Source organism: Micromonospora sicca (assembly GCF_003172935.1).
Lineage (GTDB): Bacteria > Actinomycetota > Actinomycetes > Mycobacteriales > Micromonosporaceae > Micromonospora > Micromonospora sicca.
In genome coordinates, this window is the sequence record NZ_QGKS01000075.1 from 1 (window position 1) to 43,890 (window position 43,890).

Annotated in this window: 42 protein-coding genes, 2 tRNA genes and 1 pseudogene; 17 read left to right on the forward strand and 28 right to left on the reverse strand. The window is 73.1% G+C overall.

The window, feature by feature from the left end:
* Together DKT69_RS02150 and DKT69_RS02155 are read right to left on the reverse strand one after the other, a co-directional pair.
* Window positions 1-681, reverse strand: a 681-nt coding sequence (locus tag DKT69_RS02150; RefSeq protein WP_109799921.1) for a CBS domain-containing protein, incomplete at its 3' end; no start/stop codon positions are given.
* Between the two features lie 27 nt (window positions 682-708).
* A complete protein-coding gene (locus tag DKT69_RS02155; protein WP_109799922.1) occupies window positions 709-1,167 on the reverse strand; it encodes a zinc ribbon domain-containing protein in 459 nt (152 codons plus the stop codon).
* A 234-nt stretch (window positions 1,168-1,401) separates the two neighbouring features.
* On the opposite strand from DKT69_RS02155, the gene galE reads away from it, so the two are divergent.
* Together galE and galK are read left to right on the forward strand one after the other, a co-directional pair.
* Window positions 1,402-2,385: a UDP-glucose 4-epimerase GalE gene (gene galE, locus DKT69_RS02160; RefSeq protein ID WP_109799923.1), complete on the forward strand. Its 984-nt coding sequence runs from the start codon at window positions 1,402-1,404 to the stop codon at window positions 2,383-2,385.
* Entirely contained in the window at window positions 2,382-3,560 is a 1,179-nt protein-coding gene (gene galK / locus DKT69_RS02165) for a galactokinase (protein WP_109799924.1), read from the forward strand. The genes galE and galK overlap by 4 nt, the downstream gene beginning before the upstream one ends.
* Window positions 3,561-3,647: 87 nt before the next feature.
* Here galK and cysN read toward each other — a convergent pair whose 3' ends face one another.
* The 9 genes from cysN to DKT69_RS02210 all read right to left on the reverse strand — a co-directional run bounded on the left by cysN (window position 3,648) and on the right by DKT69_RS02210 (window position 12,195).
* Window positions 3,648-4,958: a sulfate adenylyltransferase subunit CysN gene (cysN, locus tag DKT69_RS02170; RefSeq protein WP_109799925.1), complete on the reverse strand. Its 1,311-nt coding sequence runs from the start codon at window positions 4,956-4,958 to the stop codon at window positions 3,648-3,650.
* Window positions 4,958-5,869 carry a sulfate adenylyltransferase subunit CysD gene (gene cysD / locus DKT69_RS02175; protein WP_109799926.1) on the reverse strand — a complete coding sequence of 304 codons (912 nt, stop codon included), beginning with the start codon at window positions 5,867-5,869 and terminating at the stop codon, window positions 4,958-4,960. The genes cysN and cysD overlap by 1 nt, the downstream gene beginning before the upstream one ends.
* A gap of 79 nt (window positions 5,870-5,948) precedes the next feature.
* Window positions 5,949-6,782, reverse strand: a complete 834-nt coding sequence (locus DKT69_RS02180; protein WP_109799927.1) for an inositol monophosphatase family protein — start codon at window positions 6,780-6,782, stop codon at window positions 5,949-5,951.
* Window positions 6,783-6,889: 107 nt separating this feature from the next.
* Window positions 6,890-7,480, reverse strand: coding sequence for an aminoacyl-tRNA hydrolase (gene pth / locus DKT69_RS02185; RefSeq protein WP_109799928.1), 591 nt, complete (start codon window positions 7,478-7,480; stop codon window positions 6,890-6,892).
* A 100-nt stretch (window positions 7,481-7,580) separates the two neighbouring features.
* Window positions 7,581-8,279, reverse strand: coding sequence for a 50S ribosomal protein L25/general stress protein Ctc (locus DKT69_RS02190; protein WP_109799929.1), 699 nt, complete (start codon window positions 8,277-8,279; stop codon window positions 7,581-7,583).
* Window positions 8,280-8,565: 286 nt separating this feature from the next.
* Window positions 8,566-9,546 (reverse strand): ribose-phosphate diphosphokinase, encoded by a 981-nt coding sequence (locus DKT69_RS02195; protein ID WP_109799930.1) that lies wholly within the window; start codon window positions 9,544-9,546, stop codon window positions 8,566-8,568.
* A gap of 53 nt (window positions 9,547-9,599) precedes the next feature.
* Window positions 9,600-11,126 carry a bifunctional UDP-N-acetylglucosamine diphosphorylase/glucosamine-1-phosphate N-acetyltransferase GlmU gene (gene glmU, locus DKT69_RS02200; protein ID WP_109799931.1) on the reverse strand — a complete coding sequence of 509 codons (1,527 nt, stop codon included), beginning with the start codon at window positions 11,124-11,126 and terminating at the stop codon, window positions 9,600-9,602.
* Between the two features lie 108 nt (window positions 11,127-11,234).
* Window positions 11,235-11,306: transfer RNA gene (locus DKT69_RS02205), tRNA-Gln, on the reverse strand.
* 46 nt (window positions 11,307-11,352) lie between these two features.
* Window positions 11,353-12,195 carry a helix-turn-helix domain-containing protein gene (locus DKT69_RS02210; RefSeq protein WP_109799932.1) on the reverse strand — a complete coding sequence of 281 codons (843 nt, stop codon included), beginning with the start codon at window positions 12,193-12,195 and terminating at the stop codon, window positions 11,353-11,355.
* Window positions 12,196-12,316: 121 nt separating this feature from the next.
* Here DKT69_RS02210 and DKT69_RS02215 point away from each other — a divergent pair.
* Window positions 12,317-13,331, forward strand: a pseudogene (locus DKT69_RS02215) (acyl-CoA desaturase).
* 169 nt (window positions 13,332-13,500) lie between these two features.
* Window positions 13,501-14,187: a TetR/AcrR family transcriptional regulator gene (locus DKT69_RS02220; protein ID WP_109799933.1), complete on the forward strand. Its 687-nt coding sequence runs from the start codon at window positions 13,501-13,503 to the stop codon at window positions 14,185-14,187.
* A gap of 13 nt (window positions 14,188-14,200) precedes the next feature.
* On the opposite strand, the gene DKT69_RS02225 is transcribed toward DKT69_RS02220, so the two are convergent.
* The 6 genes from DKT69_RS02225 to DKT69_RS02250 form a co-directional block, all read right to left on the reverse strand.
* Window positions 14,201-14,677 carry a DUF4383 domain-containing protein gene (locus DKT69_RS02225; RefSeq protein ID WP_109799934.1) on the reverse strand — a complete coding sequence of 159 codons (477 nt, stop codon included), beginning with the start codon at window positions 14,675-14,677 and terminating at the stop codon, window positions 14,201-14,203.
* A 113-nt stretch (window positions 14,678-14,790) separates the two neighbouring features.
* On the reverse strand, window positions 14,791-15,246 hold the full coding sequence (locus DKT69_RS02230; RefSeq protein ID WP_109799935.1) for a DUF4383 domain-containing protein: 456 nt from the start codon (window positions 15,244-15,246) through the stop codon (window positions 14,791-14,793).
* Between the two features lie 93 nt (window positions 15,247-15,339).
* The gene (locus tag DKT69_RS02235) at window positions 15,340-17,139 is read right to left on the reverse strand and encodes an ABC-F family ATP-binding cassette domain-containing protein (RefSeq protein WP_109799936.1); all 1,800 of its coding nucleotides are present in this window, start codon (window positions 17,137-17,139) and stop codon (window positions 15,340-15,342) included.
* Between the two features lie 217 nt (window positions 17,140-17,356).
* Complete coding sequence (locus DKT69_RS02240; RefSeq protein WP_109799937.1) at window positions 17,357-18,313, reverse strand: 4-(cytidine 5'-diphospho)-2-C-methyl-D-erythritol kinase; 957 nt, start codon at window positions 18,311-18,313, stop codon at window positions 17,357-17,359.
* Between the two features lie 84 nt (window positions 18,314-18,397).
* Window positions 18,398-19,267 carry a 16S rRNA (adenine(1518)-N(6)/adenine(1519)-N(6))-dimethyltransferase RsmA gene (gene rsmA / locus DKT69_RS02245; RefSeq protein ID WP_109799938.1) on the reverse strand — a complete coding sequence of 290 codons (870 nt, stop codon included), beginning with the start codon at window positions 19,265-19,267 and terminating at the stop codon, window positions 18,398-18,400.
* A 32-nt stretch (window positions 19,268-19,299) separates the two neighbouring features.
* On the reverse strand, window positions 19,300-20,196 hold the full coding sequence (locus DKT69_RS02250) for a TatD family hydrolase (RefSeq protein WP_109799939.1): 897 nt from the start codon (window positions 20,194-20,196) through the stop codon (window positions 19,300-19,302).
* 82 nt (window positions 20,197-20,278) lie between these two features.
* Between DKT69_RS02250 and DKT69_RS02255 the strand changes: the two genes are divergently transcribed.
* Window positions 20,279-21,529, forward strand: coding sequence for a hypothetical protein (locus tag DKT69_RS02255; RefSeq protein WP_109799954.1), 1,251 nt, complete (start codon window positions 20,279-20,281; stop codon window positions 21,527-21,529).
* Window positions 21,530-21,587: 58 nt separating this feature from the next.
* A complete protein-coding gene (locus DKT69_RS02260) occupies window positions 21,588-22,439 on the forward strand; it encodes an alpha/beta fold hydrolase (RefSeq protein WP_109799940.1) in 852 nt (283 codons plus the stop codon).
* Between the two features lie 64 nt (window positions 22,440-22,503).
* On the opposite strand, the gene metG is transcribed toward DKT69_RS02260, so the two are convergent.
* On the reverse strand, window positions 22,504-24,306 hold the full coding sequence (gene metG / locus DKT69_RS02265) for a methionine--tRNA ligase (protein WP_109799955.1): 1,803 nt from the start codon (window positions 24,304-24,306) through the stop codon (window positions 22,504-22,506).
* 150 nt (window positions 24,307-24,456) lie between these two features.
* On the opposite strand from metG, the gene DKT69_RS02270 reads away from it, so the two are divergent.
* The gene (locus DKT69_RS02270) at window positions 24,457-25,347 is read left to right on the forward strand and encodes a hypothetical protein (protein ID WP_236647288.1); all 891 of its coding nucleotides are present in this window, start codon (window positions 24,457-24,459) and stop codon (window positions 25,345-25,347) included.
* 10 nt (window positions 25,348-25,357) lie between these two features.
* On the opposite strand, the gene rsmI is transcribed toward DKT69_RS02270, so the two are convergent.
* On the reverse strand, window positions 25,358-26,206 hold the full coding sequence (gene rsmI / locus DKT69_RS02275; RefSeq protein WP_109799941.1) for a 16S rRNA (cytidine(1402)-2'-O)-methyltransferase: 849 nt from the start codon (window positions 26,204-26,206) through the stop codon (window positions 25,358-25,360).
* A gap of 83 nt (window positions 26,207-26,289) precedes the next feature.
* Here rsmI and DKT69_RS02280 point away from each other — a divergent pair, with 83 nt between their 5' ends.
* The 3 genes from DKT69_RS02280 to DKT69_RS02290 all read left to right on the forward strand — a co-directional run bounded on the left by DKT69_RS02280 (window position 26,290) and on the right by DKT69_RS02290 (window position 30,392).
* Window positions 26,290-27,990, forward strand: coding sequence for a dolichyl-phosphate-mannose--protein mannosyltransferase (locus tag DKT69_RS02280; protein ID WP_438361794.1), 1,701 nt, complete (start codon window positions 26,290-26,292; stop codon window positions 27,988-27,990).
* Window positions 27,991-28,326: 336 nt separating this feature from the next.
* Window positions 28,327-29,610 carry a VWA domain-containing protein gene (locus DKT69_RS02285; RefSeq protein ID WP_109799942.1) on the forward strand — a complete coding sequence of 428 codons (1,284 nt, stop codon included), beginning with the start codon at window positions 28,327-28,329 and terminating at the stop codon, window positions 29,608-29,610.
* A 2-nt stretch (window positions 29,611-29,612) separates the two neighbouring features.
* Window positions 29,613-30,392, forward strand: a complete 780-nt coding sequence (locus DKT69_RS02290; RefSeq protein WP_109799943.1) for a peptidase — start codon at window positions 29,613-29,615, stop codon at window positions 30,390-30,392.
* A 53-nt stretch (window positions 30,393-30,445) separates the two neighbouring features.
* Here DKT69_RS02290 and DKT69_RS02295 read toward each other — a convergent pair whose 3' ends face one another.
* Window positions 30,446-30,712, reverse strand: coding sequence for a hypothetical protein (locus DKT69_RS02295; RefSeq protein WP_109799944.1), 267 nt, complete (start codon window positions 30,710-30,712; stop codon window positions 30,446-30,448).
* A gap of 236 nt (window positions 30,713-30,948) precedes the next feature.
* On the opposite strand from DKT69_RS02295, the gene DKT69_RS02300 reads away from it, so the two are divergent.
* The gene (locus DKT69_RS02300) at window positions 30,949-31,605 is read left to right on the forward strand and encodes a 4'-phosphopantetheinyl transferase family protein (RefSeq protein WP_109799958.1); all 657 of its coding nucleotides are present in this window, start codon (window positions 30,949-30,951) and stop codon (window positions 31,603-31,605) included.
* Between the two features lie 76 nt (window positions 31,606-31,681).
* Window positions 31,682-32,692: a DUF4352 domain-containing protein gene (locus tag DKT69_RS02305; RefSeq protein ID WP_109799945.1), complete on the forward strand. Its 1,011-nt coding sequence runs from the start codon at window positions 31,682-31,684 to the stop codon at window positions 32,690-32,692.
* 231 nt (window positions 32,693-32,923) lie between these two features.
* Here DKT69_RS02305 and DKT69_RS02310 read toward each other — a convergent pair whose 3' ends face one another.
* A complete protein-coding gene (locus DKT69_RS02310) occupies window positions 32,924-33,448 on the reverse strand; it encodes a DinB family protein (RefSeq protein WP_109799946.1) in 525 nt (174 codons plus the stop codon).
* Window positions 33,449-33,569: 121 nt separating this feature from the next.
* Between DKT69_RS02310 and DKT69_RS02315 the strand changes: the two genes are divergently transcribed.
* Entirely contained in the window at window positions 33,570-33,818 is a 249-nt protein-coding gene (locus DKT69_RS02315; protein ID WP_236647289.1) for a hypothetical protein, read from the forward strand.
* A 374-nt stretch (window positions 33,819-34,192) separates the two neighbouring features.
* Window positions 34,193-34,702 carry an FBP domain-containing protein gene (locus DKT69_RS02320; protein WP_109799947.1) on the forward strand — a complete coding sequence of 170 codons (510 nt, stop codon included), beginning with the start codon at window positions 34,193-34,195 and terminating at the stop codon, window positions 34,700-34,702.
* A 122-nt stretch (window positions 34,703-34,824) separates the two neighbouring features.
* On the opposite strand, the gene DKT69_RS02325 is transcribed toward DKT69_RS02320, so the two are convergent.
* Window positions 34,825-35,010 carry a ribonuclease gene (locus DKT69_RS02325; protein WP_109799959.1) on the reverse strand — a complete coding sequence of 62 codons (186 nt, stop codon included), beginning with the start codon at window positions 35,008-35,010 and terminating at the stop codon, window positions 34,825-34,827.
* A 302-nt stretch (window positions 35,011-35,312) separates the two neighbouring features.
* On the opposite strand from DKT69_RS02325, the gene DKT69_RS02330 reads away from it, so the two are divergent.
* The gene (locus DKT69_RS02330) at window positions 35,313-35,504 is read left to right on the forward strand and encodes a general stress protein CsbD (protein ID WP_109799948.1); all 192 of its coding nucleotides are present in this window, start codon (window positions 35,313-35,315) and stop codon (window positions 35,502-35,504) included.
* Between the two features lie 114 nt (window positions 35,505-35,618).
* On the opposite strand, the gene DKT69_RS02335 is transcribed toward DKT69_RS02330, so the two are convergent.
* The 6 genes from DKT69_RS02335 to DKT69_RS02360 all read right to left on the reverse strand — a co-directional run bounded on the left by DKT69_RS02335 (window position 35,619) and on the right by DKT69_RS02360 (window position 42,102).
* Window positions 35,619-35,692 (reverse strand) — tRNA-Ala (locus tag DKT69_RS02335).
* Window positions 35,693-35,897: 205 nt separating this feature from the next.
* Window positions 35,898-36,692, reverse strand: a complete 795-nt coding sequence (gene sepX / locus DKT69_RS02340; RefSeq protein WP_201749449.1) for a divisome protein SepX/GlpR — start codon at window positions 36,690-36,692, stop codon at window positions 35,898-35,900.
* Window positions 36,693-36,870: 178 nt separating this feature from the next.
* On the reverse strand, window positions 36,871-37,479 hold the full coding sequence (locus DKT69_RS02345; protein ID WP_201749451.1) for a GNAT family N-acetyltransferase: 609 nt from the start codon (window positions 37,477-37,479) through the stop codon (window positions 36,871-36,873).
* An 88-nt stretch (window positions 37,480-37,567) separates the two neighbouring features.
* A complete protein-coding gene (locus DKT69_RS02350; RefSeq protein WP_109799951.1) occupies window positions 37,568-38,881 on the reverse strand; it encodes a molybdopterin molybdotransferase MoeA in 1,314 nt (437 codons plus the stop codon).
* A complete protein-coding gene (locus DKT69_RS02355; protein ID WP_109799952.1) occupies window positions 38,878-39,879 on the reverse strand; it encodes a UTP--glucose-1-phosphate uridylyltransferase in 1,002 nt (333 codons plus the stop codon). Before DKT69_RS02355 ends, DKT69_RS02350 begins: the two co-directional genes overlap by 4 nt.
* A gap of 9 nt (window positions 39,880-39,888) precedes the next feature.
* Window positions 39,889-42,102, reverse strand: a complete 2,214-nt coding sequence (locus DKT69_RS02360; protein ID WP_201749450.1) for a GGDEF domain-containing protein — start codon at window positions 42,100-42,102, stop codon at window positions 39,889-39,891.
* A gap of 83 nt (window positions 42,103-42,185) precedes the next feature.
* Here DKT69_RS02360 and DKT69_RS02365 point away from each other — a divergent pair, with 83 nt between their 5' ends.
* Together DKT69_RS02365 and DKT69_RS02370 are read left to right on the forward strand one after the other, a co-directional pair.
* Window positions 42,186-42,851, forward strand: a complete 666-nt coding sequence (locus tag DKT69_RS02365; protein ID WP_109799953.1) for a 5-formyltetrahydrofolate cyclo-ligase — start codon at window positions 42,186-42,188, stop codon at window positions 42,849-42,851.
* A 40-nt stretch (window positions 42,852-42,891) separates the two neighbouring features.
* Window positions 42,892-43,269, forward strand: coding sequence for an FmdB family zinc ribbon protein (locus DKT69_RS02370; RefSeq protein ID WP_236647290.1), 378 nt, complete (start codon window positions 42,892-42,894; stop codon window positions 43,267-43,269).
* The last annotated feature ends 621 nt before the right edge of the window (window positions 43,270-43,890 follow it).

Here is a 43,890-nt window from a genome sequence, read left to right on the forward strand (position 1 = left end):
GGCGTGGGCCGGGTCGGGCGGGTTGTCGTACTCGTCGTGGATCTCCCCGACCAGCTCCTCGATCAGGTCCTCGCAGGTGACGATGCCGGCGGTGCCGCCGTACTCGTCGACGACGACGGCGAGGTGGTGGCCCTCGCGGCGCATCTCGGTGAGCGCGGCGAGCACCCGCTTGCTGCCGGGCAGCTGCTTCACCTCACGGGTCAGCTCGCCGACGGTGGTGCATGGGTCGCGGTCCGGGCGGAGCAGCACGTCCCGCAGGTGGACGAAGCCGACCACGTCGTCGTGGGTGCCGTCGACCACCGGGTACCGGGTGTGCGTCTCGGCCCGGACCAGCCGCTCCGCCTCGGCGATGGTGAGCCGGGCGGAGAGGAACACGACCTCGGTGCGGGGCATCATCACTTCGCGGACCAGGCTCGCCCCGGCCACCAGCACCTCGTCGATGATCCGGCGTTCGTCGGGGTCGAGCAGCGTGTTGGCGGCGACCAGGTCGCGCAGCTCCGCCTCGCTGATCCGCTCCCGGCCGGCGGTGGGGCTGGCGCCGAGCAGGTCGGTGACCAGCCGGGTGGCGCCGTCGGCGGCGCGGACCACCAGCCGGGCGACGGTCCGGGCGACCGGCCCCGGTTCGCGCCGGGGCCGCCCCGGCGGTCGACGCCGGAGTCCGGGACCGCCTGACTCCCGCATGACAAGGATGTTGACATCCTCTCCCGCCTAGAGGTGGGAGATTCCCGCTTCCAGCGTCGTACGTCGCCGACGCTGGGTGGGTGGTCGACAGGACGCCTTTCGGCCCCTGTCCCGGACTGCCCGCCCGGTGAGTGGGGACGCCGCCTCGGCGACGTCCCTGACGTTGATCGCGGCGTTCAGGTCAGCGTTCGCCTGGTGTCCGCAGGGCCCGCATCGGAATGTCGCTTGGCTTTCGCGGTTGATCCGGTCGGTGTTCCCGCAGCGGCTGCAACGCTGGGAGGTGAACGCGGCTGGCACCTTCACGATTCGGGTGCCGGTGGTACGTGCGTGATTGGCGAGGACCACCGCGAACAGCCCCCAGCCCTTGCCGAGGATCGAGCGGTTCAGTCCGGCCTTCTGGCGGACGTTCGTGCCAGGCTCCTCGACGGTGCCCTTCGCGGTGACGGTCATGGCCTTGGTGTTGAGGTCTTCGAGCGCGACGAGCAACAGAACCGGCCTGACCCTCGAGAACCCTCGCGGCCTTCGGCCCTAAGGGCGGCGCACTGCGGCTTGTCTTGGTAGACGGCGGGCGCCGACCGGTTCGCGCCAGTGTTCGGATCTGTTCAATCATGGCGGATCGTGGTGGAATGGGGACGGTCACGCGCAGCCGCGGCACAGCCCCCGGCCGTAGGGTGATCACGAACGGCCGCGGCGGGAGCGGCCAGGCAGGAGGAACCCGACGTGAAACTGCTCGTCACCGGCGGCGCCGGCTACATCGGCAGCGTGGTGACCCGGATGCTGCTCGACGACGGTCACGGCGTGACGGTCCTGGACGACCTGCGGACCGGCCACCGGGAGGCGCTCGCTCCCGACGCGACCCACGTCGACCTGCCGATCCACGAGGCCGCCCGGGTGCTCACCCCGGACGCCGGCTTCGACGGGGTGCTGCACTTCGCCGCGCTGATCGCCGCCGGCGAGTCGATGGTCAAGCCCGAGCTGTACTGGCACAACAACACGGTCGGCTCGCTCGCCCTGATCGACGCGGTCCGCGCCGCCCGGGTGCCCCGCCTGGTCTTCTCCTCCACCGCCGCCGTCTACGGCAACCCCACCGAACTGCCCATCCCGGAGACCGCCGTCAAGGCCCCCACCAACACGTACGGGGCGACCAAGCTGGCCGTCGACATGGCGCTCACCTCCGAGGCGATCGCCCACGACCTGGCCGCCGTCTCGCTGCGCTACTTCAACGTCGCCGGGGCGTACCTGCACGACGGCCGGGCGATCGGCGAGCGGCACGACCCGGAGACCCACCTGATCCCGATCGCGCTGGACGTCGCCGCCGGCCGGCGGGAGAAGCTCCAGCTCTTCGGCGACGACTACCCCACCGTCGACGGCACCTGCGTGCGCGACTACATCCACGTCGAGGACCTGGCCCGCGCCCACCTGCTGGCGCTGACCGCCGCGACGCCCGGCCGGCACCGGATCTACAACCTGGGCAACGGCAACGGCTTCACCAACCGGCAGGTGGTGGAGGTGGTCCGCGAGGTGACCGGGCACCCGCTGCCGGTCGAGGTGGCGCCGCGCCGCGAGGGCGACCCCGCCGAACTGGTCGCCTCGTCCGCGCTGGCCCGCGCGGAACTCGGCTGGGTGCCGGCGAAGCCCACCCTGCACGACATGGTCGGCGACGCCTGGGCCTTCTACCGCACCCACGTCCTGGAGCAGCGGTGACCGAGCCGGGCACGGCGGTCGGCGCCGTCGCGGAGCGCGCCACCGCCGGCTTCCGTCAGTGGTACGGCGCCGAGCCGGCGGGCCGCTGGGCGGCTCCCGGGCGGGCGAACCTGATCGGCGAGCACACCGACTACAACGACGGTTACGTGCTGCCGTTCGCGCTGCCGCTGCGTACCGTGGTCGCCGCCGCAGCGCAGGACGGCGAGCGCTGGACCGTCTGGTCGGAGCTCGCCGACTCCCCGGTCGAGTTCGGCGCCGCCGAGGCCGACCAGGCCGGCCGGGTCAGCGGCTGGGCCGCGTACGTCGCCGGGGTGGTCTGGGCGCTGCGGGCCGCCGGCCACCGGGTGCCCGGCGCCCGGCTGGCCATCGCCTCCGACGTGCCGGTCGGCTCCGGGCTCTCCTCCTCGGCGGCGGTCGAGGCGGCGACGCTCGCCGCCCTGGTCGACCTGGGCGGGCTGGACCTGGCCGCCGACCGGCGGCCCCGGCTCGCCCAGCGCGCCGAGAACGACTACGTCGGCGCGCCCACCGGGATCATGGACCAGTCCGCGGTGATCCGCTGCCGCGCGGGGCACGCGCTCTTCCTGGACTGCCGCACCGAGTCCGTCGAACACATCCCGTTCGACCTGGACGCCGCCGGGCTGGCCGTGCTGGTGATCGACAGCCGCGCCCCGCACCGGCACGCCGACGGCGAGTACGCCGCCCGCCGGAAGTCCTGCGAGCGGGCCGCCGAACTGCTCGGGGTGCGCGCGCTGCGGGACGTCTCCCCCGCCGACCTGGACGCCGCGCTGACCCGGCTCGACGACGAGGAGATGCGCCGCCGGGTGCGCCACGTGGTGACCGAGGACCAGCGGGTGCTCGACACCGTGGCGCTGCTGCGCGCTGGCCGGATCCGCGACATCGGACCGCTGCTGACCGCCTCGCACGCCTCGATGCGGGACGATTTCGAGATCACTGTGCCGGAGATCGACACCGCCGTCGAGGCGGCCCTGGCCACCGGGGCGTACGGGGCGCGGATGACCGGCGGCGGCTTCGGCGGCTGTGTCCTCGCCCTGGTCGAGGCGTCCTCCGCCGACGCCGTGGCGCGGGCCGTCGTCGAGGCGTACGCCGAGCGGGGCTTCGCCGCCCCCGGCACGGTGACCGTCGCCCCCACCGCGGGCGCCGCCCGCCTCGACTGACCAGCCCGATAAACGATCAAGAGGTTTGCGTCGGGAATCCCGCGGGACCCGACGCAAACCTCTTGATCGACAGGGCTGGGTGGGGCCTCAGCCGGCCTCGACGATCATGCCGGCGCCGACCGTGCGGTTGGTGGACTCGTCGATGATGACGAAGCCGCCCGTCGTGCGGTTGCGGCGGTACTCGTCCGCCAGCAGCGGCACCGTCGTCCGCAGCCGGACCCGGCCGATCTCGTTCAGCTTCAGCTCGGCCGCCGACTCGTCCCGGTGCAGCGAGTTGATGTCCAGCCGGTAGTGCAGCCCCCGCACGATCGCCCGCGCCGAACGGGTGGTGTGCTTGATCGCGTACCTGCCGCCGACCTGGAGCGGGCGGCTCTCGTCCATCCAGCAGATCATCGCCTCGATGTCCTGCGCGACCGTCGGGGCGTTGTGCGGCCGGCAGATCATGTCGCCACGGGAGATGTCGATCTCGTCGGTCAGCCGGACGGTCACCGACATCGGCGGGAACGCCTCGTCCACCGGGCCGTCGGCCGTCTCCACGGAGGCGATCCGGCTGGTGAAGCCGGACGGCAGCACCATCACCTCGTCACCCGGCTTCAGCACGCCGGAGGCCACCTGACCGGCGTAACCCCGGTAGTCGGTGACGGTGGTGGACTGCGGCCGGATCACGTACTGCACCGGGAACCGCACGTCGACCAGGTTGCGATCGCTGGCGATGTGCACCCGCTCCAGGTGGTGCAGCAGCGACGGCCCGTCGTACCAGGGCATGTTCTCCGAGCGGCTGACGATGTTGTCGCCGCGCAACGCGGAGATCGGCACCACGGTCAGGTCCGGCGCGTCGAGCTTCGCGGCGAACGCGGTGAACTCGTCGGCGATCCGCTCGAACACCTCCTGCGACCAGTCGACCAGGTCCATCTTGTTGACGCAGAGGACCAGGTGCGGCACCCGCAGCAGCGAGCAGAGGAACGCGTGCCGGCGGGACTGCTCCACCAGGCCCTTGCGGGCGTCCACCAGGATCAGCGCCAGGTCGGCGGTCGAGGCGCCGGTGACCATGTTCCGGGTGTACTGGATGTGCCCCGGGGTGTCGGCGATGATGAACTTCCGCCGCGGGGTGGCGAAGTAGCGGTACGCCACGTCGATGGTGATGCCCTGCTCCCGCTCGGCCCGCAGGCCGTCGGTGAGCAGCGCCAGGTTGGTGTACTCGTCGCCCCGGGCCGCGCTGACCGCCTCCACCGCGGCGAGCTGGTCGGTGAAGAGCGACTTGGTGTCGTACAGCAGCCGCCCGATCAGGGTCGACTTGCCGTCGTCGACGCTGCCCGCGGTGGCGAACCGCAACAGGTCCATCGGCCGCCCCTCGGGCAGCCCGGTGTCGGCGGCCGGAGCCGCGGTGTCGACGCTCATCAGAAGTAGCCCTCCCGCTTGCGGTCCTCCATGGCGGCCTCGCTGACCCGGTCGTCGCCGCGGGTCGCGCCGCGCTCGGTGATCCGGGTGGCGGCCACCTCCTCGATGACCCGCTCCACCGTGTCGGCGTCCGAGCGGACGGCCGCGGTGCAGGAGGCGTCACCCACCGTGCGGTAGCGCACCTGCGCCTTGAACCGCTCCTCGCCCGCCCGGGGGCGGAAGAACTCGTTGACCGCGTACAGCATGCCGTCCCGGTCGATCACCTCGCGCTCGTGCGCGTAGTAGATCGACGGCAGCGGGATCCGCTCCCGGGCGATGTAGTGCCAGACGTCCAGCTCGGTCCAGTTGGAGAGCGGGAAGACCCGGATCGACTCGCCCGGGTGGTGCCGGCCGTTGTAGAGCGACCACAGCTCGGGCCGCTGGTTCTTCGGGTCCCACTGGCCGAACTCGTCGCGGAAGCTGAACACCCGCTCCTTCGCCCGGGCCTTCTCCTCGTCCCGGCGGGCGCCGCCGAAGAGCGCGTCGAAGCGGTGCTTCTCCACCGCCTCCAGCAGCACCGGGGTCTGGATGCGGTTGCGGGTGCCGTCCGCCGCCTCGCGGACCATCCCATTGGCCAGGGCCTCGGGCACGCTGGCCACGATCAGTTGCAGGCCCAGCTCGGCGACCCGCTGGTCGCGGTACTCCAGGACCTCGGGGAAGTTGTGCCCGGTGTCGACGTGCATCACCGGGAAGGGAATGTTGGCCGGGGCGAAGGCCTTCTGGGCCAACCGGAGCATCACGATCGAGTCCTTGCCACCGGAGAAGAGCAGCACCGGGCGCTCCATCTCCGCGACCACCTCGCGCATCACGAAGATGCTCTCGGCCTCGAGCGCGTCCAGGTGCGAGACCTGGTACGCGGCGGGGGCGGTCATGACACGGCCTCGATTCGCTCGGATCCGCTCATGGGGATTCCAGACCTTTCCGGTCGGACACGTGAGGAAGAACGACAGGTTACCCGGAATGCCGCTGCAGCGCTGCAAGCAACCGGCTGGCGAGATCCTTGCGACAGACCAGCAGGTCGGGCAGACGCGGGTCGGCCTCGTTGTATTTCAGCGCAGAACCGTCGATCCGGGAAGCATGCAGTCCGGTGGCCGTCGCCACAGCGACCGGAGCAGCCGAATCCCACTCGTACTGACCGCCGGCGTGGATGTACGCGTCGACCTCACCGGTGACCACAGCGGCGATCTTCGCGCCCGCCGAGCCCATCGGCACCAGATGCGCGCCGACGTCTTCTGCCAGATCGGTCAGGAAAACCGGCGGACGGCTACGACTGGCCGCCAACCGGATGGTCCGCGTGCCGGCCGAGGTCGCCGCCTCCAACGTCATCGGCGGGTACGCCGGCGGGTAGTCGGTGCCCAGCACCCGGTGCTGTGCCGGCAGCCCCACCGCGCCCGCGATCAGGCCGTGCGGGGTCGGCGCCCGGCGCGCCCAGAGCGCCACGTGCACCGCCCAGTCCGAGCGCCCCTCCTCGGCGAACTCCCGGGTGCCGTCCAGCGGGTCGATGATCCAGACCCGGTCGGCGTTCAGCCGGGACACCGCATCGGTGCTCACCTCGGCCGCCCAGGCCAGCCGGGAGCCCTCGTCCTCCTCGGAGAGCACCGCGTCCGCCGGACGCCACTTCGCCAGCTCGGTACGGATCAGGTCGTGCGAGACCTTGTCCCCCGCCGACTTCAACGCCCCCGCGTCCGCGAAACCCAGCTCCGCGCGCAGGTTGACCAGCGCCTGCCCGGCCCGCGCCGCCAACCAGCGGGCGAACGCGCCGTCGATCATCGGAGGACTGCCCATGTACCGCTCCCGTCGCCCCGCCGCGACCCGCGGTCGTCGGCCTCCGCCACGCCAGAAGGCGCAGACTACCGGCCCGGACCGCCCGGACCGCGTACGCCCCGCCCAGGTCAGCCGCCGTGGTAGAGGTTCTGCGTCGGCTCCACCCCGCGGGTGACCACCGACTCCACCACGTCCGCCGCCCGGTCGACCAGGAACTCCAACTCCTTGCGCTCGACCGCGGAGAAGTCCGACAGCACGTAGTCGGCCGGGTCCTGCCGCCCCGGCGGCCGGCCGATGCCGAACCGCACCCGGACGTACTCCTTCGTGCCCAGCGACTTCGACATCGACCGCAGCCCGTTGTGCCCGCCCTCGCCACCGTCGCACTTCACCCGCACCTGCCCGTACGGGATGTCCAGCTCGTCGTGCACGGCGATCACCCGGTCCGGCGGGATCTTGTGGAACTGGGCCAGCGCGGTGACCGGGCCACCGGAGAGGTTCATGTACGTCAGCGGCTTCACCAGCACCAGCTTCGGCCCACCGAAGCCGAGCCGCCCCTCGGCGACCTCCGCCACCGCGCGCTTGTGCCGGCCGAACCTGCCACCCACCCGGCCGGCGAGCAGCTCGGCCACCATGAAGCCGACGTTGTGCCGGTTACCCGCGTACTCCCGACCGGGGTTGCCAAGGCCGACCACCAGCCACGGCCCCGTCTCGTCCGTCACGCCACGCCCCTCCCGCGCCGCCGCCACCCGGCGGCCGTCCCGATACGCCGACAGGCGCCCCCGAAACCCGGGAGCGCCTGTCGCACAGCTTGCGGACCGATCAGGCCTCGGTCTTCGCCTCGGCCGGGGCCGCCTCGCCCTCGGCGGCCGGCGTCTCGGCACCCTCGGCGGCGGTGGTCTCCTCGCCGACCTCGGCCTCGGCCTCCTCGGCGGCCTCCTCGACCTCGGGGAGGGTCGCCTCGAGCTGCTCGGCGGTCGGCGCGGCGGTCACCGTGGCGACCGGCATCTCCGGGTCGGTGGCCAGCTCGACGCCGGCCGGCAGCTCGACGTCCGCGGCGGTGACCTGGACGCCCGGCACGGCGCCCTCGATCGAGGCCTCCAGGTGGTCCGGCACCCTGGTGGCGTCGGCGGTCACCGAGAGGGTGTCGTGGTCGTGCACGATCAGGGTGTCCCTCGCGGCCTCACCGGTCAGCTGGACCGGGACCTCGACGGTGACCTTCTCGCCGCGGCGGACCAGCAGCAGGTCGACGTGCTCGAAGGTGTCCTTGATCGGGTCACGCTGGATCGCCTTCGGCAGCGCCAGCACCTGGGTGCCGTCGCTCACCTCGATCGCGAAGAGCTGGTTGGCGCCACCCTTGCGGATGGCGGCGGCGAACTCACGCGCCGGCAGCGCGATGTGCTTGGGCTTCTCGCCGTGGCCGTACAGCACGGCGGGCACCTTGCCGGCCCGGCGGGTACGACGGGCACCACCCTTGCCGAACTCGGTGCGGGGCTCGGCGCTGATCTTTACCTCGGACACGGGGAAACTCCTGATGCTTCGCTGCGGCGGCTTGTCGTCTGGCGGTGCTGGGCGAGGGGCTCGCTGGGGCTCATGCGTCATGAACGACTGCCCGGAGCACCGCGTCGATGACGGCGCCTCCGTGCGGTGCTTTTCAGCGACCCGCCGGGCACCCTCGCCGTGGCAACCGCACCAGTCTACCCGAGGGAATTCCGAGCCTTCCGGCAGTCCCCATGTCCCCGTTGCCGTCGACCCGAGGGCCGACGGGAACGGCACCGCGACACGCCGCTCGCCGCGGCGCGGAAGATCAGCTCAGGCCACCGAAGAGGGTGGTCACCGAACCGTCGTCGAAGACCTCCCGGATCGCCCGGGCCAGCAGCGGCGCGATCGACAGCACGGTGAGCTTGTCGAGCTGCTTCTCCGGCGTGATCGGCAGGGTGTTCGTCACCACGACCTCGCTGATCGGGCTGTTCTTCAGCCGCTCGGTCGCCGGGTCGGAGAGCAGCGCGTGGGTGGCCGCGACGACGATCTCGGCCGCGCCGGAGTCCTTGAGGATGTCGGCGGCCCTGCTGATCGTGCCACCCGTGTCGATCATGTCGTCGACGATCAGGCAGACCCGGCCCTCGACCTCACCGACCACCCGGTTCGCCACCACCTGGTTGGGCTTCAGCGGGTCGCGGGTCTTGTGGATGAACGCGAGCGGGCAACCGCCCAGCCGGTCGGTCCAACGCTCCGCCACCCGCACCCGGCCCGAATCCGGCGCCACCACGGTCATCGGCCGGCCCGCGTACTTGCGCTCGACGTACTCGGCGAGCACGTCCATCGCGAACAGGTGGTCCACCGGGCCGTCGAAGAAGCCCTGGATCTGCGCGGTGTGCAGGTCGACCGTGAGGATCCGGTTCGCCCCGGCGGTCTTGAGCAGGTCGGCCACCAGGCGGGCCGAGATCGGCTCCCGGCCGCGGTGCTTCTTGTCCTGCCGCGAGTACGGGTAGAACGGCAGCACCACGGTGATCCGCTTGGCCGAACCGCGCTTCAGCGCGTCGATCATGATCAGGGTCTCCATGACCCAGGTGTTGACCCCGTGCGTCACGGACTGCACCACGAAGGCGTCCGAACCACGTACCGAGTCCTTGAACCGGACGAAGATCTCGCCGTTGGCGAAGTCGTAGGCGTCGGAGGGGGTCGGCGCCACGCCGAGCACCTCACCGATCTCCTTGGCCAACTCCGGAAAGCCGCGTCCGGAGAAGAGCATCAGGCTCTTGCGGTTTTCGGCGACGATGCTGCCCATGGGCCCGTCTGCTCCCGTTTGTCGGTGTTTCCCGGCGGCGGTGGAGCCGGGGACTATTCGGTTGCAGTATCCCCCGCGTTCAGCGGTCCTCCCACGGTCTCCGCACTCCCGTGGATTGGCTCACCTTCACTTGCGGCGGCGGCCCCGCCCGACGCACCCTCGCGGGCCCGCTGGGCGGCCTCGGCGGCCGGCGTACCGGCCCGCTTGCGCAGCACCCAACCCTCGACGTTGCGCTGCTGGCCCCGGGCCACCGCCATCGCGCCCGGCGGCACGTCCGCGATGATCACCGAGCCGGCCGCCGTGTACGCCCCGTCGCCCACCTCGACCGGCGCGACGAACATGTTGTCCGCTCCGGTACGGGCGTGGCTGCCGATGGTGGTGTGGTGCTTCCTCACCCCGTCGTAGTTGACGAAGACCGTCGCCGCGCCGATGTTGCTGTGCTCGCCGATGGTGGCGTCGCCGACGTACGACAGGTGCGGCACCTTGGAGCCCTCGCCGATCGTGGCCTTCTTCGTCTCCACGAACGTGCCCACCTTGGCCTTGCGGGCCAGCCGCGACTCCGGCCGCAGGTACGCGTACGGCCCGACGGTGGCCTGCGGGCCGACCTCGGCGCCCACCGCGTGGCTGCGCAGCACGGTCGCGCCCTCGCCCACGGTGGTGTCGATCAGCGTCACGTCCGGCCCGACCACCGCGCCGGCACCGACCGCCGTCGCTCCCTGGAGCTGGGTGTTCTGGTCGAGCACCGCGTCCCGCTCGACGGTCACCGTCACGTCGATCCAGGTGGTGTGCGGGTCGAGGATGCTCACCCCGCTGCGCATCCAGCCCTCGTTGACCCGGTCCCGGAGCAGCCGGCGCAGCGCGGCCAGCTCCACCCGGTCGTTGCAGCCCAGCGTCTCCACGTGGTCCGCGGCGCAGTACACCGCCACCGGCTCACCGCCGTCGCGGAGCAGGCCGAAGACGTCGGTCAGGTACTCCTCGCCCTGGTCGTTGTCGGTGGAGAGCTTGCCCAGCGCGTCGCGCAGCCGCGCCACGTCGAAGGCGTAGATGCCGGCGTTGATCTCCCGCAGCGCCCGCTGTTCCGGGGTCGCGTCGCGCTCCTCGACGATCTGCGCCAGCCGGCCGTCGGCGTCCCGCACGATCCGGCCCAGGCCGGTCGGGTCGGGCACCTCGGCGGCGAGCACGGTCGCCGCGGCGCCCGCGCCCTCGTGCGCCTCGACGAGAGCGGGGACGGTCTCCGGCCGCAGCAGCGGCACGTCCCCGTTGATCACCACGACGGTGCCGGCGGCGTCCGGCACCGCGTCCAGCGCGATCCGCACGGCGTGCCCGGTGCCGAGCTGCTGCGCCTGGAGCACCGGGGTGGCCTCCGGGGCGATTTCGGCCAGGTGGGCGCGGACCTGGTCGGCGCCGTGCCCGACCACCACCACGGTGCGGTCCGCGCGCAGCGGCGCGGCCGCGGCCAGCACGTGGCCCAGGAGGGTACGACCGAGCAGCGGGTGCAGCACCTTGGGCAGGGACGACTTCATCCGCTTGCCCTCACCGGCGGCGAGCACGACAACGGTGCGGAGGTGGGGCTCGGGCACGACGTGGCTCCCGTCGGGACGGCGACAGTCTCGCGGCCATGCTAACCACGCGGCCCGGCAGGTTTTACCGTTACCCCACCTGAGCAGGATCTGGACGTAATGGAGAAGCTCGGCCGCCAGGATTCGAACCTGAAACTCAAGAACCAAAATCTTGGGTGTTGCCAATTACACCACGGCCGACTGCAACGCCCGATAGCTTAGCGCCTGCCGCAGGCCGCCACGAGAGTCACTCCGGGGCACCGGCCGGCTTGCTGAGGCCGTCCATCACGCCCTCGATCCAGAGATGCAGCTCTCGGGCTTTCGGCACCCGCACGACCAGGCACCCTCGGTAGTTGTCCCCGATGTTGAGACGCGTCGTCTGCGGCTTGTGCCTCTTGAGCGTCGGGCGCTGCAGGCACTCCATGCCGATCCCCAGCTTGCCCGCCCACCATCTCCCGGCCGCTTCGGCGTCGGCGTTCTCATGGATGCTCACCCGGTATCGGAGATCGGTGCGGGATCGCCCGTTCGCCTCGATGAACCTGATGAACGGCTCCACCAGGCGGATGTCGCTGTTGGTGAAGATCAAGTCGTACCGCTGGTTCTCAGGCTTGCTCTCGGTGCCCTCACACCAGTAGAGCGCAGCACCGATCAGGAGGATCTCCCGCAGGTCTGCGCTGCCCGCCCAGGCAGCGGCCCGCTGACGTGCCTCCGATTCCCTCAGCAGTCGCTGCTCCCGCCGGTCATCATTCTTGGTTCTGCGAAGGGCGGCCGCGTCGACGCGGCGCTTTCGGACACGTTCCGAATCCAGATCGAGCGGCAGGTGCTTCACCCACTGGTACGCGGTCGACTTGCTCACCCCCAGCCGGGCCGCGATGTCGTTCACCGACCAACCTTCAGCCCGGAATGCCATTGCCTCGGCGCGCAACTCGTCCTTGGCCCGGGGGCGGCGGGTCCACTCTGGCAGCGGAACGCCGCGCAGCAGCGCGTACACCCGGTCCCGGCCGACGCCGAGGCGGGCCTGGATGTCACGGACGGACAGCTGCTCGACGACGCGCAGCCGGCGCGCCTCGGCGGCGAGAGGATCGGTCACGACGCGCAGGTTAGAACGGGCGTACGACAGTCACTCCATCCACGATCGACGCTCTCCGGTGTGATCTAGGAACCCCGCGGTTACGGTGACGTAGGCGTGACCCGTACCGCTGGGAGGTGCAATGTCGACCACCTTCACCGACCCGAACGCCACCGGTCCGAAGCCGCTGACCCAGGGCCACCAGTCCCGGGGCATCCTGGTCGCCCTCTGGGCCTTCGTGGTCGTCCCGTTCCTCGCCCTGCTCGCCGCCGTGCCGGTCGCCTGGGGCGGCTGGCTTAGCTGGACCGACATCGCCGTGGCCGGCTTCTGGTACGTGCTGTCCGGGCTCGGCATCACCGTCGGCTACCACCGCTACTTCACCCACGGCTCCTTCAAGGCCAAACCGTGGCTGCGGGTGGCGTTGGCGGTCGCCGGCTCGTTCGCCGTGCAGGGCGAGATCATCCAGTGGGTGGCCGACCATCGCCGCCACCACGCCTTCTCCGACCTGGAGGGTGAGCCCGCACTCGCCGTGGCGGTTCGGGGAGAGCGTCGGCGGGCTGGCCAAGGGCCTGTTCCACGCCCACGTCGGCTGGCTGTTCAACCGGGAGCTCTCCAACCGGGAGCGGTTCGCCCCGGACCTGCTCGCGGACCCGGCGACCCGGCGGGTCGACCGGCTCTTCCCGCTGCTGGTGGTGGTCTCGCTGCTCGGTCCGGCGGCGATGGGCGGGCTGCTGACCTGGTCCTGGTCGGGCGCGCTCACCGCGCTCTTCTGGGGTGGGCTGGTCCGGATCGCGCTGCTGCACCACGTCACCTGGTCGATCAACTCGGTCTGCCACGTCTACGGCGAGCGCCCGTTCGCGGTACGGCAGGGCGACCGGGCGTCGAACTTCTGGCCGCTGGCAGTGCTGTCGTTCGGGGAGAGTTGGCACAACCTGCACCACGCCGAGCCGACCAGCGCCCGGCACGGGGTGCTGCGCGGTCAGCTCGACATGTCGGCGCGGGTGATCTGGCTGCTGGAGAAGACCGGCGCCGCCTGGGCGGTGCGCTGGCCGAAGCCGGAACGGATCACCGCCAAGCTGCTCGGGCTCGAGCGCGGCAGGGCGAAGCCGGTCCGGCCCGGACGTTCCACGGCCGGGTCGGGGCGGCCCGAGCGGTGAAACCGGTCGGTGGGTGGCGCACCCACCTGGCAGGATGGCCGGGTGATCGAGCTTCCACACCGCCGGCAGGTCCGGTACCGCCAGGGCGCGGGCCACCGGGCCGGCGGGGTGACGACGTGAGCACCAGATCCCACGGCAGGGCGTCACCGAGCGGGAGCGAGGTGACGAGATGACCGAGGTTCCCGGCAACAATGCCAGCGCCGCGCGGCGACGGGCCGTCCCGGCGGCGAAGTCCTCCTCCCGGGTACGGATGTCCGCGACGCAGCGCCGCGAGCAGTTGATCGCGATTGCCCGGCAGATCTTCGCCGAGCGGGGTTTCGACGCCACGTCGATCGAGGAGGTGGCCGCCCGGGCCAAGGTCTCCAAGCCGGTGGTGTACGAGCACTTCGGCGGCAAGGAGGGGCTGTACGCGGTGGTGGTGGACCGGGAGGTCCGCTCGCTGCTGGACCGGATCACGAACGCGTTGACCGCGGGGCACCCGCGGGAGCTGCTGGAGCAGGCGGCGTTGACGCTGCTGACCTACATCGAGGAGGAGACCAGCGGGTTCCGGGTGCTGGTCCGGGAGTCGCCGCTGATGTCGGCGACGGGCAACTTCAGCAGCGTGATGAACGACGTGGCGCACCAGGTGGAGCACATCCTGGGCGCGGAGTTCTCCAGCCGGGGGTACGACCCGAAGCTGGCGGAGCTCTACTCGCAGGCGCTGGTGGGCATGGTGGCGTTGACCGGCCGCTGGTGGCTGGAGGTGCGCAAGCCGCGCAAGGAGACGGTCGCCGCGCACCTGGTCAACCTGGCCTGGAACGGGTTGTCGCACCTGGAGGCCAAGCCGGGCCTGATCACGGTCCGCAAGCCGGGCTGATCAGGGGGCGGGGTCAGCGGGCACCGGCCTCGGAGATGGAGTGGTTGCGGCGGCGGCGCTCGGCCTCGGCGTGCTCCTCGGTGCCGACCTTGTCGTAGAGGCCGGTGGCCAGCAGGATCAGCCCGAACAGCAGCGACACGATGACGGTGGACATCGAGAAGTTGAGGAAGTTCGCCGAGGTCTGCAGCACGGCCATCATCAGGATGGCGGTGACGAGGAAGACCACCCCGGCGGTGAGGTTCATGTAGTGGCCGAGGTTGCCGCGGCGGGACGCCCCGATGATCAGGAAGATGCCGAAGATCACGGAGACCAGCGAGAACGCCAGGTTGGTGCGGAGTCCGAGGGCGTAGTTCGAGCTGCGGTCGAAGAGCGGGTCACCCCAGGTCTGGGCCACCCCGTACACGCCGAAGACCAGGATGTAGAGCCCGACGAGCCCGGAGAGGACCCGGTAGAGCGGCCGGGCGGGATGGTTCACCGGAAAGTGCGGCATGAGCTCCTCCAGCCATGTGACCGATTTCGCCACATTGTCACTTGACCGGGAGGGGCTTGTCCCCGAAAACGCCGAAGGCCCGGCAACCGGCCGGGCCTTCGAGCGCGGAAGTTCTAGAGGACGAGCCGGGCCTTCTCCCAGGCCTCCTTCTCCTCGTTGCTGCCGACCTTGCCGTACATGCCGACCATCAGCAGGACGAGGGAGAGGACGAGCGTCACGATCACGGTGGCGATGGAGAAGTTGAAGATGTTCGCGTCGGTCCGGATGACGGCCAGCTCGGCCAGGCCGAGGACCATCAGCACGTACGCCAGCCACTGGTTGATCGCCACGTCCAGGTTGCGGCCGATGACGGTGCCGGCCAGGATCACGATCCCGAGCAGGACGGCGAGCAGCGAGAAGCCGGTGTTGGTGCCCTGGCCGAGGACGGTGGTGTCGTTCCGGGCGAGGACGTCGTTGCCGGCGCTCGCGATGATGCCGAGCACGCCGAAGACCACGAAGTACAGACCAACGAGCCCGCCGATCGCCCGGTAGATCGGCCGCGCGGGGTGGTTGACGGGGGTGTGGGCCATGTCTGAGTCTCCAAGACCGTTCGGGTGAGGGGTCGGCGACGATTGTCCCGCACGGCCGGGAGTGACGCCGCACACCCCCCACCGGTACCGGGGTCAGCCGGCCGGCAGCTCCTCGGCGAGGGCGAGCCAGGCCTCCTCGGTGCGCTCCCGCTCGGCCCGCAGCTCCTTGAGCTGGGCGTCCAGCTCGGCGACCTTGGCGTAGTCGGTGGCGTTGGCGGCGAGCTGGTCGAGCAGAGCGGCCTCCTTCTGCTCGAGCTTGCCGACCTGCCGTTCCAGCCGGCTCAGCTCCTTCTTCGCCACCCGGACCTCGGCGGCGGACATGCCGTCTCGGGCCGGGCCGGCCGCGGCCGGGGTGAGGTCGGCGGGCGCCGGGCCGCCGCGGGCGGCGGACCGGGCCAGGTACTCGTCGACCCCGCCGGGCAGGTGCACCAGCCGTCCGTCGCCGAACATGCCGTAGACGGAGTCGGTGACCCGCTCGATCAGGTACCGGTCGTGGCTGGCCACGATGATCGTGCCGGGCCAGGAGTCGAGCAGGTCCTCCAGCGCGGCGAGGGTGTCGGTGTCCAGGTCGTTGGTGGGCTCGTCGAAGAGGAGCACGTTCGGCTCGCCGGCGAGCAGCCGCAGCATCTGCAGCCGCCGGCGTTCGCCGCCGGAGAGGTCGCTGACCGGGGTCCAGAGCCGCCGGTCGTCGAAGCCGAAGATCTCGGCGAGCTGGGCGGCGGAGATCTCCCGGTCGCCGAGCTGGACCCGGCGGGCGACCTCCTCGACGGCTTCGAGGACCCGCAGGTGTCCGGGGAGCTCGGCCAGTTCCTGGGAGAGGAAGGCCGGCTTGACGGTCGAGCCGGTGGCGAACCGGCCGCCGTCGGGGCGGGTCACCCCGGCCAGCAGCCGCAGCAGGGTCGTCTTGCCGGCGCCGTTGCGACCGAGGACGGCGATCCGGTCGCCGGGGCCGACCTGCCAGGTGGTGTCGTGCAGAATCTCCTTGGGGCCGGCGTGCAGGGTGACGTCTTCCAGGTCGTACACCTGCTTGCCGAGCCGGGCGGTGGCGAGCCGTTGCAGCGACATCGTGTCGCGCGCCTCCGGCACGTCGGCGATCAGCGCGTTGGCCGCGTCGATGCGGAACCGCGGCTTGGAGGTGCGGGCGGGCGGGCCGCGGCGCAGCCAGGCGATCTCCTTGCGGAGCAGGTTCTGCCGGCGGGCCTCGGTGGCGGCGGCGACCCGTTCGCGCTCGGCCCGGGCGAGGGTCCAGGCGGCGAAGCCACCCTCGTACGCCCGGACGGCCTGGTCGGCGACCTCCCAGGTGGTGGTGCAGACCGCGTCCAGGAACCACCGGTCGTGCGTGACCACGACGAGCGCGCCCTTGCGGCCGACCAGGTGCCTGGCCAGCCAGTCGACGCCGCCGACGTCGAGGTGGTTGGTGGGCTCGTCGAGGATCAGCAGGTCGGACTCGCGGACCAGCAGCGCGGCGAGGGCGACCCGGCGGCGCTCGCCGCCGGACATCGGGCCGACCGGCTGGTCGAGGCCGAGGTGGGGCATGCCGAGGCCGTCGAGGATGGCCCGGACGCCGGCGTCGCCGGCCCACTCGTGCTCGGCGCCCATGCTCTGGTCGAGCCAGGCGGTGCCGAGCACCACGTCCCGGACGGTGGCGTCGGGGGCCAGGGTGAGGCTCTGCGGCAGCCAGAGCACGCGCAGGTCGCGGCGGTGGGTGACCCGGCCGTCGTCGGATTCCTCCTGCTTGGTGAGCAGCCGCAGCAGGGTGGACTTGCCGGCGCCGTTGAGGCCGACCACGCCGATCCGGTCGGCGTCGTCGAGGCCGAGCGAGACGTCGGTGAGCAGCGGCCCGGCGGCGCCGTACCCCTTGGACACCCGGTCCAGGTTGACGATGTTGGCCACGACCTCACCTACCTCCCATGATCAAGGCGTCCCGGTGCCGGGGTGGCACCTGGGACGCCTGCGACGTTTCAGGGTACGCGGGCACCTGGCCGTCCGGCCGGGCGCCGGGCCCTCCGGGGGGTCAACCGGCCCGGGCGCCCGCTTGTTCCGTCCCCGCGGCAGCGTGCGGTGCTGGCGGCGCGCCCGGCCCCTTGATCGCGGGGCCGGGGGGCTCGGCTCAGACGATGCGTGCTCCGGCCACCGGGCCGTGCGCGACCCGGGCCTCCCGGCACACCTCGGCGGCCTCCAGCTCGGCGGCGATCCGGCCGGCGTGGGCCTCGTCGGCGGCGAGGAAGACGCAGGTCGGACCGGAGCCGGAGACGATGCCGGCGAGCGCCCCGGCCGCCTCCCCCGCCTTCAGGGTGTCGGCCAGCGCCGGGCGCATGCTCAGCGCGGCGTCCTGCAGGTCGTTGCCGAGGGCGGCGGCGAGCACCCGCGGGTCGCGCTGGCGCAGCGCGCCGAGCAGCCCGTCGGTGCTGCCCAGCGGCTCGCCCGCGGTGCCGGCGTCGCGGAGCCGGTCCAGCTCCCGGTAGGCGGCGGGGGTGGAGAGGCCGCCGTCGGCGACCGCCACCACCCAGTGCCAGGAGGTGGGGCGGGCCAGCACCGGGCTGACCGCCTCGCCCCGGCCGGTGCCGAGCGCGGTGCCGCCGTGGATCAGGAAGGGCACGTCGGAGCCGAGGTCGGCGGCGATGCCGGCCAGCTCGTCGCGGGACAGCCCGGTGCCCCAGAGGGCGTCGCAGGCGACCAGGGCGGCGGCCGCGTCGGCGCTACCGCCGGCCAGCCCGCCGGCCAGCGGGATCTGCTTGCGCAGGTGCAGCCGGGCGTGCGGCACGACGCCGGCGTACCCGGCGAGGGCATGGGCGGCCCGGATCACCAGGTTGGTGTCGTCCAGGGCCAGCTCGCCGGCCCCCTCACCCTCCATGGTCAGGGCGAGGGTGTCGCCCCGCCGCGCGGTCAGCTCGTCGTAGATCGAGATCGCGTGGTAGACGGTGTTCAGCTCGTGGTAGCCGTCGCGGCGCAGCGGACCGACCCCGAGGTGCAGGTTGACCTTGGCCGGCACCCGGACCTTGACCGGCCCGCTGGCCCCGCGCCGCCGCTGCTCGTCCTCGTCGTCCGGTCGCCAGGCCTCGGTCACGGGACGAGGTCCCGTCCGCGCAGGCGAGTCTCGAACGGCTTCTCCACGGTCAGCTCCTCGGCGGGGTCGGACAACGGCGCCAGCCTACTGCGCGGCGGGTACGGCGGTCGGGGCCGACGCGGCGATGGCGGCGAACTGCTCGACGGTCAGCGACTCCCCGCGGGCGCCGGGGTCGACACCGGCGGCGATGAGCGCGGCGGCGGCCCGGTCGGCCCCGCCGGCCCAGCCCGCGAGGGCCGCCCGCAGGGTCTTGCGGCGCTGCGCGAACGCCGCGTCCACCACGGCGAAGACCCGCGCCCGGGGTATGTCGGGGCGGGGCGGCTCGCGGCGGGTGAAGGCGACCAGGCCGGAGTCGACGTTCGGCACCGGCCAGAACACGTTCGGCGGGACCTTGCCGGCGGCCCGAGACCGGGCGTACCAGGCGAGCTTGACCGACGGGATGCCGTACACCTTGGAGCCGGGACCGGCGACGAGCCGGTCGGCGACCTCCTTCTGCACCATCACCAGGCCGTGCCGAAGGGTGGGCAGCTCGGCGAGGAGGTGCAGCACCACCGGCACCGCGACGTTGTACGGCAGGTTGGCCACCAGCGCGGTGGGCGCCGGTTCGGCCAGGTCGGCCGCACGGACGCGCAGCGCGTCGGCCTGGTGCACGGTGAGCCGGGCGGCGTCCGGGCCGGCGAACCGCTCGGCGGTCGCCGGCAGCGCGCCGGCCAGCGTCGGGTCGATCTCCACGGCGTGCACGTGCGCGGCGACCGGGAGCAGGGCCAGGGTGAGCGAGCCGAGGCCGGGGCCGACCTCCAGCGCCACGTCGTCCGGGGCGAGCCCAGCGGTGGTGACGATCCGGCGGACCGTGTTCGGGTCGTGCACGAAGTTCTGGCCGAGCTTCTTGGTGGGGGCGACGCCGAGGCGGGCGGCGAGTTCCCGGATCTCCGCCGGGCCGAGGAGACCGGTCATGCTCCGCAGCGTAGCGGCGGGTTCCGGCCCGCTCACCACGGGCCGAAGACGCGGTCGCCGGTCGCCGAGATCGCCGCGCAGAGCTCGTCGAGGTCCGCGCCGGTGGTCGCGGCGAGCGACCGGACCGTCAGCGGGATCAGGTACGACGCGTTGGGTCGTCCCCGGTGCGGCATCGGGGTCAGGTACGGCGCGTCGGTCTCCACCAGGATCTGGTCGAGCGGGGTGAGCGCGGCGGCCTCCCGCAGCGCCCCGGCGCTGCCGAAGGTGACCGTGCCGGCGAAGCTGAGCAGGTAGCCCCGGCGGACGCACTCGGCGGCGAACTCGGCGTCGCCGGAGAAGCAGTGCAGCACCACGGTGTCGGGACTGCCCTCGTCGTCGAGGATGCGCAGCACCTCGGCGTGCGCGTCCCGGTCGTGGATGACCAGCGCCTTGCCGTACCGCTTGGCGATGGCGATGTGCGCGCGGAAGCTCTCCTCCTGCGCCGACCGCCCCTCGTCGCCGGTGCGGTAGAAGTCCATCCCGGTCTCGCCGACGCCGCGGACCCGGTCCCGGGCCGCGAGGGCCTCGATCTGGCGCAGCGCCTCGTTCAGGTCGGCCAGGCGGGGCGCCTCGTTCGGGTGCAGCGCCACGGTGGCCAGCACGGCCGGGTACTTCTCGGCGACGTCGGCGCCCCAGGCGGACGAGTCCACGTCCACACCGACCTGGACCAGCCGGTCCACGCCGACGGCGGCGGCCACCTCGATCGCGGCGGCGACCGGGTCGTCGGCGGGTCCCCCGGGCACGCCGGCCTCGCTGACGGTGATGTCCAGGTGGGTGTGGCTGTCCAGCACGGGCCGGGGCAGCGCCTCCGGGGCGGGCGGGAACTCCCCGGCCCGGCGGGCCGCGCGCTGCTTACGGGATTCGGTCTGCTCGCTCATCGCGGCCAGCATCACACACCGACCGGCCGCCGCGTTTCCGGACCGCCACCGACTGTTCACGCGAACAACACCTGTCACGCTTAGCGTCCCGGTGGTGACCGTCACCCCCCAGGCCAGCGGTACCGCGTCGGAGCGGGCCGGGCTGCACGTGACGTACGACGGCCGCGTCCATCCGGCGGAGGAGATCGCCCGGGGCGCGGCGTACGAGCTGTTCAGCGCGGACGAGGCGCCCGGTTTCGAGTGGGCGCCCCGGCCCGGCGCCACCCACCCCTGGCGGAAGTTTGTCCACGTCACCGAGGTGACGGCGGTGCACGGGGGGACCGAGCCGACCGAGGAGGCGGACTCGCCGCTGCTGATGCCGGTGCACCGGGAGCGGGGCTGGGCGCAGGTGCACCAGCTCAGCCAGCAGCCGGCCGCGGCCGGCGACCCGGTGCTCGCGGCGGTCCGCGCCTCGGCGGTGATCCGGCCCGGCACCCGGATGGTCAAGGTGCTCTCCGCCCGCCAGCTCGGCGGGTACGTGCGGGGCTGGCTGCCGCACGGCTTCTGCTACCGGGAGCACGACGTCGCGCACCTGCGGACGCCGGCCGGGATGGCCGTGCTGCGGGGTGACGGCGAGGGCGGCCGGGACGGCACCGACGTGGCGTACGCGCTGCGCTGGCGGGCCGCCGGCCCGGAGGACTACGACGTGCCGGTCGGCGCGGCGCACCGGGGGCTGACCGCGCTGCCGCCCCGGGACCGGCTCGGGCCGCCGGTGCTGGGCACCGGGTTCGTGCCGAGCAACGCCCAGCTCATCCCGGAGTTCATCACCCGGGACTTCGCGGACCTGCCGATGCCGGCCAACGCCACCCTGCTCGCCTACCCTGCGGAGGGGGTGGAGGTGGTGCTCTACACCTATCAGGCGGAGCAGCGCGGCTGGCTGCGCATGGTCGGCCCGCAGTGGCGGCACCTGCTCGCCGCGGTGCCCGGCCTCTCCCCCGACCAGGAGTACGTACCGACCGGCGACGCCCCGCGCTCCACCCAGCTCGTCGGCGCCCATGCCGGGGGCGAGTACGAGGCGGTGTCCGACCAGCCCGGCGGGTTCCGGGTGCTGGCGATGACCCGGGCGGCCCGCTACCCGGTGGAGGCGGCGGCCCGCCGGCTGCGGCACGCGAGCTGGCGGGGGGTGCCCTGCCTGGTGCTCCGGGAGGAGGCGGGCTGGCTGCGGTTGCGGCTGTGCCGGCCGGATGCGGACCCGGTGGCGACGACCGGGGCACAGTGCCACGAACGGGGCGTCTACGAGACCTGGGGGCCGGGCGCGGAGGTGGCCGACGACCGGGTGGTGGACCTGCCGTACCCGGTGGCATAACGGAGGGCGGCCCGGGAATGCGCGGCACGTCCGAGACGCCGCGCATCAGGAGACGACCATGCCCTTCATCACCGTGGGGACGGAGAATTCCGCCCCCATCGACCTGTACTACGAGGACCATGGCTCCGGGCAGCCGGTGGTGCTGATCCACGGCTTCCCGTTCAGCGGGGCGACCTGGGAGAAGATGAGCGGTCCCCTGCTGGCTGCGGGCTACCGGGTGATCACGTACGACCGGCGGGGGTTCGGCGCCTCGGCCCAGCCGGCGATGGGCTACGACTACGACACCTTCACCGCCGACCTCGACGTGCTGATGACCGAGCTGGACCTGCGCAACGCGATCCTGGTCGGCCACTCCATGGGTACCGGTGAGGTGACCCGCTACCTGGGGGCGTACGGCTCGAACCGGGTGGACCGGGCGGTGCTGATGGCCCCGTTGGCGCCGTTCCTGCTGAAGACCGGGGACAATCCCGAGGGTGTCGAGAAGAGCCTGTTCGACGGTTTCCAGAAGGCGATCATCGCCGACCGGTTCGCCTTCCTGACCCAGTTCTGCGACACGTTCTTCAACTACAGCGAGAACAAGGGCAAGTGGGTGAGCGAGGAGGCGTACCGGGCGCACTGGCAGATCGGGGCGCACGCGTCGGCGAAGGGCACCCACGACTCGGTGGACGCCTGGCTGACCGACTTCCGGGGCGACCTGTCGAAGATCAACGTCCCGGTGCTGATCATCCAGGGCGACAAGGACAACGTGCTGCCGTACCCGAAGACCGGTCAGCGGTTGCAGAACATGCTGTCCGACGTCCGGCTGGTCACCCTGAAGGGGGCGCCGCACGGCACGCCGTGGACGCACCCGACGGAGGTCAACCAGGCGATCATGGAGTTCATCGGCGCGCCGCAGATGGCTCGCGCCTGACCCGCCACCGGCATGGCCGCGGCCCCCGGGTTTCTCGGGGGCCGCGGCCGTGGTCGGTTCGGGCTCAGCCGGCGAGCCGGGCCAGCTCCTCGTCGACGATGGACGGGTCGAGCTTGCGGAAGACGGGCTTCGGCGGGGCGAGGTGCCGGCCCGCCTCCAGCGGTACCGACTCCCAGCGCGCGCCGATGGTGTAGTCGCCGGTCAGCACCGGATACGACGGCCCCCCGTCGAGGTCGTCGACCTGCTCGATCACCGGCATCGGGGCGTGCACGCCGGTGCCGCCGAGCAGTTCGTGGATCTGCTGCGCGGAGTGCGGCAGGAACGGGGTGAGCAGCGTGTTGGCGTCGCTGACCACCTGGAGGGCGACGTGCAGGATGGTGCCCATCCGCGGCTTGTCCGCCTCGCCCTTGAGCTTCCACGGGGCCTGCTCGGAGAGATACCGGTTCGCCTCGGCGACCACCTTCATCGCCTCGCCGATGGCCTGCTTCTGCCGGTGCTTGGCGATCAGGTCGCCGACGACGGCGAAGCCGGCCCGGGCGGTGGCGAGCAGCGCCTCGTCGGCCTCGGTGAGCCCGGCCGGGTCGATCGGCGGGATGGCGCCGAAGTTCTTCGCCGCCATCGAGACGGACCGGTTGACCAGGTTGCCCCAGCCGGCGACCAGCTCGTCGTTGTTGCGGCGGAGGAACTCGGCCCAGGTGAAGTCGGTGTCGTTGCTCTCCGGGCCGGCGACGGCGATGAAGTAGCGCAGCGCGTCGGCGTCGTACCGCTCGAGGAAGTCCCGGACGTAGATGACGACCTTGCGGGACGAGGAGAACTTCCGCCCCTCCATGGTGAGGAACTCGCTGGAGACCACCTCGGTGGGGAGGTTGAGCCGGCCGAGCTGGCCCGGCTCGCCGTCCCGGCTGCCCTCGCCGGAGTAGCCGCTGAGCAGCGCCGGCCAGATCACCGAGTGGAAGACGATGTTGTCCTTGCCCATGAAGTAGTAGGCCAGGGCGTCCTTGCCCTCCCCGTCGGTCGACCACCACTTCCGCCAGGCCTCCGGGTCGCCGGAGCGGCGGGCCCACTCGATGGAGGCGGACAGGTAGCCGATCACCGCGTCGAACCAGACGTAGATCCGTTTGTCGGTGCGGTCCCGCCAGCCGTCCAGCGGGATCGGCACGCCCCACTCCAGGTCGCGGGTGATGGCCCGGGGCTGGAGGTCGTCGAGCAGGTTCCGGGAGAAGCGCAGCACGTTGGGGCGCCAGCCCTCCCGGGTGTCCAGCCACTGCCGCAGCGCGTCGGCGAGGGCGGGCAGGTCCAGGAAGAAGTGCTCGGTCTCGACGAACTTCGGGGTCTCCCCGTTGATCTTCGACCTGGGGTTGATCAGGTCGATCGGGTCGAGCTGGTTGCCGCAGTTGTCGCACTGGTCGCCGCGGGCGCTGTCGTACCCGCAGATCGGGCAGGTGCCCTCGATGTACCGGTCGGGCAGGGTCCGGCCGGTGGACGGGGAGATCGCCCCCATGGTGGTCTTCGGGACGATGTAGCCGTTGCGGTACATCCCCTCGAACAGGTCCTGCACCACCGCGTAGTGGTTGCGGGTGGTGGTGCGGGTGAACAGGTCGTAGGACAGACCGAGGCCGTGCAGGTCCTCGACGATCACCCGGTTGTACCGGTCGGCCAGCTCGCGCGGGGTGACGCCCTCGGCGTCGGCCTGCACCTGGATCGGCGTGCCGTGCTCGTCGGTGCCGGAGACCATGAGCACGTCGTGACCGGCCATCCGCATGTACCGGGCGAAGACGTCGGAGGGAACGCCGAATCCGGATACGTGGCCGATGTGGCGCGGGCCGTTGGCGTAGGGCCAGGCGACCGCGGCGAGAACGTGACTCATGACCAGCAAGCCTAGTGACCGTCACGGGGTGGCGGCGAATCAATAGGGGCCCCGGGGTGGCGGCGGCCGGTCCGGGACGCCGACACCCCGTCCGATTTGTCGCCGACACGCGGCCTGAGCTGCCCGGTCGCCTCGCCGTACCAGTGTCAAATGAACGTCGTGACCAGCAGACCAGCGGCCCCGGAGCAGGACGGACCGTCCTCCGGGCCGGCGGCCGGCGACGAGCGGCGCCCGGCCCGCGCCGGGTCCGTCGCCCCGCAGCCCCGGGCGGTCCCGGTCGAGCCGGCCGAGCCGACCGAGGCGCCCGCCACCGTGGAGCCGACCACCGGGGCGCCGGTGGACGCCGTCCCGCGCCGGGTCCCGGTCCGCCAGCCGGGCCGCGGGCACTGGCGCCAGCCCGTCACCGGTACGCCGGGCGACGGCGACGCCGGCTGGCGACCGATCGAGGAGGTGCACTGGGACGGCACGCCGCTGCGCGAGGAGCCGCGCCGGCGCCGGTCGGTGCGGGATCGGCTGGCCGTCCGGCGCGCCACCCCCCGCCGCACCCACCCACCGGACCCGCTGCCGGCGCTGGCCGCGCTGCTGGCGCTGAGCCTGCTGGCCACCTTCTTCGCCTGGGTCAGCGCCGGGCCGCTCTGGCTGGCGGTCGGCCATTCCACGGGGGGCACCGTGGTGATCGCCGACTGCACCGGCGGCGGGCTGACCCAGCGCTGCCGGGGGATCTTCCTCGCCGATGGGGGCCGGTTCGTCGCGCACGGGGTCCGGGTCAGCGGGGTGCCCGCCGAGCGCACCGGCACCGGCACGGCGCTGCCGGCGCGGATGATCCGGGCCGACGGCGGCACCGCGTACGCGGACACCGGGTCCGGCCGGCACCTGCGCTGGCTGCTCGGCCTGCTGCTGGTGCTGGCCTGCGGCGCCGGGATCGCCCGGTGGACCGGCGCGACCCGGCTACGGGACCCGCGGCGACGCCACTGGGCGGTCGGGGTGTCGCTGACCGGGCCGCTGCTGATCACCCTGGGCTTCCTCGCGGCCGCCTGGTGACCGGTGTCGGTCAGCCGTGCACGACGCCGTAGACCTCGCGGCGCCGCAACCCGTACTCGGTCGCGACCTCGGTGATGGCGTCCCGCCGGGACAGCCCGGCGGACTCCCGCTCGGCGACCGCCGCGCGGAGCGTGTCGTCGTCGGGCCGGACCGCGGCGGCGGGCGGCGCGCCGGCCACCACCAGGGTGATCTCGCCCCGGGGCTCGCCCTCGGCGGCCCAGTCGGCCAGCTCGCCCAGCGGCCGGCGGACCACCTCCTCGTACGTCTTGGTCAGCTCCCGGCAGAGCGCGGCGGGCCGGTCGGGGCCGAAGGCGGCGGCCAGGTCGGCCAGGGCGGCGGTGATCCGGTGCGGGGCCTCGAAGAGCACCAGGGTGCGTTCCTCGGCGGCCAGGGCCCGCAGCCGGGACCGGCGGGCGCCCGGTGAGCGGGGCAGGAAGCCCTCGAAGCAGAACCGGTCGCTGGGCAGCCCGGACAGCGCCAGGGCGGTGGTCACCGCGCTGGGCCCGGGGGCGGCGGTGACCGGGACGCCGGCGTCGAGCGCGCCCCGGACCAGCCGGTACCCGGGGTCGGAGACGCTGGGCATGCCGCCGTCGGTGACCAGGGCGACCACGTACCCGGCGGTGAGCACCTCGACCAGTTCCGGGGTACGCCGCTCCTCGTTCCCCTCGAAGTAGGAGACGATCCGGCCGGGGACCGTGACGGCCAGGTCCCGGGCGAGCCGGGTGAGCCGCCGGGTGTCCTCGGCGGCGACCACGTCGGCGGTGGCGAGCACCTCGCGGAACCGGGCCGAGGCGTCGGCCGGGTTGCCCAGCGGCGCGCCGAGCAGAATCAGCCGCCCAATCTCGGACACTTCACCCACGAATGGCACTCCTTCATCGACGGCGGTACCAATCTCGGAAACGACAGGCACCACCGGGCACCTTCGCAGCCTACGATCGCCGGGTGACGAGTGCGTCGACAGCACAGAGCGTGATCGCGGGCCGGTCCGAGCCGGGCCGGACGACGACCGGCCACCCCGCCGCCGGCCCGGCCGACGAGTCCGCGGCGACGGGTGGGCGCGGCGTCCCGGCGATCGTCCGGCGGCGGCTCGCCACCGTCGACGCCCGGCTCGACGGGCACGCCTGGCTGGCCACCGGGGTGGTCGTGCTGATCGCGGCGATCCTCCGGTTCGTCGGCCTGAGCGGCCCCAACGGCAAGATCTTCGACGAGATCTACTACGCCCGCGACGCGTACGGCCTGATCGACCGGGGCGTCGAGTGGAACTACAAGGACAACGGCCCGTCGTACGTGGTGCACCCCCCGCTGGGGAAGTGGCTGATCGGGTTCGGCGAGTGGGCCTTCGGCTACCAGGACGCCGAGACGAAGATCTCCGTCCCGGGGCACCTGATGACCACCGCCCCCGAGTTCGGCTGGCGCTTCGCGGCGGCCGTCGCGGGAACGCTGTCGGTGCTGCTGCTGGTCCGGATCGGCCGGCGGCTGTTCCGGTCCACCACGCTGGGCTGCGCGGCCGGCCTGCTGCTCGGCCTGGACGGCTTCCACCTGGTGCTCTCCCGCACCGCCCTGCTCGACATCTTCCTGCTGCTCTTCGTGCTGGCCGCGTTCGGCGCCCTGGTGCTGGACCGGGACGCCCGGCGGCGCCGCTGGGCCCGCGCGCTGGACGAGGGGCTGGACCCGTCCCGCCCGGGGCGGGCCGGCCGGCCACCGGCGGGCTGGCGGAACTGGCCGTGGTGGCGGCTGCTCGCCGGGGTGCTGCTCGGCTGCGCCTGCTCGGTCAAGTGGAGCGGCATCTACTTCCTGCCGGCCTTCGCGCTGCTGGTGATCTTCTGGGAGGTCGGGGTCCGTCGCTCCGCCGGGGTACGCCGCCCGTGGCGGGACGCGCTCCTCGACGAGCTGCCCTGGCTGCTGGCAGCCGGCGTGCTGATGGTCGCCACCTACCTGGTCACCTGGTCCGGCTGGCTGCTCGGTGACGAGGGCTACTACCGCCTGGCCAGCCGTTACCCGAACACCCCCGGCCTGAGCGACGCCCCGGTCATCGGCCCGCTGATCAACCTGTGGGAGTACCACCGGGCCGCGTACGGCTTCCACACCCAGCTCGACGACCCGCACAAGTACCAGTCCTGGCCGTGGCAGTGGCTGCTGCTGGGCCGGCCGGTCGCCTTCTACTGGTCGGGTGAGGGGGCCTGCGGCGCGCCGAGCTGCGCCTCGGAGATCCTGCTGCTGGGCACCCCGCTGCTCTGGTGGTCGTTCCTGCCGGCGCTGGTGGCGACGGTCTGGCTCGGGGCGGCCCGCCGGGACTGGCGGGCCGGGGCGATCCTGCTCTGCGTGGGCGCCGGCCTGCTGCCCTGGTTCTGGTTCGCCCTGGACGGGCGGACGATGTTCTCCTTCTACGCCGCGCCGGCGCTGCCGTTCCTGGTGCTGGCGGTGGTCTACGTGCTCGGCGCGATCATCTCGCCGGCCGGATCGACCGTCGAGCCCGCGGCGGAGGAGGTCTCCGACCGGCGGCTGGTCGGCGGGATCATCGCCGGCGCGTACGTGCTGCTCGTCGCGCTCTGCTTCGCGTACTTCTATCCGATCTTCGTCGGCCGGCTGCTGCCGTACGCGGACTGGTCGGCCCGGATGTGGCTGGACGGTCGCTGGATCTGAGGCCCGAGCGGCGCGGCCCGCACAGCCGCCGCAGCGGACCGGGCACAGAGAAGCGCGCCCCGATCGCCTGCCACGGGGGAAGCGGGCGATTGGGGCGCGCATGAAGAGCTTAACCACACTCCAGCACGTTCACAACGGCTGGAGTTGGGTCAGATTTCCGACGGATGCACCAGGGGCCGAATGGTTCACATCCGGCAGCTGACCGTGGGTGATCCGACAGGAACCTTCCGAATTCGTCGGGTACGGAGGGCACCTCCATCAGGTCGGGCGGCGACGGTCGCCGCGGCGGCCCGACCCGGATGATCATCTAAAGTGGATCTCACTACACTTCGCCCGGTGATCAACAAGAGACGATCGGCGGCCGTCCTGTTGGGACTGCTGGCCGCGACCGCGCTGATCGGTCCGGCGCCCGCCACGGCCGACGACGAGACCACCGAGCCCCCGGCCGAGCCGCCCAAGGTCGAGCTGGTGCTCGACGTCAGCGGCTCGATGCGGGCCCGGGACATCGACGGGCGCAGCCGGATCTCGGTCGCCCAGCAGGCGTTCAACGAGGTGGTCGACGCGCTGCCGGACGAGACCCAGCTCGGCATCCGGGTGCTCGGCGCGACCTACCGGGGCAAGGACAAGAAGCAGGGCTGCCAGGACACCCAGCAGATCGTGCCGGTCGGCCCGGTCGACCGGGCCCAGGCGAAGGCGGCGGTGGCCACGCTGCGGCCGACCGGCTTCACCCCGGTGGGGCTCGCGCTCCGCTCCGCCGCCCAGGACCTCGGCGTCGGCGCCACCGCCCGCCGGATCGTGCTGATCACCGACGGGGAGGACACCTGCGCCCCGCCGGACCCGTGCGAGGTGGCCCGGGAACTGGCCGCGCAGGGCACCCGGCTGGTGGTCGACACCCTCGGCCTGGCCCCCGACGACAAGGTACGCCGGCAACTGCTCTGCATCGCCGGAGCGACCGGCGGGACGTACACGGCGGCGCAGAGCGCGGACGAGCTGACCGGCCGGATCAAGCAACTGGTGGACCGGGCCCGGGACACCTACACGGCCACCCCGACGGTGGTCGGCGGCGCGGCGGAGTGCGAGACCGCCCCGCTGCTCGCCCCCGGCGTCTACACCGACCGGGAGGCGTTCTCCGAGCACCGCTGGTACCGGGTGCCGGTGCGGGCCGGACAGGAGCTGCGGGCGTCGGTCAGCGTGGCGCTGGACCGGCCGGTCAACCCGGACTACGGGGTGCTGCTGCGGGCCACCGCGCCGGACGGCCGGGAAATCGTCCGGGGCGTGGACGCCGGCAGCGGACGCACCGACGTCATCTCCGCCGGCCTGCGCTGGTCGGCGGCGGAGGAGGCCCCGGCGCCCACGCCCGAGCCGACCGGTACGCAACCCGCGCAAACGGTCTGCCTGGTGGTCAGCAACGCCTTCGCACCCCGCCCCGGCACCGAGGCCACGCCCGGCATGCCGATGGAGCTGACCGTCGACGTGGTCGCCTCGTCCCCCGCCCCGGACGGTCCGGACCTGGGCCGCGGCTGGACCCTGCTGCTCCTGCTCACCCTGGCCGGGCTGCTCACCGGGCTGGTCGCCGGGCTGCTCACCCGCTGGTGGGTCGCCACCTGGAGGGAGAACTGAGGATGCGTACCCTGCTCAGGTCCGCCGCGGCGCTGGTCGCCGCCGGACTGACCCTCGCACCGGCCGCCGCCTCGGCCGCCCCCACGCCCACCCCCTCGCCCGGCGCGGCGACAGTCACCAAGGCCGGCACGTCCTTCCTCACCGCCACCGCGATCACCGCCGGCCAGCCGGTCCGGGTCGGCGCCTCGACCGGTGACCACCTCTACTGGGCCTTCCCGGCCGAGGCCGGGCAGGTCCACGAGGTCAGCGCCACGGTCACCTTCCCGAAGGGCCGCAGCGGCAGCTCCACCTGGACGGTCGACGTGTTCGACGGGCTGCGCCGCCGGCAGGCCTGCACGGCCGGGGCCCAGACCCCGACCGTGGCCGCGGCGGCGACCAGCGTGACCCTCGGCTGCACGCTGCGCCGGGTCCGGCCGTGGGCCGAACCGTGGTCCGCCGACCCGCTGCCGGGCACCTACTACGTCCGGCTCTCCGTGGTCGACCTGCCGGAGCCGGATCTGGGCCTGCCGATCGACGTGGACCTGCTGGTCGCGGCGGACGGCGAGGGCGGCGCGTCCGACGACGACGGGGAACTGGCGGCGCCGCTGGTGCCGAACAACCGCGCCGGGACGGTGCTGACCACCGAGCCGACCGCCGAGCCCGTGGCGGAGGACGAGAGCAGCCTCACCGGCTGGCTCCCCGAGCCCGGTTCACGCTGGGTCTGGACCACGGCCGGCGGCATCCTCGCCGCGGTGGCCGGGGTGGTCGGCTTCGCCCTGACGCGGCGGCCCCGCCGCCGGTGAACCGCCCGTGGTGGCCGTTCCGCCGCTCCGGGGCGGCCACCACGTGGAGGAGGTCAGGCGGTCCGCGGATTCCGCGGCACCCACCCGATGAACCGGTCCTGAAGGGACGAGACCGGCGCGGCGCGCAGGTCCTGGCTGGCGGCGGCGAGGCACGATCCGAGATAGACACTCAGCGAGGCCCGGTCGACCCGGTACTCGTCGAGCAGCCGGGTCCGCTTGGTGTGGCAGGGCCAGTCGTCACCGCAGGTGCCACAGGTCCAGTCGGGAGTCACCGGAGTGTGCTCGCCCGGCTGCGGTCCGGATTCGTCCCCACCTGTCATCCCATATCCCCTCGGTTCGCCCGGACAACCCGGCCGGCACCCGACTCGGCGCCGCCGTCGAATGTGGATCTCGGCCCCCCCGGTGACGCCCGAACAGCGCCACGCAACTCTCCGGCGTTACATCACTGCGGTACGTTCACCGGTCATGGCCCCGGTGGAGGTGACCCGCCGGTGCCGACCGACCGGCTCCGGCGCCGAGATGGCGCGGCTGCGGTCGTACCTGAAGGAGGTGGGTGGTGCGTGACCTGCTGCCGCCGGCGGTCGCGGTGGCCGTGGCCGGTCCCGACGACTGGGCCGGCGACCTGCTCCCCGCCGAGCTGACCTGCCTGTCCGACCGCGCGGTGCCGAGCCGCCGGCGCGACTTCACCGCGGGCCGGGTCTGCGCCCGGCGGGCGCTGGCCGCGCTCGGGCTGCCGGCGGCGCCGGTGCCCGCGGCGCCCGACCGGTCCCCGGTCTGGCCGGCCGGCGTGGTCGGCGCCATCACCCACACCCACGGCTACTGCGCGGCGGCCGCGGCCCGGTCCGGCGAGATCCGGTCGGTCGGCCTGGACGCCGAGCGGCACCGCGAGCTCAATGCCGGGGTACGCCGGATGATCTGCCTGCCCGAGGAGGAGGCGGGCCTCGCCGGGCTGCCCACCGGGGTGTCCTGGCCGGCGGTGGTGTTCAGCGCCAAGGAGACCGTCTACAAGCTCTGGCACCCGGTCGTCGGCACCTGGCTGGACTTCCACGACGCCCGGGTGACCCTCGACCCGGACGCCGGGACGTTCACCGCCCGCATCGCGCCGGCCCGGCTCCACGCCGCCCCGGTCGCCGACCCGCCGGCGCTGGTCACCGGGCGGTTCAGCGTCGACGCCGACCTGGTCCGCACCGCCGCGGTGCTGCCGCTGTCCTGAGGCCGTGGCGGGTGGCTTGTCCGTCACCGGTACCGTCGGTGCACTGAAGATCTTCGAAGGCGCCCCTAGGAGTACGGTGAGCCACCCTCAGCCTCCGTTCGGACCGCAGGACCCGAACCAGCAGCCGGCGGAACCGCCGACGCAGGCATTCCCCACCGAGCCGATGCCGCCGGTGCCGAGCGCCCCGTACCCGCCGACCGCGCCCCAGCCGCCCGTCTCGGGCACGCCGTACCCGCCGCCGGCCGCCCCGCAGCCCCCGGTCCCGGGCGCGCCGTACCCACCGGTTTCCGGTGGCGCGACGTACCCGCCGCCGGTGCCGGGCGGATATCCGCCCCCGGTGTCGGGCGCCGGGTATCCGCCTCCCGTGTCGGGCGCCGGCTATCCGCCGCCGGTCTCGGGCGCCGGGTACCCGCCGAGCGGGCCGTACCCGCCGGCCCCGGGCCAGCCGTTCGGCGCGCCGCCGGGCGCCGCGCCCCGGTCGAAGAAGAAGGTCTGGGTGACCCTCGGCATCGTGGCCGCGGTACTCCTCCTGCTCTGCTGCGGCGGCGGCATCTTGGCGATCTACGCCGGCGCGAAGAAGGTGGAGAAGGCCGCCGAGAGCCTGCCCACCCCGGCGGTGACCAACGCGCCGGCCGAGCCGTCGTCCGGCGCCGCGGACCCGACGCCCGACGCCGACCAGACCACCGGCGAGACGTTCAACATGGAGCCGGGCGACACGCTGGTCATCGAGGACGAGGACGGCACGATCCAGCTCACCGTGGACAACTTCCGCACCTCCGCGAAGGCCTGCAAGACGTATATGCCCGGGCCGGACGAGGGCATGTACCTGATCGCGGACGTCACCGCGCAGGTCACCAAGGGCACGGGCTCGTTCAACCCGTTCTTCTTCCGCTGGGTCGGCGCCGACGGGACGGAGGCCAGCGGGATGGGCGGCGCGCTCTCCGGCTGCGGGAAGCTGCTCCCCGCGGGCAACGACCTCCCGGCCGGCAGCAAGCGGACCGGTCAGCTGATCTTCGACGTGAAGGACAAGAACGGCGCCGTGGAGTACCAGCACCGGCTGAAGACGGCGGGCTCCTGGAAGCCGTAGCGCTCCCGGCACGCGGGGGTCGGTCTCAACCGGGGAGCGGCCCCCTCGTCGTGGCGGTCAGTCCGTGCGGCCGAAGGCGCCGATCCGGGCGTGGAACAGGGCCGGTCGGCGATGACATCTACGATCTGGACCGCGACGGCGACGGGATCGCCTGCGACTGACGGCGGGGTGCCGGCCGGGTGCGCCAGGGCGTTGACCGGCCGGCACGAGCCGACAGGCGGAGCCAGGACCTCAGCGGGTGACGTCGTGCACGTGGTGCTCGATGTCGTGCAGGAAGTAGACCGCGAAGGTGCGCACCGTGAACACCGAGCCGTTGCTGCGCCGGCCCGGCCGCTCCCACTGGTCCGCCCGGACGGCGTCGAACGCCGCCGCCGTCGCCTCCGCCTCCGCGGCCAACTGATCGGCAACCACGGCCGGGGTCTGGTGGAAGTAGTCCTCCTCGACGGCGGTCGCGTCCTGGTCCCAGTTGGCGAAGACCGGGTCGTCCTCCCGCAGCATCAGCTCCAGCCGCTCCCGGAAGATCCGGCAGGTGTCGCGGACGTGGCAGGCGTACTCCACCGGGGACCAGACCGTCGGCTCCGGGCGCACTGCGGCGTCGCTGCGGGCCAGGGCGGCCCGCCAGGTCGGGATCGCGGCGCGCAGGCGCTCACCGGTCGATGCGACGTCCTGCGGGGAGAAGCCGCACTCCGCGCAGCCCTCGGTGATGACGAAGGTCCAGTCGGCGGTCTCCGGGGTGATGGCAGGTGGCTGCTGCATGAGCGGAGTCTGCCATCCCGCGCTGGCGGGTCGCCGACCCGTGGCTGACCTCCCCTCACCGAGGCTGCCCGCACCACCCCGAACGCTAAGGTGCACTCTCGGCCGAGCGGCGGAGGACAAGATGGACAACCGAACGGATCCGATCGAGATCATCGCCCGGGTGTCAGAGCAGGACGGCAAGCAGCGTGCCTTCGAGGTGTGGCTCTACAAGGCCAACAAGGAAGGCTGGTCGGTAGCGGTGGAGTCGACCTCGGTGGAGGCACCGGGCGACGAGTGCGGAGTCGTCGACATCGAGGGTCTGAGATCCAGATCCGCCACGCGAGGCGAGTCCGGCAACACGTCGCCATCGTGCCCGCCGGGCAGCATCTGATCGCTGCCGCTGTCAAGCTTTCCTTGGGCGAGTCGGACGGCTTCTCCTGGATATCGGAGTTCGTGCACGCGGCTTGGGCTGAGCCAGTCATCGACGATGACTAGAGACCACGCTCGCCGCAGAGGGACGGACACGGCGGCACCAGCCGCCTGGGATCCATCGACATGCACCGCCAGTAGCAGCCGCAGGTCGAGACCGTCCGGCCGCGGGTCACCCAGGAACGGGACAACGAGCCGGGCGACTCGCCCCAGCCCACGGCCTCGGCGCCCGGCGGCCCCCGGCGGCGGTTTCCGACCCTGGTCGCGGTCATCCTGGTCCCCGTCCTGGCCGTTAATCCCTCGCCGGAGCGGGTGCCCGCAATTACCGTCGGGCCCATGAACCAGGTCACCGAGGCAGAACTGCGTGCGTCCTTCGTCAACTGCACTCGGGGCGAGCGGGCTCGGATCGCACTGCCCGGGCCGCTCGCCACGGTTGACTTCGACCGCCTCGATTTCCTCGGCTGGCGCGATCCCAAGGCACCCGACCGCGCTTGCCTGGTCACCCAGTCCGGCGATCGTCTGGTCGGCATCGTGCTGAGGGCGGCGGCGAAGTCGGCGAAGTCGCTCACGAAGAGCACGATGTGCTCGCTGTGCATGACCCTGCACGCCTCCTCGGGCGTCGCGCTCTTCTCGGCACCGCTCGCTGGGGCGGCCGGCCGCAACGGCAACAGCGTCGGCACCTACATGTGCGCCGACCTGCAATGCTCGCTCTACGTACGTGGGCTGCGAAAGTCAGATGCGATCGGGCGGATGAACGAGACCATCGACCAGGCCGAGCGCGTCGACCGACTCCGTCGGCAGGTCGGCCTGTTCATCGACAACGTGCTCGCGTCGAACCTGGTGTGAGGGCCATGCTGTCGGCGTTGCTGTCAGTCGGCCCAGCACGGGTCTTGATGTTCCGGCATCCCCCGGTGGGGTTGGCGGCCCGGCCGGGATCGAAACCGGCGACGTCCCAACTCACGTGGCAGCTACTTCTCCGGGGTGCCCGGACCAACCTCGCCACGCTCCAGGTGCTCGGCGTTGCGGTCGGCTTCGCTGTGTGCGTGCGCAGCCGCGGCGCCCGGGTCGGTGGTTCGGCGTCCCTCGGCATCCTGATACACCTCGCCGGTCTCGAGCGCTTGCTCCTCCTGCCGCCGATTCTCAGGGGTTGTCATGACCACCCCATTACCCTGCACTTGTATCAGCAAACGACCGCACCGGCGACAACATCAGGCTCAAGCAGCAACACCCGCAACGACATCTTGAAGCGGGCGGTGACGGCTACCAGCAAGGCCCTCCCTCGCAGCGCCGCCCTTCACCTTCGCCGTTACTTGGACCAGCCGCACCGCGGCCGATCGTCGCTGCTCGAAGACTTCCTGTTCGGGAGCTGACCAGGGGTTTTCACCCACCGGCCGGCGGGGACGCTGGTCGGGAGGGCGGACGGCGCCCCCGTCCGCCGACACGACAGGGAGTCGACATGAGCTTCGAGAGGGCGAACGACAAGGTCGAGCAAGTGGCCGGCCCGGCCAGGGCGCGAATGGGCGACATGAACCAGGACGAGCGGTCGCAGGCGGAGCGGGCGATGCGTCGGGATGAGGCCGAGGGCAAGCAGCCCGGCGAGCACGTCCAGGAGGACGCTAGGAACACGAGGGACAACTTCACCAGCTGACCCGGCACGACCCGCCGGCCCCGGCCTGCGTGCCGGGGGCGGTGCGGTACTCCGCCGCTGTGCAAGATCGACAAAGGCCGTCTCCGACTAGCGGAAACGGCCTTTGACCTTGGGTGGAGCTGAGGGGATTTGAACCCCTGACCCCCTCGATGCGAACGAGGTGCGCTACCGGTCTGCGCCACAGCCCCTCCGCCGGCGAACCGGCGTCGGTCCCACCCGGCTTTCACCGGGCGGGCCGGCGACAAGGCTAACAGGTCGAGCACCTCGACCGCGAATCGCCCCTCCTGCGACCCAGCCTTGATCCACTCGGCAGACGGGAGGTTGCGGTGTCCGAGGCGGGCCGGGATGCCGGAACGTCCCGCAAACAGAGTCGATCAACCGGAGGCGGCCGGGTCAGGCCGAGTGGGAGCCTCGGCCGGACTGGTAGGGGCGGCCGCGGAGGCCGCCGGTGCGGCGGTAGGAGACCGAGCCGCCGGCCGCGGCGGCCGGGAGGTCGGCGGGGCGGTCCAGGCCCATCGCCGTACGCCGGACCGCCTCGCGTTGGGCGGCCAGGCGGCGCTGGGCCTCCCGGCGGGCGGCGGGGCGGCGGGCCTGCTCGCGGCGCACCTCGGCCTGCCGGGCGGCCAGCCAGGCCGCCTCCCGGGCCTCCGCGCGCCGCCGCCGGCGCTCGGCGAGGGCGCGCTGCCGCAGGTGTACGACGTACGCCACCAGCAGCATCCCGGTGACCGAGACGCTGATCCAGAACCCGGGGCTGACCACGACCACGCCGATCAACTCGACGAAGTTGAGCAGCAGCAGCGCGGCGAGCACCCGGCGGCGACGGTAGATCGCCGGGGTGTGGTGGCGCCGCTTCGGCGGGTGCCGTCGGCGGGACCGGTTCGGGGCGGGCGGCACCGCGCGCAGCCGGTTCGGGCGACGCGGGCCGGGCGGCGCGGACACCGGGGCGGCCAGACTCCCGGTGTTCGGATCTTCACTGAGCGTGACAATCAGGGAGCGGGGCGGGCTGACCGGGCGCCGTCCCGGCACAGTGCGGCGCCGCCGGCGGCGCTGGAGCACCCGCGCCGTCGACTGCGCCCGCTCCGCCACCAGCCGCTCGGTGGCGTCGTACCGGCGGACCAGCGCCGGCGCGAGGGCGAGCAGGCCGGCGGCGGCGAGGACGGCGAGGAGCACCGAGGTCGGCACCCTCACCCCTCCCGTCACCGAGTTCGGAGCAACCGCCGCTCGGCCGCAGAATCTTCCCCGGATGGTTGTCCACGGCGCAGATCTTGCGGGCGGGCAGCGCTTGCCAAAGCTTGCAGTTACTTGAGGTTACGGGCCGCCGACCGGGTTGACCGTGCGCCGCGCCGGGCGTCGGGGGTGGGACCCTTCACCCCGCGCTGTCACGTACGCGGTGCCAGCGGGCCAGCAGCCCGCCCTCGGCGGCAACTTCCTCGTTGGTCATCGCGTATCCGATGTGGTCCCGCCAGGCGCCGTCGATGTGCATGTAGCGCACGTGGTAGGCCTCCTCGCGGAAGCCGAGTTTCTCCACCACCCGCCGGGACGGCCGGTTCTCCGGCCGGATGTTCACCTCGACCCGGTGCAGTCCGCCCGGGCCGAACGCGTGGTCCACGGCGAGCGCCACCGCGGTGGGGATCACCCCGCGACCGGCCACTCGGGAGTCCACCCAGTAGCCGACGTACCCGGAGCAGAACGCCCGCCGGACGATGCTGCCGATGTTGAGGTGGCCGACCAACCGCTCCTTCCCCTGCTCGCGCAGGCAGACGGCGAACGGCATGCCGTCACCGGTACGAGCCGAGCGGCGCTGGTCGGCGTGGACGTAACGGAACGCGGCGGGCGAGTTCGACTCGTCCCAGCTCCCGGGCAGGTGCGACTCCCAAGGGGACAGCCAGGCCCGGTTGGCGCGGCGCACCTCCGACCAGGCGGCCGCGTCGGAGCGCCGGTACGGCCGCAGCACCACCGGACCGTCCACCAGCACCGCCGGCCAGCCGGGCGGCCGCTGGAACCAGCTCACCGAGCCTGCCTTCCGCGCACGGCTGCGGGGCTCGCGAGCTCACTCCTCGCGCTCACCGACGCCGGTCCAACAGGAGCACGTCCACAGTCGAGCCGGCGGCGGCGGTGGTGACCCGCTCACCGAGCACCAGCAGCCCGTTCGCCTCGGCGAGGCCGGAAAGGGTGAACGGTCCCCCGCTGAGCGGCTGCACCGTGTACCCGCCGCCGCGCCGCTCGGCCACATGCGCCGGGCGGAACTCGCGCAGCCCCACCGGGGAGGAGAGGGTCTCCAGCAGGTGCGCCCGGACGCTGGGCCGGAACACCGGCTCCGCGCCGGCCAGCAGCTGGATCGCCGGCCGGGCCAACACCTCGAAGCCGATCAGCGCCGCGCCGGGCTCCCCGGGAAGACACACCACCGGCACCTCCTCGGCGCCGACCGTACCGAATCCGAGGGCCGTTCCGGGATAGAGGGCGACGTCGGTGAAGGTCACCGGTCCGGCCCGACCGCCCTCCCGGCGGGACAGGATCCGGCGGACCATGTCGCCCGGGCCGGTGCCGGTGCCGCCGGTGGTGATGATCAGGTCGGCCCGCAGCGTCTGGTCCTCCAGCAGGCCGCGCAGCCCCTCCGGGTCGTCGTCGCAGATCCCCACCCGGTACGCCAGCGCGCCCGCCTCGGCGGCGGCGGCGGTCAGCGCGTGCGAGTTGGCGTCCACCACCTGGCCGGGCTGGCTGCCCCGGCCCACGTCGACCAGCTCGTCGCCGGTGGCCACGATGACCACCCGGGGGCTCGGCCGGACCACCACGTGCCCGATGCCGGTGGCGGCGAAGACGGCGACCAGCGCCGGCGAGACGTACGTGCCGGCGCGGGCGAGCAGTGTGCCGGCGGGCAGTTCCTCACCGGCGCGGCGGACGCCGTACCCCCGTTTGGGGGCGCGGAAGATCTCCACCGCGGCCATGCCCTGGTCGGTCCACTCCACCGGGACCACCACGTCCGCGGCGATGGGCAGCGGCGCCCCGGCGGCGACGGAGAAGCACGAGCCCGGGGTGAGCCGGACCGGCCGCCAGCTCGCCGCGCCGAGGTCGCCGACCACGTTCAGCCGGATGCTGCGCCCACCGGGCGTACCGGAGGGGGCCGGGACATATCCCGGCCCCCGGCTCCCTCCGGAGATGTCCTCCCAGCGCGCGGCGTACCCGTCCACCGCCGCCTGATCGAAGGCGGGGAACGAGTGCGGCGCGACGACGTCCTCGGCGAGGACATTGCCGTACGCCTGGGTGAGGTCGAGGTCGAGCGGAGGCAGCGCGCGTAACCTGCGCAGCACGCTGCCCAGGTAGTCGGCGAGCGGCGTCAACCCGTTCGCGGCCGCCTCGGCGTCGGCCGTCGCGGTCATGTATTGGGACCGCCCGACGCGTTGCGCACCCCGCTCAGGATCGCCGAGGTGACGGTCTCGTCGCCCTTGTTGACGAACTCGGCCAGCCACTTGCGGAACTCGGGGCCCAGGTCCTCCCGCTCGACGGCGATCTGGACCACGGTCTGCAGGTAGCCGAGCGGCATGCCGGTGTCGTAGCGGGTACCCCGGTAGACGATGGCGTGCACCGGCACCCCCTCGGTACGCAGCAGCTCCATCGCGTCGGTCAGCTGGATCTCGCCGCCGCTGCCCGGCTCGGTCCGACGGATCGCGTCGAAGATCTTCCCCGGCAGCACGTACCGGCCGAGGACGGCCAGGTTGCTCGGCGCGTCCTCCGGCTTCGGCTTCTCCACCATGCCGGTCACCTTGACGACCTCGCCGATGTCGGTCAGCTCGGCCTCCGCCGGCTCGACCGAGGCGATCCCGTACCGCTTGGTGTCGGCCGGGTCGACCTCGAAGAACGCCAGCACGACGCCGCCGGTGCGGGCCTGCAGCTCCAGCATGGCCGGCAGCAGCGGCTGGTCGAGCTTGACGAACTCGTCGCCGAGCAGCACCGCGAAGGGCTGGTCGCCGACGTGCGACTCGGCGTACCCGACGGCGTGGCCGAGGCCGAGCTGCTCGGGTTGGCGGCAGGTGTAGATCTCGGCCAGCTCGCTGGGGCGGCGTACGGCGGCGAGCGTCTTGGCGTCGCCCTTCTCCTCGAGCTTGGCCTCCAGGTCCGGGCGGCTGTCGAAATGGTCCACCATCGACGTCTTGCCCCGGCCGGTGATCAGCAGGACGTCGCCGATGCCGGCCTGGGTGGCCTCCTCGACGATGTACTGCAGCACCGGCCGGTCGACCACCGGCAGCAGCTCCTTCGGCACCGCCTTGGTGGCCGGCAGGAACCGGGTGGCCAGGCCGGCGGCCGGAATGACGGCCTTGACCGCGTGCGGACGACCGGTCGCGGCGGTCGTTGAGGGATTCGCTGAGTGCTCCGACATGTCGCGAGACTATCGGCCACGGCTCTGCCGCGGCGGGTGAGGACCGGAAGACGCGCCGCCCGGGGGCCCGGCCGCGGCGTCCACGGCACCGGCCCGGGGCAGTCCGTCTGGCGGGCTGACCGCCCCGGCCACCACCGGGATCTCCTGGGTGGGCGTCGGGTCCGGCGGCTGGGCCAGCCGGTAGCCGTCCCGGCCGGCGGCCTTGGCCGCGTACAGCGCGTCGTCCGCCGCGTCCAGCACCTGCTGGCCGGTGGCGGCGTGGTCGGGGTAGACGGCGATGCCGATGGAGACGGTCACCGGCACCAGCACCGGCTCGCCCGAGTGCCCGTCCACCGGGACCGGGCTGCCCCGGACCACCGCGCCGAGCCGCTCCGCGACGATGGCCGCGCCCCGGGCGTCGGTCTCCGGCAGCAGCACCACGAACTCCTCGCCGCCGTGCCGGAAGGCCAGGTCCACCTCGCGGATCTCCCCGCGTACCCGGCGGGCGAACTCCACCAGGACGGCGTCCCCGGCGGCGTGGCCCCAGGTGTCGTTGACGTCCTTGAACCGGTCCAGGTCCAGCGCCAGGACGCTGAGCATCCGGCCGAACCGGTTGGCCCGCTCCACCTCCCGGCGGATCGACTCGCGCAGGTAGCGGTAGTTCCACAGCCCGGTGAGCGGGTCGGTGAGCGACAGCCGCTGCGCCTCCTCGTGCACCCGCACGTTGTCCACCGCGACCGCGGCGTGCCCGGCCAAGGTGCGCAGCGTCTCCAGGTCGTCGTCGTCGAACTCGTCGGCGCCCACCCGGTCGTAGAGGGCCAGCACCCCGAGCGTCCCGCCGGCCGCGCCGCCGCCGTCCGCGTCGGCCGGCGGGTGTCCCGGCCGGTCGGGGCCGCCGCGCCCGCCCAGCTCCGCCGCCCCGGGCGCGGCGAAGGGCACCGCGATGTACGTCTCGCAGAGCGGCTCCCCGGTCGGCGCGGTCGCGGGCTCCCATCGGCCGCGCAGCGGCTCCCCGGTGGCGACCACCGCGCCGACGACTCCCGCGCCGACCGGCACCCGCAGCGTCGCCGCGTCCGTCGGGTCCGCCGCCGGCCAGCGTCCCTCCAGCCCCTCGGCGCACTGCCCGACCAGCACACCACCGGCGTCGAGCAGCAGCACCGCCCCGGCCCGGGCGCCGGTCGCCGCGATCGCGCTGTGCAGGATCACCCGCAGGATGCGTTGCAGGTCGTGGGTGCTGGCCAGGGTGTCGCCGAGCACCGCGAGGTGTCCGCGCAGCTGGTCCCGGCTGCTGGTCAGGGCGGTCACGTAGGTGCCGGTCTCCCGGGTCATCCGGTTGAAGGCGAGGGCCAGCCGGCCGATCTCGTCCCGGCTGCGCACCGGGACCCGCGTGTTCAAGTCGCCGTGGGCCACCCGGTCCACCGCGCCGGCCAGCTCCACCAGCGGCCGGGTGGTGACCCGGGCCAGCCGCCCGGCGGCCAGCACCGCCAGCAGCGCGGCCAGCACCACCGCGGCGACCAGCGAGGCGTAGAGGCCGGGTGGGCGTTCACCCGGGACGGAGAGCACCAGCGGCAGCGGCTGCCCCGGGGCGGGGCCGGCCCGGCGGACGTACCGGCCGTCGGCGGTCTCGGTGACCCGGTCCCCGTCGACCCGGTCGGCGGCGGCGAGCACCGCCGGGCGTACCCCCCGGTTCTCGGTGGTGTGGGTGACTCGGACGGGCCCGGCCGCGTGGTCGAGCAGGGTGACCGCGACGCCGGTCACCGCGGCGAGCCGCGCGACGAACGCCGGGTCGACGGGTTGGGCGGCGGCGACCGTGCCCAGGTCGGCGCCGGCGGGGTCGCGGAGCTGGACCCGGGCGGCGAGCGCGCGGACCGGCCCGGCGGCCGGCGGGTCGCCGGAGCAGTCCTGCCAGGGCCCGTCCGGCCCGCCCGGCGTGACGTAGGTGGTCCGGCCGGCGGTGTCGGTGACCCGGACGGCGGCGGCCAGGCCGCGGCCGACCACCTGGGTGGCCGCGCCGGGCCGCGCGGCGGGGTCGGCGACCAGCGCGACCGCGTCGGCCGCCGCGCGCAACTGCTGGCACAGCGCGTCCACGGAGGTACGCACCCCGGCTGCGGCCAGCCCGAGCCGCTCGGTGGAGCGGCCCCGGTCCACGGCCGACATGGTCGAGCCGACGAAGAACGCGCCGAGCAGGACGGGGCCGAGCACCACCGCGAGGAAGGCCGCCGTCAATCGCCCGCGTAGCGTCAAGCTTCCCCCCGGAAGTTCCGCGCCCGATGCTGCGATGCTGACACAGAGCGACGGGGAGGCAAGCGTTGCGTCAGGAGTGTTGCGTGCCGGAATTTTCTGATGGAGCGGATGTGACGCATGGGGCGAAGCGGGACATGCGGATCGCACTTCTCGCCCACCGCCGGTCGCTGACCGCCGCCCGGCGCGCGGAAGCGGCGGCGCGCGTGCAGGCCGAGCTGGTCTCCCTGGTACGCCGGCTGCGTCCGGCCCGGATGACCGCGTACGTCCCGGTCGCCTCGGAACCGGGCGGCCCGGACCTGCCGGCGGTGCTGCGGGCGGCGCTGGAGCCGGCGGCCGAGCTGCTGCTGCCGGTGCTCCGCGACGACCTGGACCTGGACTGGGCGGCGTACACGGACCCGGAGTCGCTGGTGGCGGCCGGGCGTGGGCTGCGTGAGCCCGTCGGACCCCGGCTGGGGCGGTCCGCGGTGGCCGACGCCGGGTTGGTGGTCGTTCCGGCCCTCGCGGTGGACCACCGGGGGCTGCGGCTGGGCCGCGGCGGCGGCTCGTACGACCGGGCGCTGGCCCGGGTGCCCGTGACGACCGTCACGGTGGCGCTGCTGCACGACGGGGAGCTGGTGGCGAGCGTCCCCGCCCAGCCGCACGACCGGCCGGTACGCGCCGTGATCACGCCCGCCGACGGGCTGCGTACCCTTGCGGAGGCACCCGGTGTGGGACCGCCCGCTTCCGCTGGACGAACCCGGGCCCGATGACGCACCATTGGCACTCGAATACGTCGAGTGCCAACCGGCCGTGCCAGATCCGGAGGAGAACGTGCCCACGTACCAGTACGCCTGCACCGCGTGCGGCCACCAGCTCGAGGCGGTGCAGTCCTTCTCTGACGAGCCGCTGACCGAGTGCCCCGCGTGTGAGGGGCGGCTGCGCAAGGTCTTCAACTCGGTCGGCATCGTCTTCAAGGGCCCGGGCTTCTACCGCACCGACTCGCGTTCGTCGGGCTCGGACACCCCGGCGGGCACCCCGAGCAAGCCGGCGAAGTCGGAGTCCACCTCCGGCGGCGACTCCGGCTCCTCGAGCAGTTCCTCGACCAGCACGTCGAACGGCTCGTCCAGCTCGACCAGCGGCGGAACCACCAAGACCCCGGCCGCCAGCACCTCCAGCTCCTCGTCCTGACCCAGCTGTCTCGCCTGGCCCGCGTCCGTCGGTCCGCTGGCTCGCTCAGGCCCGTGGGTGGCACGCTGGCACGCTGGCTCGCGTCCGGGCGATGATCCATTCAAGGACGCCAACGTGGGGGTCTACCAAGTCCAGCTGACTCCCCCATATCGGCGATCCGGAGTCGATCATGCGCTTAACCGGCCGATCCGCTTCGGCTGTCACCGGCGTCGAGGGCGGCGGCCCGGCTCGCCGAGCCGGTCGACCGTCCGCTCGGCGCCGGCCCCACGAAGCCGCTCGCCTGTAACACATGGCCTGCCGCGGGTTGTCCATGCTGAGAGCTTGTCCCGCCCCGTTCGGACAGGCGGGCCGGTTGTCCAAAGGCGGGCTGGCGCTCGCCTGCCTCCAGGGTCTCCTGCTCCTACCCTGCTGACCGGTCACTGGCTGGATGGCGGCACCGGAACGGCCGAGACGGGAAGGCGCTGGCGTGACGGCCAGCGAGGGCTGTCGAGTGTTCCCGGCTGGTGTGTGTTGGTGGCCTTGGAGGAGTGGCTTGGGGTGTGGGTGGTGCGTCGTGAGGGGGGTGGTCGGCGGCGCGCTGTGGCTGTCTCTTATACACATCTCCGAGCCCACGAGACGCCC

Coding starts and splice junctions, on each gene's coding strand:
- DKT69_RS02270 (WP_236647288.1), top strand. CDS start 24,457: ATGAACGTCGTGACCAGCAGACCAGCGGCCCCGGAGCAGGACGGACCG.
- DKT69_RS02250 (WP_109799939.1), bottom strand. CDS start 20,196: ATGCTGGCCGCGATGAGCGAGCAGACCGAATCCCGTAAGCAGCGCGCG.
- DKT69_RS02330 (WP_109799948.1), top strand. CDS start 35,313: ATGAGCTTCGAGAGGGCGAACGACAAGGTCGAGCAAGTGGCCGGCCCG.
- metG (WP_109799955.1), bottom strand. CDS start 24,306: ATGAGTCACGTTCTCGCCGCGGTCGCCTGGCCCTACGCCAACGGCCCG.
- DKT69_RS02325 (WP_109799959.1), bottom strand. CDS start 35,010: ATGACAACCCCTGAGAATCGGCGGCAGGAGGAGCAAGCGCTCGAGACC.
- DKT69_RS02180 (WP_109799927.1), bottom strand. CDS start 6,782: ATGGGCAGTCCTCCGATGATCGACGGCGCGTTCGCCCGCTGGTTGGCG.
- cysN (WP_109799925.1), bottom strand. CDS start 4,958: ATGAGCGTCGACACCGCGGCTCCGGCCGCCGACACCGGGCTGCCCGAG.
- DKT69_RS02320 (WP_109799947.1), top strand. CDS start 34,193: ATGAACCAGGTCACCGAGGCAGAACTGCGTGCGTCCTTCGTCAACTGC.
- DKT69_RS02315 (WP_236647289.1), top strand. CDS start 33,570: ATGGACAACCGAACGGATCCGATCGAGATCATCGCCCGGGTGTCAGAG.
- DKT69_RS02310 (WP_109799946.1), bottom strand. CDS start 33,448: ATGCAGCAGCCACCTGCCATCACCCCGGAGACCGCCGACTGGACCTTC.
- rsmA (WP_109799938.1), bottom strand. CDS start 19,267: ATGACCGGTCTCCTCGGCCCGGCGGAGATCCGGGAACTCGCCGCCCGC.
- DKT69_RS02225 (WP_109799934.1), bottom strand. CDS start 14,677: ATGCCGCACTTTCCGGTGAACCATCCCGCCCGGCCGCTCTACCGGGTC.
- DKT69_RS02230 (WP_109799935.1), bottom strand. CDS start 15,246: ATGGCCCACACCCCCGTCAACCACCCCGCGCGGCCGATCTACCGGGCG.
- DKT69_RS02260 (WP_109799940.1), top strand. CDS start 21,588: ATGCCCTTCATCACCGTGGGGACGGAGAATTCCGCCCCCATCGACCTG.
- DKT69_RS02295 (WP_109799944.1), bottom strand. CDS start 30,712: ATGACAGGTGGGGACGAATCCGGACCGCAGCCGGGCGAGCACACTCCG.
- cysD (WP_109799926.1), bottom strand. CDS start 5,869: ATGACCGCCCCCGCCGCGTACCAGGTCTCGCACCTGGACGCGCTCGAG.
- DKT69_RS02350 (WP_109799951.1), bottom strand. CDS start 38,881: ATGACCGCGACGGCCGACGCCGAGGCGGCCGCGAACGGGTTGACGCCG.
- DKT69_RS02355 (WP_109799952.1), bottom strand. CDS start 39,879: ATGTCGGAGCACTCAGCGAATCCCTCAACGACCGCCGCGACCGGTCGT.
- DKT69_RS02290 (WP_109799943.1), top strand. CDS start 29,613: ATGCGTACCCTGCTCAGGTCCGCCGCGGCGCTGGTCGCCGCCGGACTG.
- DKT69_RS02195 (WP_109799930.1), bottom strand. CDS start 9,546: ATGGGCAGCATCGTCGCCGAAAACCGCAAGAGCCTGATGCTCTTCTCC.
- DKT69_RS02220 (WP_109799933.1), top strand. CDS start 13,501: ATGACCGAGGTTCCCGGCAACAATGCCAGCGCCGCGCGGCGACGGGCC.